At 70.9% G+C, this 57671-nt stretch carries 45 protein-coding genes, 3 tRNA genes, 1 rRNA gene and 2 riboswitches; of the genes, 19 read left to right on the top strand and 30 right to left on the bottom strand.

Translation table 11 applies throughout. The features are described 5' to 3' along the window. Nucleotides 1-94: 94 nt before the first annotated feature. Nucleotides 95-1366 carry an LVIVD repeat-containing protein gene (locus tag C4T78_RS27460; protein ID WP_143185807.1) on the bottom strand — a complete coding sequence of 424 codons (1272 nt, stop codon included), beginning with the start codon at nt 1364-1366 and terminating at the stop codon, nt 95-97. Between the two features lie 168 nt (nt 1367-1534). On the opposite strand from C4T78_RS27460, the gene C4T78_RS27455 reads away from it, so the two are divergent. The 4 genes from C4T78_RS27455 (at nt 1535) to C4T78_RS27440 (ending at nt 8512) form a co-directional block, all read left to right on the top strand. After that, nucleotides 1535-5224: a CHAT domain-containing protein gene (locus C4T78_RS27455; RefSeq protein WP_143185805.1), complete on the top strand. Its 3690-nt coding sequence runs from the start codon at nt 1535-1537 to the stop codon at nt 5222-5224. A gap of 13 nt (nt 5225-5237) precedes the next feature. Further along, on the top strand, nt 5238-6824 hold the full coding sequence (locus C4T78_RS27450) for an Hsp70 family protein (protein ID WP_093351344.1): 1587 nt from the start codon (nt 5238-5240) through the stop codon (nt 6822-6824). Nucleotides 6825-7214: 390 nt separating this feature from the next. Further along, a complete protein-coding gene (locus C4T78_RS27445) occupies nt 7215-7850 on the top strand; it encodes a hypothetical protein (RefSeq protein WP_093351342.1) in 636 nt (211 codons plus the stop codon). Nucleotides 7851-7852: 2 nt separating this feature from the next. Beyond that, complete coding sequence (locus tag C4T78_RS27440) at nt 7853-8512, top strand: RES family NAD+ phosphorylase (RefSeq protein WP_093351339.1); 660 nt, start codon at nt 7853-7855, stop codon at nt 8510-8512. On the opposite strand, the gene C4T78_RS27435 is transcribed toward C4T78_RS27440, so the two are convergent. The 10 genes from C4T78_RS27435 to C4T78_RS27395 all read right to left on the bottom strand — a co-directional run bounded on the left by C4T78_RS27435 (nt 8509) and on the right by C4T78_RS27395 (nt 21188). Next, complete coding sequence (locus C4T78_RS27435; RefSeq protein ID WP_093351336.1) at nt 8509-9153, bottom strand: MOSC domain-containing protein; 645 nt, start codon at nt 9151-9153, stop codon at nt 8509-8511. The genes C4T78_RS27440 and C4T78_RS27435 overlap by 4 nt on opposite strands. 131 nt (nt 9154-9284) lie before the next feature. Beyond that, nucleotides 9285-9893 (bottom strand): Rv1733c family protein, encoded by a 609-nt coding sequence (locus C4T78_RS27430; protein WP_093351333.1) that lies wholly within the window; start codon nt 9891-9893, stop codon nt 9285-9287. A gap of 211 nt (nt 9894-10104) precedes the next feature. Then, complete coding sequence (locus tag C4T78_RS37145; protein ID WP_258958367.1) at nt 10105-10230, bottom strand: hypothetical protein; 126 nt, start codon at nt 10228-10230, stop codon at nt 10105-10107. Continuing rightward, nucleotides 10227-11792 carry a TRAFAC clade GTPase domain-containing protein gene (locus C4T78_RS27425; RefSeq protein ID WP_177247547.1) on the bottom strand — a complete coding sequence of 522 codons (1566 nt, stop codon included), beginning with the start codon at nt 11790-11792 and terminating at the stop codon, nt 10227-10229. Before C4T78_RS27425 ends, C4T78_RS37145 begins: the two co-directional genes overlap by 4 nt. Nucleotide 11793: 1 nt before the next feature. Then, nucleotides 11794-14190 carry a GTPase-associated protein 1-related protein gene (locus C4T78_RS27420; protein ID WP_093351331.1) on the bottom strand — a complete coding sequence of 799 codons (2397 nt, stop codon included), beginning with the start codon at nt 14188-14190 and terminating at the stop codon, nt 11794-11796. Next, on the bottom strand, nt 14187-15374 hold the full coding sequence (locus C4T78_RS27415) for a TRAFAC clade GTPase domain-containing protein (RefSeq protein ID WP_093351329.1): 1188 nt from the start codon (nt 15372-15374) through the stop codon (nt 14187-14189). Before C4T78_RS27415 ends, C4T78_RS27420 begins: the two co-directional genes overlap by 4 nt. 174 nt (nt 15375-15548) lie before the next feature. Continuing rightward, nucleotides 15549-17879, bottom strand: coding sequence for a SaeA-related protein (locus C4T78_RS27410; RefSeq protein WP_093351326.1), 2331 nt, complete (start codon nt 17877-17879; stop codon nt 15549-15551). Nucleotides 17880-18028: 149 nt separating this feature from the next. Then, entirely contained in the window at nt 18029-19675 is a 1647-nt protein-coding gene (locus C4T78_RS27405; RefSeq protein WP_093351324.1) for an Hsp70 family protein, read from the bottom strand. Continuing rightward, a complete protein-coding gene (gene grpE / locus C4T78_RS27400) occupies nt 19668-20432 on the bottom strand; it encodes a nucleotide exchange factor GrpE (protein WP_235863505.1) in 765 nt (254 codons plus the stop codon). Before grpE ends, C4T78_RS27405 begins: the two co-directional genes overlap by 8 nt. A 204-nt stretch (nt 20433-20636) precedes the next feature. Continuing rightward, entirely contained in the window at nt 20637-21188 is a 552-nt protein-coding gene (locus tag C4T78_RS27395; RefSeq protein WP_093351321.1) for a snapalysin family zinc-dependent metalloprotease, read from the bottom strand. 302 nt (nt 21189-21490) lie between these two features. Between C4T78_RS27395 and C4T78_RS27390 the strand changes: the two genes are divergently transcribed. Both C4T78_RS27390 and C4T78_RS27385 read left to right on the top strand, forming a co-directional pair. After that, the gene (locus tag C4T78_RS27390) at nt 21491-22225 is read left to right on the top strand and encodes a PIG-L deacetylase family protein (protein ID WP_093351318.1); all 735 of its coding nucleotides are present in this window, start codon (nt 21491-21493) and stop codon (nt 22223-22225) included. Then, nucleotides 22222-22836 (top strand): maleylpyruvate isomerase N-terminal domain-containing protein, encoded by a 615-nt coding sequence (locus C4T78_RS27385; protein ID WP_093351315.1) that lies wholly within the window; start codon nt 22222-22224, stop codon nt 22834-22836. Before C4T78_RS27390 ends, C4T78_RS27385 begins: the two co-directional genes overlap by 4 nt. A gap of 110 nt (nt 22837-22946) precedes the next feature. On the opposite strand, the gene C4T78_RS27380 is transcribed toward C4T78_RS27385, so the two are convergent. From C4T78_RS27380 to C4T78_RS27340, 9 genes are all read right to left on the bottom strand, one after another. Next, entirely contained in the window at nt 22947-23882 is a 936-nt protein-coding gene (locus C4T78_RS27380; RefSeq protein ID WP_093351313.1) for a heme o synthase, read from the bottom strand. Beyond that, nucleotides 23879-24274: a DUF3817 domain-containing protein gene (locus tag C4T78_RS27375; protein ID WP_093351310.1), complete on the bottom strand. Its 396-nt coding sequence runs from the start codon at nt 24272-24274 to the stop codon at nt 23879-23881. The genes C4T78_RS27380 and C4T78_RS27375 overlap by 4 nt, the downstream gene beginning before the upstream one ends. A gap of 338 nt (nt 24275-24612) precedes the next feature. Then, nucleotides 24613-25698, bottom strand: a complete 1086-nt coding sequence (locus C4T78_RS27370) for an LLM class flavin-dependent oxidoreductase (protein ID WP_093351308.1) — start codon at nt 25696-25698, stop codon at nt 24613-24615. 64 nt (nt 25699-25762) lie between these two features. Beyond that, a complete protein-coding gene (locus C4T78_RS27365) occupies nt 25763-27070 on the bottom strand; it encodes a lysine N(6)-hydroxylase/L-ornithine N(5)-oxygenase family protein (RefSeq protein WP_093351305.1) in 1308 nt (435 codons plus the stop codon). Nucleotides 27071-27162: 92 nt separating this feature from the next. Beyond that, complete coding sequence (locus C4T78_RS27360; protein WP_235863470.1) at nt 27163-27936, bottom strand: siderophore-interacting protein; 774 nt, start codon at nt 27934-27936, stop codon at nt 27163-27165. A gap of 248 nt (nt 27937-28184) precedes the next feature. Continuing rightward, entirely contained in the window at nt 28185-29546 is a 1362-nt protein-coding gene (locus C4T78_RS27355; protein WP_235863469.1) for an MDR family MFS transporter, read from the bottom strand. Nucleotides 29547-29563: 17 nt separating this feature from the next. Next, a complete protein-coding gene (locus C4T78_RS27350) occupies nt 29564-29752 on the bottom strand; it encodes an MbtH family protein (RefSeq protein WP_093149908.1) in 189 nt (62 codons plus the stop codon). Next, a complete protein-coding gene (locus C4T78_RS27345; protein WP_093351298.1) occupies nt 29749-36888 on the bottom strand; it encodes a non-ribosomal peptide synthetase in 7140 nt (2379 codons plus the stop codon). The genes C4T78_RS27350 and C4T78_RS27345 overlap by 4 nt, the downstream gene beginning before the upstream one ends. Before the next feature lie 92 nt (nt 36889-36980). After that, complete coding sequence (locus tag C4T78_RS27340) at nt 36981-38324, bottom strand: GNAT family N-acetyltransferase (RefSeq protein ID WP_093351295.1); 1344 nt, start codon at nt 38322-38324, stop codon at nt 36981-36983. 264 nt (nt 38325-38588) lie between these two features. Here C4T78_RS27340 and C4T78_RS27335 point away from each other — a divergent pair, with 264 nt between their 5' ends. Both C4T78_RS27335 and C4T78_RS36170 read left to right on the top strand, forming a co-directional pair. Continuing rightward, nucleotides 38589-39512 (top strand): DivIVA domain-containing protein, encoded by a 924-nt coding sequence (locus C4T78_RS27335; protein ID WP_093351293.1) that lies wholly within the window; start codon nt 38589-38591, stop codon nt 39510-39512. Between the two features lie 12 nt (nt 39513-39524). Next, nucleotides 39525-39896: a hypothetical protein gene (locus tag C4T78_RS36170; protein WP_093351290.1), complete on the top strand. Its 372-nt coding sequence runs from the start codon at nt 39525-39527 to the stop codon at nt 39894-39896. A 52-nt stretch (nt 39897-39948) separates the two neighbouring features. Here the strand turns inward: C4T78_RS36170 and C4T78_RS36560 are convergent, their stop codons facing one another. The 5 genes from C4T78_RS36560 to C4T78_RS27310 form a co-directional block, all read right to left on the bottom strand. After that, nucleotides 39949-40101 (bottom strand): hypothetical protein, encoded by a 153-nt coding sequence (locus tag C4T78_RS36560; protein ID WP_177247546.1) that lies wholly within the window; start codon nt 40099-40101, stop codon nt 39949-39951. A 159-nt stretch (nt 40102-40260) separates the two neighbouring features. Then, nucleotides 40261-40971, bottom strand: a complete 711-nt coding sequence (gene tenA / locus C4T78_RS27325; RefSeq protein WP_093351285.1) for a thiaminase II — start codon at nt 40969-40971, stop codon at nt 40261-40263. A 211-nt stretch (nt 40972-41182) separates the two neighbouring features. Continuing rightward, entirely contained in the window at nt 41183-41980 is a 798-nt protein-coding gene (gene thiD, locus C4T78_RS27320) for a bifunctional hydroxymethylpyrimidine kinase/phosphomethylpyrimidine kinase (protein ID WP_093351282.1), read from the bottom strand. Further along, a riboswitch (TPP riboswitch) is annotated at nt 41968-42063 on the bottom strand. (Overlaps the previous gene by 13 nt.) Nucleotides 42064-42088: 25 nt before the next feature. Further along, a complete protein-coding gene (locus tag C4T78_RS27315; protein ID WP_093149881.1) occupies nt 42089-42334 on the bottom strand; it encodes a biotin/lipoyl attachment domain-containing protein in 246 nt (81 codons plus the stop codon). A gap of 119 nt (nt 42335-42453) precedes the next feature. After that, nucleotides 42454-43242 (bottom strand): alpha/beta hydrolase family protein, encoded by a 789-nt coding sequence (locus C4T78_RS27310; RefSeq protein ID WP_093351280.1) that lies wholly within the window; start codon nt 43240-43242, stop codon nt 42454-42456. A gap of 298 nt (nt 43243-43540) precedes the next feature. On the opposite strand from C4T78_RS27310, the gene C4T78_RS27305 reads away from it, so the two are divergent. The 5 genes from C4T78_RS27305 (at nt 43541) to C4T78_RS27285 (ending at nt 47238) form a co-directional block, all read left to right on the top strand. Beyond that, complete coding sequence (locus tag C4T78_RS27305) at nt 43541-44278, top strand: hypothetical protein (RefSeq protein ID WP_093351277.1); 738 nt, start codon at nt 43541-43543, stop codon at nt 44276-44278. Between the two features lie 168 nt (nt 44279-44446). Continuing rightward, nucleotides 44447-44644 carry a hypothetical protein gene (locus C4T78_RS36555; protein WP_093149874.1) on the top strand — a complete coding sequence of 66 codons (198 nt, stop codon included), beginning with the start codon at nt 44447-44449 and terminating at the stop codon, nt 44642-44644. Nucleotides 44645-44723: 79 nt separating this feature from the next. Beyond that, on the top strand, nt 44724-46358 hold the full coding sequence (locus tag C4T78_RS27295; protein ID WP_235863468.1) for an AMP-binding protein: 1635 nt from the start codon (nt 44724-44726) through the stop codon (nt 46356-46358). Between the two features lie 48 nt (nt 46359-46406). Next, nucleotides 46407-47048, top strand: coding sequence for an oligoribonuclease (gene orn / locus C4T78_RS27290; protein WP_093351272.1), 642 nt, complete (start codon nt 46407-46409; stop codon nt 47046-47048). A 114-nt stretch (nt 47049-47162) separates the two neighbouring features. Next, nucleotides 47163-47238: transfer RNA gene (locus C4T78_RS27285), tRNA-His, on the top strand. Between the two features lie 36 nt (nt 47239-47274). Here C4T78_RS27285 and C4T78_RS27280 read toward each other — a convergent pair. Next, on the bottom strand, nt 47275-47535 hold the full coding sequence (locus tag C4T78_RS27280; RefSeq protein WP_143185802.1) for a hypothetical protein: 261 nt from the start codon (nt 47533-47535) through the stop codon (nt 47275-47277). A gap of 116 nt (nt 47536-47651) precedes the next feature. Then, nucleotides 47652-48797: a L,D-transpeptidase gene (locus tag C4T78_RS27275; protein ID WP_235863504.1), complete on the bottom strand. Its 1146-nt coding sequence runs from the start codon at nt 48795-48797 to the stop codon at nt 47652-47654. A gap of 323 nt (nt 48798-49120) precedes the next feature. On the opposite strand from C4T78_RS27275, the gene C4T78_RS27270 reads away from it, so the two are divergent. Both C4T78_RS27270 and C4T78_RS27265 read left to right on the top strand, forming a co-directional pair. Further along, nucleotides 49121-49193 (top strand) — tRNA-Lys (locus tag C4T78_RS27270). A gap of 100 nt (nt 49194-49293) precedes the next feature. Further along, nucleotides 49294-49366: transfer RNA gene (locus C4T78_RS27265), tRNA-Lys, on the top strand. 194 nt (nt 49367-49560) lie between these two features. Here the strand turns inward: C4T78_RS27265 and C4T78_RS27260 are convergent. Further along, nucleotides 49561-50205 (bottom strand): alpha-ketoglutarate-dependent dioxygenase AlkB family protein, encoded by a 645-nt coding sequence (locus C4T78_RS27260; protein ID WP_093351264.1) that lies wholly within the window; start codon nt 50203-50205, stop codon nt 49561-49563. A gap of 135 nt (nt 50206-50340) precedes the next feature. Here C4T78_RS27260 and C4T78_RS27255 point away from each other — a divergent pair, with 135 nt between their 5' ends. The 4 genes from C4T78_RS27255 (at nt 50341) to C4T78_RS27240 (ending at nt 55657) form a co-directional block, all read left to right on the top strand. After that, on the top strand, nt 50341-51282 hold the full coding sequence (locus tag C4T78_RS27255; RefSeq protein ID WP_093351261.1) for an ABC transporter substrate-binding protein: 942 nt from the start codon (nt 50341-50343) through the stop codon (nt 51280-51282). 89 nt (nt 51283-51371) lie between these two features. After that, a riboswitch (cobalamin riboswitch) is annotated at nt 51372-51588 on the top strand. A 115-nt stretch (nt 51589-51703) separates the two neighbouring features. Beyond that, entirely contained in the window at nt 51704-54082 is a 2379-nt protein-coding gene (locus C4T78_RS27250; RefSeq protein ID WP_093351260.1) for a ribonucleoside-diphosphate reductase subunit alpha, read from the top strand. A gap of 122 nt (nt 54083-54204) precedes the next feature. Continuing rightward, complete coding sequence (locus C4T78_RS27245; RefSeq protein WP_093351257.1) at nt 54205-55278, top strand: ribonucleotide-diphosphate reductase subunit beta; 1074 nt, start codon at nt 54205-54207, stop codon at nt 55276-55278. 139 nt (nt 55279-55417) lie between these two features. Next, nucleotides 55418-55657, top strand: coding sequence for a zinc ribbon domain-containing protein (locus C4T78_RS27240; RefSeq protein ID WP_093351255.1), 240 nt, complete (start codon nt 55418-55420; stop codon nt 55655-55657). Here the strand turns inward: C4T78_RS27240 and ilvD are convergent, their stop codons facing one another. Together ilvD and rrf are read right to left on the bottom strand one after the other, a co-directional pair. After that, the gene (gene ilvD / locus C4T78_RS27235; protein ID WP_235863503.1) at nt 55658-57289 is read right to left on the bottom strand and encodes a dihydroxy-acid dehydratase; all 1632 of its coding nucleotides are present in this window, start codon (nt 57287-57289) and stop codon (nt 55658-55660) included. Nucleotides 57290-57523: 234 nt separating this feature from the next. Next, nucleotides 57524-57640 (bottom strand): 5S ribosomal RNA (gene rrf / locus C4T78_RS27230). Nucleotides 57641-57671 lie beyond the last annotated feature (31 nt).

Raw genomic sequence — 57671 nt, 5'->3', positions numbered from 1 at the left:
CGCCCGCCCACCGGACGTCGGTATCGGTCGAACGCCCGCGGGCGAGCGAAGTGCGGCCCGGGCGCCGAGGCGTCCGGGCCGCTTCGCGTTCAGGTCAGGGGCGCGGGGTGCTGTAGATGATTCGCTTGCCCGGGTGTTCCGTGACGGTCCAGAGCTCGTTCTTTCCCGGCCAGAAGGACAGGTCCTCCACGCCGATCGCCACTTCTTGTTCCGTGCTGTCCGTGCTCAGGACTCCGATTCCCTTCGCCGCTTGGAGGTAACCCGGGCCGGTGTCGCCGTTTCCGGTGCTGCTCAGGTACCAGCGGCCGACGGTCGGCACCGCTCCCTGGACGCGCGGTTTGGGGAGGCGGTGGGCCGCCGTCGCTCGCCACTTGCCGTCGCTGTCCAGCTTGGGCTTGCCCGTGTTGCCGTCCATGGGCCATTCCGCGACTCGGCCGTAGGTGTTCGGGTCGTCCTGCTTCGCGCAGTACTCGCCGGTCACCAGGGTGTCCGGGGTCGGGCTGCGGTCCAGGGCGAGGTAGGAGAACTTCTGCGGACCGCTCGGGTTGCACCTGTGCTCCGCCGGGAAGTCCGCCAGGCCTCCCGGGTTGGAGTAGCCCGCGACCTGGGGCATCACGTAGCGGTAGCCGTAGCTGTAGTACGTGCCGCTCTGGCGGCCCAGCTGGCTGCTGTCGTCGACGTTGCCGTTGGCCGCCGACTTGATGTCGAAGATGTAGCGCATGTCGAACACGCGGATGCCGCGGCGGGTGTCCGCCAGGTACAGGTAGTTGCCGTACCAGGCGATTCCGCCCGCGTGGACGGCGCTTCCGTCACCGGCCTGCGGGGTCGTCAGCGCCTCGTAGGTCGGGTTGCCGTAGCTGTTGATGTACGGGTACGCCAGCAGGACGTGCTGGTAGTCGCCCGTCGCGGTGTCGAGGAACGAGACCCGGACGCCCTTGACCGGGGCCGTCTGCTTGTCGTACCAGCTGACCAGGATCGCCTGCTTGGTGCCCCACTGCTGGTCTTCCTGGGCGTCGGCGACCGTGGTGATGCCCTGCGGCATCCACTCCTCGGTGGCTACATCGCCCGCGTTGAAGCAGAACTTGCGCGCCAACGGCCACTTCATGGTGTCCAGCGCGGGTGAGGTGCAGGCGTCGCCCTTCGGGGCGTCGGTGCGGTTGGCCTGCTCCAGGATGTTCTGCACGCCGAGCTTGGGCAGTTCCGCGTCGAGCTGGTCGACGATGCCCTGGAGGTTGCCGTTAGTGGGCTCCAGCACGAAGTCCGACAGCGCCGGTGGCGTGGCGGCTGCCGAGGCCGATGCGGGTAGTGCTGCGGTCGTCATCGCCGCGGCCAGGGCCACGGCGGTCACCAGATGTCGCTTGCCCACGTGCGTCTCCTCAATCCGGGAACACCACGATCGAACTGGAGTATTTTGACCGGTTCTGCCGCGGGCGCACCAGCCCGAGGTGCGGCGAAAGCCTGGGCCGTTCGCGGGAACTTTCCCATCAGCCGCCGCATCCAAGCAGTAAGCTCTGCGGCGGTAGGAAGGGACGGGATGGCGGGCGAACTCGACGAAGAGATCGCGCAGCGCTACGCCCAGCTCGGTGAGGAGCTGGACGACGAGACCGCCTACCGGCTGCTGGTGGAACTCGCGGACCTGCTGCTCCAGCGGGCGCAGACGACCGGTGCCGACGTCGACGAGGTGCTCACGGTCGCAGGCAGTCTCCTCGAAGTCCTGGCCGAGAACTCCCCCGCTCGCGCGGCGCCGCTGTACCAGCTCGGGCTCGCGCACGCCCTGCGCGGCGAGCGCGGTGATACCGCCGAATTCCGCGCAGCGGTGGGCTGTTTGCAGCAGCTCCGGCCGTTGGTCGACGACCCGGAGATCATCGGGCGGATCGGCCTCATCACCGGTCAGATGGTGCTCAGCCTGACGGCTTTCGAGCACGTCGACTCGGCTCTCGCCGATCTGGGCACCGCGTTCGAGCAGCTGCCGGAATCGCCGCTGCGCTCGCGGATCCGGTTCGTGCGCGGGTCGATGCACCTGACGCGGTTCATGTCCGCCGGTGGCGACGACTCCGAGCACCGGGCCGCGGTGGAGGATCTGACCGCCGCTCTCCAGGAGCTCGACGATCCGCACGCCGTCGACAGTTGCCACACCGGCCTCGCCTACCTGCTGCTGACCAGGCACATCCCGGCCGAGCTCCGGCACGGGCAGCTCAACGCCAGCATGGTCAACGGGCTCACCCTGCGGGTTTCACCGGAGGAACTGGCCGAAGCGCGCGAGCACCTGGATGCGATCGCCGACACCTCGGACGGCTCCATCATGCTGCTGCGGACGCTGGTCAGCGCCGCCGGCCGGACCGACGAGTCGACCGCATCCGACTGGGAGAGCGCGATCGACGAGCTCGATCGAGTCTCCCGCGCCTGGGGCGAGGACCTGCCGGGCAGGCCGGAGATCGACGCGTTCCAGGCCGCGATGGCCGCGAAGCTCGCCGAGGTCACCGGCGATGCCGAGGACACCGACACCGCCACCGCCCGGATCGCCGAGGCCGCTGCGGCGCTGCCCGCCGATCACCCGATGCGGCCGCTGCTGATCAGCGGGCTGCGCGCCACCGCGCGGATGCCCGACAGCAAGCCCGAGGACCTCACCGCCGACGAGCACGCCGCCATCGTCCGCCGACTGGAACAGGCCCTGGAGCACTTCGCCGACGACGACCCCGCGCGGGCGCAGGTGATCACGCCGCTGGCCAGCACGCTGCTGGTCTCCTCCGCCTTCGACCGCTCCCGGCAATCCCTCGGCCGGGTGCGGGAGCTCGCCGAGCAGGCGGTGCGGCGCGGCGGCACCGATCCGCTCAACGCCGGGATCAACCACTTCCTGCTCGCCGCCGCCGAAGGCGTTCAGTCGATCAACGCCCGCGACACCGCTGCCGCCAGCGCCTCGGTGGAGCACCTTCGCCGCGCCGATGAGCTGCTGCCCGCCGACCACGGTCTCCGGCCGCTGCTCGCACCGTGGTTGAGCTCGCTGCTGATCCAGCGGTACATGGCGTTCGGCAGCCAGGAGGATCTGGAGGCCGCCCGGTACTTCGCCTCCGGTTCCGGGCACGACCGGCACGCCGTCGCGCGGTTCGCCGAAGTGGCGCGGCACATCTCGCCGCACTCGATGGACGCGGAGAAGGCCGAGCGCATGGAAGCCGAGCTGACCGCGCTCCTCGACGACCTCCCCGAGGACGACTGGTTGCGGCCGCGGGTGTCGAGCATGCTCGGGTCGGTCCAGCTCATGAAGAGCGTCGTCTCCGGCAACGCCGCGGATCCCGCTGCCGCCGACGCCGTGCTGGAAGCGCTCGACCAGGTTCCCGAGCACCACCTCGACCACACCAACGAAGTGCTCGGCGCGGCGATGACGTGCATCGGGCAGGGCACCGCCACTCGCGACGTCGCCGTGCTCAACCGCGGTATCGCGATGATGACCGAGGTGTGCGCCAAGCCCGACCTGCATCCGCGAGAGCGACGAGGGGCGTTGGAAGGCCTCGGGATCGCGCTGCGGGCCCGCTACGAGATCACCCGCTCGCCGCGCGATCTGAACAACGCCATCAACCGCTTCGAGCAGATCCTCCGCGAGTTCGAGCCTGAACCGGGCGCGTTCGAGACCGCGAACCTGCTGAACTCCCTGGCCGACTGCTACTTCACCCGCGGCGACAGCGCGCGCCGCGACCAGCAGCGCGCCGTGTCCAACGGGTTGGCCTCGCTGCGGGAGCGGGCGCGCAACGTGCTGCTGCAGAACAGCCCCCGGCGAGCGCTGGAGACCGCGAACACCGCGACCGGCGAAGCGACGGAGGTCAGCCACTGGTGCCTGGCCGTCGGGCAGCCGGAGGCCGCTGTGCAGGCGCTGGAGCTGGGGCGCGGCATGGTCCTGCACGCCTCGACCGTGGAGGCGAGCATCCCGACCCTGCTCCGGGAGCACGGGCACGGCGAGCTGGCCGAGCGGTGGGAGGCCGAAGCCGCCGAGGAACGGCCGTGGGACGTCGGAAATGCCGGTGTGATCAGGGTTTCCGATGCCGACCTGCCCAGCGACCTCCGATACCGGGTGCTGCGCGCGCTCGAACCCGTTGAGGCGCAGTTGCTTTCGCCGCCGCCGGTGGAGGAGATCGCCGCCGGGTTGCGCGCTTCGGCGACCCGGGCGCTGGTGTACCTGCTGCCCGGCGTCGTCGTGCTGGTCACCGCTGACGGCGAGGTCCGGCAGGTGATGTCTCCGCAGCTCAGGGAGGACGGGCCGGTCGCGCGGTTCGACCAGGCGCAACGGGAGCGCGCTCGTGGGAAGGACGTCGAGGACGAGTGGCGAACCGCGCTGGCCGAAGTGTGCGACTGGGCTTGGGCGGCGGTGCTGAACCCGGTGCTGGATCTGCTGGCGGGTTCCGGGCCGCTGCGGATCGTGCTGGTGCCGGTGGGCAAGTTCGGCGCCGTGCCGTGGCACGCCGCGCGGCGGCGGGTGCCGGGCGGCAAGGTCCGGTACGCCTGCCAGGACGCCGTGATCTGCTACGCCGCTTCGGCACGGCAGTTCCTCGAAGCCGGTCGGCGGGAAGCCCGGCCGTGGGACAGCGAGCCCGCGCTGGTGCGGATGCCGGAGCTGCACTGGACCCAGCACGAGATGGGCCACATCCACCGCACGCACTACTCGCACGGCCCCTACCTGGGAAAACCGCGCGATCCTCGCCGTCGGGACCGGCAGCCGCCGCCGAAGCCCGCCGACGTGCTGGCGCTGCTGCCCAGCGCGTCGATGCTGCACCTGGCCTGCCACGCCGTGCCCGCCGAGCTGCCGGTGGAATCGGCGCTGCTGCTGGGTTCGCAGGAAGTGCTGCCGGTGCAGGACATCCTGCGGCAGTCGCGGGACAAACCCGCCGGCGCGCTGGTGGTGCTCGCGGCCTGCGCCAGCGATCTGACCGACCGGCAGCACGACGAGGTGCTGACGCTGTCCACCGCGTTCCTCGCCGCCGGGGCCGTCGGGGTGGTCGGGACCCGGTGGGAGGTGGTGGACCTGCCCACCGCCATGTTCATGATCGTGTTCCACCACTACCTCAACGCCGGCTACCCCGATCCGGCGAGCGCACTGCGGGCCGCGCAGCTGTGGATGCTCGATCCGAGGCGGCGCCCGCTGGACGGGATTCCCGGGGAACTGGGGGCTTTCTTCGCCGAAGTCGACCCCGCCGCGCCGCAGCACTGGGCAGCATTCACCTATCAGGGCCGATGAAGAAGGGAACCCGATGGCGACGTTCGGCATCGACCTCGGCACGACGCACTCCTGCATCTCCTACGTCGACGAGACCACCCGCCCGGTGATCGCCAAGAGCGCGATCGGCGAGGACACCACGCCGTCGGTGGTGTACTTCGAGCGGCCGGGCAGCGCGCTGGTCGGCACCGCGGCGAAGAACTCCGCGCTGCTCGCCCCGCACCTGGTGGCGCAGCTGGTCAAGCGGGACATGGGGCGCGAGGGCGTCGAGTTCACCTACCACCGCGAGCGGTACACGCCGGAGAAGATCTCCGCGCTGATCCTGCGCGAACTCGCCCGCGCCGCCGAGGAGAACACCGGGCTGGAAGTGCGCGACGTGGTGATCACCGTGCCCGCGCACTTCGGCATCGCCGAGCGCGAGGCCACCCGCCGGGCCGGCGAGATCGCGGGGCTGACCGTGCTGGACGTGCTGGCCGAGCCGGTCGCCGCCGCGCTGCACCACCACGTGCTCGACGACGCTGCGGGCACGCGGCACGTGCTGGTCTACGACCTGGGCGGCGGCACCTTCGACACCACCGTGATCCGGGTTTCCGGCGATGACGTCCAGGTGGTGTGCACCGACGGCGACGGCGAGCTGGGCGGCGCGGACTGGGACCAGCGCATCGTGGACCACCTGCTCAGCACCTTCCGCGAAGCGCACCCGAAGCTGGATCCCAGCGCCGACGAGCTGGCCATGCAGGAGTTCGCCGACCGGGCCGAAGAGGTCAAGAAGGCGTTGAGCGCCACGATGTCCCGCAACGTCGCGCTGCGCGCCTCGGGAGCGGCGGTCAACGTGAAGTTCACCCGGGAGCTGCTGGAGGAGCTCACCGCCGACCTGCTCGAGCGGACCATGACGATCACCGGGCGGATCATCGACACCGCGCGCCGCAAGGGCGTCGAGCGGTTCGACGAGGTGCTGCTGGCCGGTGGCATGACCCGGATGCCCGCGGTCTCGGCCGCGTTGGAGGAGCGGTTCGGGCTGACCGCCCGGTTGTCCGAGCCCGACCTCGCGGTCGCCAAGGGCGCCGCGCTGTTCGCGCTGATCAAACAGGCCAAGGGCGGTTCGGCGCGGCAGCTGGGCATCAGCGAGGCCGATGCCGCGGCGATGGCCCGCAAGCGGGTGGCGACCGTGGTGCCCCGGGCGTTCGGGGTCAAGGCCGTCGATCCGCGCGATCCGCTGGCGCTGACCGATCCGGTCCGGGCCCGGCAGATGGTCGCGCACCTGCTGCAGCCCAACACCCAGCTGCCCGCCGACACCGGCCCGTTCCCGTTCCAGACCGCCATCGACAACCAGCGGATGGCCGAGATCGAGGTCTGGGAGCAGGCCGGGCCGACGCCTTCCGACGATCTGGCCGACAACACCAAGGTCGGGCGCGGCATGCTCACCGGCATACCGGCCCGACCGGCGGGCTGCCGGATCGAGATCACCTTCGCCATGTCCGAGACCGGCGAGCTCACCGTGCACGCCAGGGAACTGGAGACCGGCAGCGATGTGCGCTTCGAGCTCGACATCGGCGGCGCGGACCGCAAGTCCGTGGCCAGGGCCCGCACCGACATCGCCGGTCACTCCGTCAGCGGATAGGAGAGCGATTCCAGTGGAAAGTGCGAATCGCCGGTGTGTCGGCACCCGACACACCGGCGCTGGCCGACGACCGCCCGCAATTTCAATTGAAATCAGACGTTTGATTTCAATTGAATTTTGTTCCTCCGGCCCGCGGTCCGCAGCTGCGGGGGGCGACCGGCACCGAGCGGCAGGTGCCGCAGGCGCCGTCAGGCGCACAGCCCACCCTCGCAGCTCGCACCACCGCGGGTTCTCAGCGTTCGCCTGGCGAGGACGGGCCAGCCGCCGTGCATCGGTCATGCATCAGGACGGGCACCCGGAGTCCAGGCGGGCGCCGAGGTTCCACCACCCGCACCGCCACGCAGAACCCGGTCGGAAAGACCTCGTTGAGATCGCGGCGGGGAGGTCGCGGTGAGCCAGCAGAAGATGTTGGACGCGCTCACCGCCGAGTGGGACGACGTGGCGGACCGGCTGGATCCGGAGACGTTCACCAGGTTGGTGTCGCTGATCGCCGAGCTGCAGGACGCCGACGCCGACGCCGACACCTCCGCGATGGTCACCGAGGACATCGCTTCGCTCCTGGGCGACGTGCTGCCCGTCGAGCACCCGGTGCGGCGGGCGCTGGCCGAGCCCGTGTCCAGGTTCCGCCGTCCCGAGGTGGACTGGGTGCGGCTGAGCACCGGGCTGCGCGACCGGCTGACCGGTTCCGCGCCGAGCCCGCGGCTGGACCAGCTGCTCGCGGCGGAATCCCTCGACGCGCACCAGCTCTCGGCCGTCGGCGTCGACCCCGCCGACCCGGACCTGATCCGGCTGCCCGCCGAGGGCGGCGACCGGTACCCGGCGTTCCAGTTCGACGCGGACGGCACACCGCGCGCGCTGGTGCGCGACGTGAACCGGCGCTTGCGGGTCGGCGAGGACCCGTGGGGCGCGGCGGACTGGTGGCTCGGCCCGAACGACTGGCTGGGCGGGATCCCGGCGCAGCTGATCGGCCAGGTCGACGACGCCGCGCTGATCGACGCCGCCCGCGACGAGTCGACGGAGGTGTGAGCATGCCGCAGGCCACTCCGCCTCAGCAGTTCGAGGCCACGCCGAACCGCTACGTCCTGCGCACCGACACCGCGCTGTTCCGGCTCCACGAGCGCGAGCGGCACGCCGCCGAGTTCAAGCCCGCGCACGTGAGCTTCGGCTCGCCGGGCGGCCGGTTCGACGGCACTCCGGAAGACCCGTTCCCCAGCTATTACGCCGGATTGCACGTGACCACGGCGTTGGCCGAGGTGCTGCTGCGCAACCTCGGGTTCGGCGCCGACGGGCAGCGGCTGATCCGCCGCGCGCAGATCGCCGGGCGGCGGTTCAGCGCGGTGCGCGCGAACCGGGAGCTGACGCTGGTCAGCCTGCTGGACGCACCGGATCTCGCGGCGGTGGCGCAGGATTCCTGGCTGGTCGACGCCGCGGGCCGCGACGCCTACCCGCACACCCGGCGGTGGGCGGTGTGGATCCGCTCGCAGGCGCCCTGGGCGGACGGGCTGATCTGGCCGTCCAAGCGGGACACCGGCAAACCCGCCGTGGTGCTCTTCGGCGATCGGTGCGCCGATGCGCTGGCCGATGCCGAACCGGAGCTGCAGATCGACCTGGACACGCCGATCGGCGAGGCCTGGCTGACCAAGATGCTCGCCCCGTACCGCGCCGGGGTCGCGCCGAGCCCGAACTAGTCGAGCACGTAGGGGCTTCGCGCTGCCGCCCTGCTCCGGACGTCCTCGGGCAGCTCCGGGACGTCCACCAGCCGCGGCAGCAGGTCGGGCTGCGTGGTCAGCGCCCGGAACACCGTCCCGATCGCCACGCCGTGGTCGGGACGGTGCTCGACGTCGATGGCGTCGCCGGTGCTGATGTCTCCCGGCGCCACCACGCTCAGGTAGGCGCCGGGAACGGCCCGCTGGACGAACGTCTTCACCCAGCCGCCGCGGTCCAGCCACACGGCGAACGTCCGGCACGGGATGCGGGGCACGGTCACCTGGAGCACGACGTCGCGGCCGATCCGCCACCGCTCCCCGATCAGCGCTCCCGTGACGTCCACGCCGCTCGTGGTGAGGTTCTCGCCGAACGCGCCGCACCGCAGCGCGCCCAGCTCGGGCTCCCACCGGTCGAGATCTTCGCGCGCGTAGGCGTAGACGGCCTGGTCCCGGCCGCCGTGGTTGGCCGTGTCGCAGATCGTGTCACCGGCCAGCCCGCTACCGCCGGCTCGCGGCTCCCGCACCGCGACCGGCGTGTGCACCGGCCGTTTGTCGATGCCGCTCTGCCCGGACTTCGCGGCGAGCGGACGAGCGATTCCGACGTTGACCGAAAGCGCGAGCACGCCCCGAACGCTAGGCGCGCGGCCGACACCCGCTCAACCGCTTTTCCGGGAAGTTCGGCACCGGGCCGGGCGCCCGGAGGCCAGTCGGGCGCCGAGGCTGCGCCGCGCGGTACGAGCCCGCAGCACCGTTCTCAGCGCTGGGACCAGGTTCCACCGTGCTGGAGGTGCAGCCACTCGCGCGCCCAGGCGCGGGCACCGATCCGGCGGGCGAGCCCCTGGGTCGCCCTGATCAGCGCGAAGCAGGTCAGTTCCGCCACCAGGAGGACGAGCAGGGCCGCGAAGACCGCCGAGGTGGCGACCGAGCCCGAGCTCGGCGGTTGCGGGACCCGCTCGCCCGCCTGGTCGACCCACACCGTCACCGTCTCACCGGCCGAGGCGTTGGCCGGGACCTGGACGTTCGCGCTGTGCGTGCGCAGGCCGACGCGCCATTCCGCGACGGCGGTGGAGCTCAGCGCGTCGTGGCTGTAGACCTCGGAGACCGGGATGTTCATCTCCGGCCCGGTGGCCAGCACCGCCTCCACCGGGCGGGTGGTCTCCGCCGTTTCCGCCGCGCGCCGGGTCAGATCGGTGTGCAGCGAGGCGCCGAACATGCCCGCCACCGGGACCATGATCAGCGCCGCCATCAGCAGCAGGACCGTGATCCCCGCCGCGAGCCGGTCGATCGGCCTGCGCAGCGGGTTCCGGTTCACACCCAGCGCGTTCACCAACCAAGCTGCGTGCGCTTGCAGCGCCGCGACCATGCCAACCTCCAGACTGCCGGTGCACCGTTGCGCCGCGGACCACCCTCGCGTGGTCGTGCTCCGATGGTTGTGCGCGGCAACCTCCACGCGAAGTATCCCCGCTTAGAGCCCCATTGTTATCGCAACGTGATCGTCCATACACCAACGGTGCAGCGGATCACGTTTTCACCATCGGGCATTTCGGTGATCGAGCGGCATTCCCGGCAGCCGGTCAGGAGAAGAGCGCCGAGAAGAACCCGCTGAGCGCCGAGTAGCCGCTGAGCAGCAGCGCGATCGCGAAGGTGCCCACCAGGGCCCAGCGGAACGCCAGGTAACCGGTCGGTGGCCGGTCGTTCATGCTCCCACCGCCTTCTCCTCGTCGTCGCCGAGCGGGAACCCGCCGCGGCCGAGCAGCCACCGGAACGGCGCGGCCGGGGTCATCCGGTGCCCGGGCCGGGTGCCGAGCACCGAGGACACCACGAAGAAGCGGACCTCGGCGAAGTCCCGCTCCGCGGCGAGCACCAGGTTGTCCAGGCCCGCGGTGACCAGCCACTCCCGGACCGCGCCCGCGCACAGGTCGGCCGCCCACGGCACGTCGGTCAGCAGGTCGGCCTTGACCACCGCGATCGCCAGCGCGCGCTTGCCGGTCTCCACGCCGTAGTCGCGCAACCGCCGCGCCGTGACGTGGTAGACCTGCTCGGGATCGCCGCTGGCCGGGTGGGCCTCGGCGAGCCGGGACTCCAGGTGGCCGCCGAGCTGGTCGCGCACCCAGCCGATGGTGAACGGGTCGATCACGAACACCAGGCCGCCCGCGTGGTCGAGGAACTCCAGCTCGCTGTTGTCCTCGCGGTCCAGGAAGAACTCGCCCGCCGCGTCGAACAGGTGCAGCAGCGCCCGTCCTCGCGACTTGACCAGCTGCACGGTGATCGCCGCGGGCAGCTGCCCGGCCGGGGTCTTGGTGGTGTCGGCACCGCTGCTGACCAGCTGCTCGCCGTGCTGGAATGCCTGTCTGCTGCTGTCGTCGACGAAGTCCGCCCGGACGCCTTCGGCCGCGGCCAGGTCCCGCAGCGTCACCAGGCCCGCGTGCACCAACCTGGTCTTGCCCGCCGACACCGGGCCGAACACCGGCACCCGGATGTCGGTGACCGCGCCGGAGCCGCCGCGCAGCGGTCGGTCGCAGCGCTGGCAGCGCCCTTCCAGGTGCCGGGACGCCCGCAGCACCGTCGTCGGCAGCCGCTCGCCGCAGCCGCACCTGCGCCGGATCGCGCCCAGCAGGCCCGGCCGGATGTCGTGGTGGACCGTCTGGCAGCCGCTGCACCGGTAGGCGGGCACGGACATCACGTGGTAGCAGGTCGGGCAGCTGGCGCTGGCCCGGCGCAGGCCTCGCACGGTGTTGTCGTAGCCGCGCATGGCGCCGATCGCGGTGCCCCAGCCGATCCAGCCCAGGAGCAGCACCACGGCACCGAACAGCAGGCCCTGGAAGGCGCCCAGCGCGCCGCCGAACAGGAAGGGCGGCCCGAGGAAGACGACCAGCCCGACGCGGAACCACCGCTGCGCGCCGAGTTGTCCCCGCCCGAACGCCCACCGCCAGCCGCGCGCGACCAGCCCGCCCCAGCCGCGGAGGATCGCCACCAGGTCGCGGCGCCACTGCGCGACCAGGTAGCCCGGCCATGCCCAGTCGCGCGGGAACGGGCCCTGCTTCGCGCGCATGCCGGCCGTCCCGCCGACCACCCGGTCCGGGGTGACCAGGACAGGCCGCTCGGGGCCGCGGCCGAACAGCGTCAGCGATGCGGTGACCAGGGCCGTGCCCGCACCGGCCAGCGCCAGCAGCGGCGACAGCGCGGTCACCACCGCGGACATCAGCATCAGGACGACCGCGCCGCCGAACAGCACTGCGAGCGCCAGGACGAGGTAGGGCACGTCAGCGCTCCCGCTTGCCGAAGAACCGCCGCGCGACCTGGCGGGTCCGCGCCTGCTTCGGCTTGCGCTGGGCGGCGTCCCGCAACCAGTCGTGCCACCCCGAGGCGTAGTCGGCCCCGACACCGCGCAGGAGCTTGCTGATGCGCCGGAAATCGGCCTGCTTGTGCGCGTGCATCCAGGCTTCCAGCTCGCGCCCGAAGGCCGCGCGGATCGTGCCGGTGGTGTCGTCCGACCAGCAGACCGCGAACGCCAGCATCACGGCGCGATCCCGCCGGTCGGGGTCGGCGTCCTCGTCGTTCCACACCGCGGGCAGCTCGCGGACCAGGGTGTGCTGGAGCTGGTCACCGCTGCTGACCACCAGTGCCGGCGAGTCCGGTGGCGGGCAGGCGAGCAGCGCTTCGACGACCTGCGCGGCGCGCGCGGCGAGCACCTGCTCCGAGATGTCGCCGGGGCCGCCCGCTTCGGCGCCCTTCCGCCGGAGCGTGCTCAGCCAGGCGCGCAGGCGGCCGTCGTCCTCCCACAGCTTGCGCAGGTCCTGCCGGTCACCGAGGTGGTGGCTGAGCACCCGCAGCACGTCGAGGTAGCGGCCGGACACCTTGGCCTTGCCCAGCACACCGAAAGCCCGCTGCGCCAAGGCGTCCGACACCGCCGTGGACGGCAGCTCCGCGAGGAAGGCGGACAGCTCCACCAGCGTGGGCGCGGATTCGCCGAACAGCGCGTCGTACACCGCTTCCCCGGTGCCGGGCTGCTCGGGCTTGCGCAGCAGCCCGCGGAACACCTCGATGGTCTCCCGCCGCACCGAGCCGCCGGCGGCCACCGCGGCGGACGCGACGGCGGCGTCCAGCGGCATGAACGGATCGCTGACGGTCGGGGCGAGCAGCCGCCACCAGCGCTCCTTGATCGCCGCGGCGACCTCGTCGCCCCACGGCCCTTCGAGCCGCCGCGCCAGCACGTCGCGCAGGAGGTCGACGAACTCCGCCCCGCACGTCCAGCTCGACGGATCGACAGCGGCGTGCGGGTGCTGCGCCCACCACTCCACGAATCGCGCGGCGGGCTCGGCGAAGTTGCCCAACCGGGGCCGCACGCCGAAGCGGGCCGCGGTGCGCAGCAGCAGGTCCATCCGCTCCGGCAGCACCGCGCCTGTCGCGCCCTCCACCAGCCTCGTGGCCCGCTCCACTTCGTCCCGGCGCCACCGGTTCTCCGCCAGCGGGGCCCGGTCGCCGGTGGACGTGCCGCGGATGATCTCGCCGATCTCCGCGCGCAGCAGGGCGAACCGCACCTGCCCGGCCTGCTCCAGGTCGAGCCCGGCGAGCCGCGCGAGCACGGGCACTCCGGGCTCGGCGGCGAGGACGGCGGCCAGCACCGGTTCCAGCACGTCGGCGGCGGACACCGCGGGCGGGTCGGCCAGCCACTCGGCCAGCGCCATCGCCGATTCCTGGCCGGACACCGGTTCCTCCAGCGCCAGCACACCGGCGGCCAGCCGGTCGCCGGTGCTCGGGCGGGCCGCGCCGCGGCCGCGGGCGAACTGGTGGGACAGCTCGATCGCGTCCACCACGTCGTAGGGATCGGCGCGGAGGAAGCGCGAGACCCAGTGCAGCGCGGAATCGCTGGCCTCGGCCTCCCGGTGCTTGCCGGTGACCAGGTTGAACACCGTGAAGTCGGTGTGCCGCTCCGGTTCGGCCAGCGAGCCCGCCCAGTCCGGGTGCAGCGCCAGCACCTCCTGCTCGCTGAACTGCGGGTTGGTGGCGAACACCCGGAACCCGACCCGCAGCGCCCGCTCCTGCGGCAGCAGCAGCGTCGCGGCGGCGATCCAACGCATCACCGCCGCCGGGTCCTCGCTGATGAACACCACGCGGGGCGCACCTTCGTCGTGCACCCTGTCCACTGCGGAATGCACTGCGAGCAGCCATAATTCGCCGTTCTGCTGCCCCAGCACCCATTCCCGCAGCGCTTCCACGCCGAACGGCCCGGCCTCCGGTTCGGCGGGCACGGCGGGACATTCGGTGCTCGACGCGGGCTCCTCCACCCACCACGGCGCGTCCCACAGCTGCGCCGGGCGGATCGGCCCGTAGAGCTGGGCGTCGGTGGCGACCAGCGCGTGGGTGAACTGGTTGCCCTCCCGCACGCCGCCCGTCTCCGCGCCCAGGTACACGCCGCGAGCCGTCGCGTAGACGCCGTTGTGCACGTGGACCAGCGACGGCGGGTAGTCCTCCACCGGGCGCTTGTCCCGCATCCAGCCGACCGGTGCTTCGTACAGCGCCGAGCGCTGCACGACGGTCATCATCTCGTCGGTGGTGTCCGGCGATACCGCCTGGAACTGGAACCCGGCGCCGCCGCGCAGGCCCTGGCCGGGGCCGCAGTCGGTGTAGTACAGCGAGTGGAATTCCCGCGCGCTCATGCTCGGCTCCGTTCGATGACCTTGAAGTTGCTGAGCAGCCACAGCAGTGGTTCGTCCACGCGGAACGGTCGCACACCGGCCGGATCGATCTGCTTGCTGCCGTAGTCCGGTTCCGCGCCGAGCGCCGACACCGCGAAGTAGCGGAACGTCCGGTAGTGCGCCCGCAGGTGGGCGTCGATGTCGTCGGCGCCCAGCTCGGCCAGCAGCGCCCGCAGGTGTTCGTCGGTGTCCTGACCGGCGGCTTCGTCGTACTCCGGGCCGGTACGCGGCGGTCGCAGCAGCGGGTGGTTCTCGCCGAGCACGCCGAAGAACGCGTCGATCTTGGAGAACACCACCGCGATCGGTGTGCGGATCTGCTTGCCGTCGCCGAGCCCGGTGCTGGAGCGCAGCATCTCGGTCACGCGGTTGAGCACGTTGATCGGCGGCTCGGTGTCGCGGCGGCCGGCGGCGGGCACCGCGATCCGGTCCGCCGCGCCGGGTAACTGGAACGGGTCCAGCAGCACCACCAGCCCGTCCGCGGCGGTCAGGTAGGCCTGGCTGTTGACGAACTCCTGGGTCGTCATGTCCTCGCCCGCCGCGTCGTAGAACGACAGCGTGGTGGTCCTGTACACCCGCTTGCCCAGCTGGAGGCGCGGCTGCCGCCACTGCATCACCAGCGGGGTCCGGATGCCGTCGGCCGAGCTGGTGGTGGACTCGAACAGCGACTGGTCGCCGAACAGCGCCTGCTCGTAGCGCTCCAGCCACTGCGCGGTGCCGACCCCGGCCTGCTCACCGGTGAAGGCGATGTCGGCGTCGAAGCGGCGGCGGATGGTGTTGCGCAGCTCGTGCACGAGGACCGTGGTGTAGACGGTCTTGCCCGCGTTCTTGCCGCCGACCACGCCGATCAGCGGGCTGCCGCCGTCGGCGAAGTTGGCGGGCAGCGGCGTGTGGCAGACCGGGCAGGCGCGGATCCCGCTGGTGGTGCCGCAGTCCGGGCAGTCGGCCTTGCGCGGGCTGCGGCCGAAGCGGCCCGGTGCGGCGAAGGTCGGCCAGGTGCTGGCGGCGTAGCCGGTCAGCCGCTGCCGCTCGGGGTCGACGGCCTTGCGGCACTTCTCGCGACCCGGCGCCGGCCGACCGGTGCACTGGAAGCGCAGGTTGCCCACCGGGAACCGGTGGTAGCAGTAGGGGCATGCGACCTTGGCCATCTAGTCTTCCCTGCGCTCGTTGCGTTGTGCTCGACGCGATCTCACTGAGTTCTTCCAGGCTCTTTTTGCGCGGCGGTGCAAGTAGCGGAACCTCAGTGCCCGCCTGGACTGCGGGTGCCCGGCCTTGTGTATGACCGGCTCACGGGAAATCCGTTGAAATCACAGAGGCTCACATTAGGTCACCTTCAGCTGGGTAACGGGTGGATCCACCAAGTCGATACCGGGTGTTGACACGAAGCAGCGCAGCCAGAACGGTTTCCGCTTCGGGAGTTCGACGGTGATCTCGACCGGGTCGTCGATCCGGTGCACCGCGCGGTGCACGACGTTGCCGTCCTCCGGCCGCAGCGGCATGACGCGACCCGGCGCGACGACCACCAGCACCTCGCACTCCGGCACCGGGAGGTCGCTGGTGAGCACGATGCGCGCACTGCTCGGGCCGAACAAGCGGTTGCGCCGTTCCACCTGGTAGCCGACCTGCGCGGGAGGCCCGCTGATGGACAGCTCGCCCGGATCGGAGCGGTTCTCGCCGTCGTCGGAGGTGGCGATCGAGACGACCCGCACGCGCGTCTCGCCGGGCCCGCCTTCGATCCGGCAGCCACCCTCGTCCTGGTACTGCTGCCGCGTCAGCCGCCGCGACCCGCCGTCCGAGGCGCTGTTCCAGGACACCTCGGCCATCCGCACGCCGTCGGGCCACACCCAGGACACCACGAGCTCACGCCCGAAGTGCCGCCCCTCCAACGAAGTCACCGGAGGAAGGGTCGGCACAACCCGCGCGCGGTGTCGCACCGCGACGGATTCCGCGCGAACCTCGGTGCCGTCCGCACGCCGGTAGCGCGCCGTCAGCAGGTACGTGCAATCCACCTTGTAGTCCACAGTGGAATCGCGAAAAGCGTTTCTGCCGCTGGTGGAAATCGGCACCTCGCCGGAGTCATCCCGCCGCACCACATCGACACCGATGGCGTCGCGGTGCAGTTTCCAACTGCCCTCCACCGCGCCTGTGCGGACCGATATCTGCACCGCGTGCACCGGCGGCAGCACCTCGACGCTCACCGCGGCCGGCCGCGACCACGCCCCGTCCGGCTCCGCCGCGAACACCGCGTACCCCGCGGCCGCCCCGGCCGCCGCGGCGGTGTCCACCACCGCGGTCTCCGCCCCCTCCGCGACCACGTCGCCGTCGGTGGCGTCGCCGGGCGTCCGCCCGCTCCGCCGCACCACCCGGTACCGGGTGCTCACGCCGTGGTCGGGCTGCGCCCGCCACGACAGCCGCACCACGAGCCCTTCCGGCTGCGCCGTCAGGTCCGCCACCGGGCTCACCGGGATGCGCCGCACCTCCGCCGCTATCGCGTCGTCGTCGGCGGCCAGCCGCGATGCTTCGGTGAGCTGCCTGCGCGCTTCGCCTTCGGCTCCGCGCTCCAGCGCGCGATGTGCCGCTTCGCGCAGCGAGCGCACTTGCTCCGCGTGCCGGTCGACGGCCGCTCTCGCGGTGGCCGCCTCCTCGGCGTCGGCGATGCCGACCAGCGCTTGCTGGGCCGCCACCAGGTATCCGGCGGCGAGCAGTTCGGTCACCTTCGCCAGGCCGCTGATCTCGATCTTCGTCGGCCCGGCTTCGCTGAGCACGCTCACCACGGCCTGCCGGGCCTCGCCTTCCTCCAGCCCGGACTGGCGCAGCACGCGCAGCAGCGCACCGGCCGGTGCACCGTTCTCGCGGAGCCTGCGCACGTCGTCGAGCAGGTGGTACAGCGCCAGCAGGCGGAGGTCGGCCGCGGAGTTGATCAGACCGAGGGCTTCGCGCGCAGCGCGGTTTCCGGAACGCCGGTTCTCGCGATCGACCGCCGCCTGAACGGCTTTCGCGCTCAGCCCGTCGGGTTGTGCTGGTGCGCTTCGGAATTCGGTCAGCAGCGCGAAGCTGGTCAGCTTTCCGTGCAGCAGCTCGGGAATGCCGGTGACCTCGGCGTCCTTCAGAAGTTCTTTCAGCCTCCGGAACAACGTGTCGGGCATCCCGGAGGTCTTCGGCAGGTCCAGCGGAACCGCCGTCCGCACCCCGGCCTTGGCCAGCGCCTTGTCCACTTCGGACGGAGCGAGTTGGCCGAAGGCTTCCCGCATCGCCTCCAGCTGGCCCGGCGTGATGAGCCCGAGTTCGCCGAAGTTCGCCTTGAGCATCTGGGCGAGCTCGTCGATCTGGGCCTGCCCGGCTGCCGCCCGGTCGTCGTGCCGCGCGCGCCACCATGACATCCGCGACATCTTGTCGCCGTGCTCGCGGCGCAGCTCCTCGTCCTCGCGCAGGAACGCCTTGTAGACGCTGGTGGTGAAGCTGGACTTCGCGGTGGACTGGGCGCTCTTGTTCCAGTGCGAGCGCACCTGCGACAACCGCTGCGCCACGTCCGCGTCGGAGAAGTCCGGCCCGATCGCGTACCGGGTCAGCAGGTCGTCCGGCAACCGACCGCTGCGCCCCCGCAGCGGTCGGACCACGTCGCGCTCGTACGCCTTCGGATCGAAGGGTTGCATCGGATCCCGTCCAGTCCCGCCTCTCTGCGATTCACAGTGGTGGTTGCGTTCGGCGGTTGATCTTGCGCTTCGCGGTTTCTGGTGACTGGTTCGCGCCACGTTCCCCCGAGGCGCGGTTGATCAGCACTTGGGTTGACACGGCCGCTCGATCAGCCGGTGACGGTGATGCCCGCGACCTTCCGCGCGGCCGCCGCGACCTCCTCGTCACTGCGGACGCTGACGCGCACCTTGATGTCCAGCGAGTTGCCGGTGGACGGCTCGGTGGCGGTCAGCTCCAGCAGGCCCTCGTCGTCGACGGTCATGCGGATGTTCACCGGGGACCCCACGGGCAGCGGCGGCAAGCCGTCGATGATGCCCTTGCCCTCGCTGATCTCCTTGTTCTCCGCCAGATCCGGGCCAGCGACCACACCGGACTGCTCGTAGAGCTCGATGTTCACGCCGGTCTGCCCCTCCTCGACGGTGAACGCCTCCAGCGTGCGCTCCTCGGTGGGCAGCGAGTCGTTGGCGTGCACCAGGTGCCGGACCAGGAAGCGCTCGGGCTTGTTGCGCCAGTCCGGGTCGGAGGTGTCGACCAGCTTCACGCCGAATGCCTTGGGCAGCACGTTGCGGGTCTGCTTGGCGGCCAGGTTCTCCAGCGCCCGCTCGGAAATCCCGGTCTGCCTCGCGACCGTGCGCACCGCCTCGGAGACGCCCGCCGAGCCCTCCTCGGTGGCCTCCCGGTGCACCACGCGGCCCAGCGCGTAGAGCGCGGCGCCCTTGGCCACCGCCAGGTCCGGGTCGTGCAGCTTCGGGTCCCAGCCGAACTCGGCGCGCAGCCGCTCGGCGACCGCGGGCATCTTGGTGGCGCCGCCGACCAGCAGCACCTCGTCGATCTTCGCACCGGGCTGCTTGGACTCCAGCGTGCCCAGCGTGCGCCGGACGATGTCGACCGTCTTGTCCAGCAGGTCCCGGGTCTCGGCCTCGAACTGCGCGCGGGTCACCTCCACTCGCGCGCTGACCCCGGCGCCGCGCAGCGCGACCGCCCGGGATTCCGCCTTGGACAGCTGCTTCTTGGTGTCCTCGGCGGTGGTGGCCAGCGACTGCAGGAACTCCTCGTCGTCCTCCACCTCGGTGCCGTCGGGCACCTGCTCCTGGAACTTCGCCAGCAGGTGGTTGCGCAGCCGCAGGTCCCAGTCCGCACCGCCGAGGTGGTCGTCGCCGTCGGTGCACACCACCACGATCTCGTCGGTGGACACCCGGATCACCGTGGTGTCGAAGGTGCCGCCGCCCAGGTCGTAGACCAGGATCGTCTTGTCGTCGGCCCCGGTGGTCGCCTCGTAGTGCAGCGCGGCGGCCACCGGCTCGGGCACGATGCCGATCACGTCGAGCCCGGCGATGGTGCCCGCCTGCTTGGTGGCGCTGCGCTCCTGCATGCCGAAGTAGGCGGGCACGGTGATCACCGCGCGCGCCACCTCACCACCGGTGTGCGCGGCGGCGTCCTGCGCGAGCTGCTTGAGGATCAGCGCCGAGATGGACTCCGGGGTGTAGGTGCTGCCGTCGAACTCGAACTCGGCGTCGCCGCCCATCTGCCGCTTGATCAGCGACACCACCCGGTCCGGGTCGATGATCGCGGAGTTCTTCGCCACCGAACCGACCACCACGTTCGACTCGTTCTCGAAGAACACCACCGACGGCGTCGTCTCGCTGCTGTCGGTGTTGCGGCACACCGAGGGCCTGCCGGTCTCGTCGACGTAGGCGATGGCCGAATAGGTGGTGCCCAGGTCGATGCCGAACACCTGCAGGTCGCCGTCAGACATCGGCGTTCATCCCCTCTTGCTCGCGGCTGTCCCCGGTGGGCGCGCTCCAGCGGTACACGTGCACGCGCGCGGGAACGGTCACGCGGTCGGTCGTGGTGTCGAGGTAGCCGTCGGAGACCACCAGCGCGATCCGCTCGTGCTGGTCGGGCGCTTCGGCCGGGAGGATCTTGACGGCCCGGTGCTCGCGGGCGGAGAACTCCGCGCCGGCCTCGGGCCGGATCGGTGCGCTGCCGCAGCGCTCCAGCGCCTGCTCGGCGCTCAACGCGAAGGACTCCAGCAGGTCGGCGACCTGCTCCCTGGTCGGTTCGGGCGGCAGGGCGCGGGCCTGGTGCAGCAGGTCCTTGCGGAGGTTCTGCAGGTCGGTGGTGATCGGGCGCAGCAGCAGGTTCTGCTCCCCGGCGCGCAACCGCTCCACCTCGGCGTGCAGCTTGTCGATGACGCGCTCCCGCGCGGCGGCCCGGTCGTGGTGCTCGCGGATCTGCTCGGCGAGCGCGGAAACCGCTGCGGTCAGCTCGGCGACCGGATCGGCCCCGGGTAATTCCTCGGCGGGCGCCTCCGGCGCGGCGGGTAACGGATCAGCGGTTTCCGGCGCCGGGCTTTCGGACACCTCGGCATCCGGCGCGTCGGCAGGCGCGAGAACCGCAGCCTCCTCGCGCTGTTCGTCCTTCTCTGGCTCGTCGCGCATCGCTTCGCCCGCCTCGTTGCTCACCGTCGTCGCACGGGTGACCGGCCAGTCCGGTGACCGGATGATGATCACCAAGACTAGCCCCGTCCCACCCGGACCGGAGTGGGATTTCGGCGACTTCGACGGTGCAGCGGCGCGAACGGTTCCGCCCCGCGTTCAGGACGAGACCCGTGCGCACTTCCTGTCGCCATGGCAACAGGAAGTGCGCACGGGGCCTGACCTGCGAAGGTGAGCGGGCTGCGGCGATCGGGGCGATGACCGCCGCAGCCCGCGTGCTCACCGCAGGGCGAGCACGTCTTCGGTGTACACCCGCCGCTCCAGGTTCACGCCCTGCGCGAAGTTGCGCTCGACCTCGGCGATCTCCACCGGGTTCGGGTTCGGGTTCTTGCAGCTCGGCCCGGCGCTGGCGCCCGACATCAGGTCCTCGCACAGCCCGGTGCGGTTGTCCGGCAGGCCGAGGATGTGGCCGAGCTCGTGGGCCGCGATGCGCAGCGTGTCGTGGCCCTCGTTGACCGCCTGGCGGCCCATCCAGACCCGGCCCTTGCCGAGGCCGATGACCTCGGCGCGCGGCCAGCCGTTGTCGGCGAGCACCACGACGTCGGCGGCACCGCCTGCGGCCGGTTCGAAGCGCACGTTCTGCACGTGGTCGTTCCAGATCTGCGCGCCCGCGTCCACCACGTCGCGGAACTCGGCGGCCTGGCTCGCGTCGTAGGTGACCACCCGCACGTTCGCCTCCGGGGCGGCCGAGGCCACCACCGGAACGCCCAGCGCGAGCAGGAAAGCGATGAGCAGACCGACAACGGGCCGCAGCGTTCTGGGCAGGTTCATCTGCACCAACCTCCTTAGCCGTCCGGATCACGGTGCTCCAGAACGTATTGCGGCCGGTCATCGCCGAGGCCGCGGTGGCGTAGAAATGCCACTGCGCGAAATTGCCGGATAGCCGTCGCGGAAAAGCTGGGGAAAGCAATTCCGGAGCGAATCCGACACACCGCCCGCATGTCGTGAGATCCGGTTTCCGCTGGTGCGGAGCGCATTTCCCAACCGCGCCGGAAAACCGGTGGCGGCACCGGCGCGAACCGCTCGTGCTGCGCGACACTCGGAACACCCGAAGCGTTCCAGGAGGCAACCGGATGACCGATCAGCTCGAACCCGTGCCGACGGACTGGCAGCAGGCGCTGGCGATCGTCGCGCACCCCGACGACCTGGAGTACGGCTGCTCCAGCGCGGTCGCCGCCTGGACCGCGTCCGGCCGCGACGTCGCCTACCTGCTGGTGTCCCGCGGGGAGGCGGGCATCGACGGCGTGGCACCGGAGGAGGCGGCGCCGCTGCGCGAGCTGGAGCAGCGCGCGAGCGCGGCCAAGGTCGGCGTGCACTCGGTGGACTTCCTCGACCACCGGGACGGGGTGATCGAGTACGGCCCGGAGCTGCGCCGGGACCTGTGCCGCGCGATCCGGGAGCACCGGCCCGGCCTGGTGATCACGCTCAACCACCACGACTCGTGGGGGCCCGGCAGCTGGAACAGCGCGGACCACCGCGCGGTCGGCCGGGCCGCGCTGGACGCGGTCGCCGACGCCGGGAACCGCTGGATCTTCCCGGAGCTGGTCGAGCAGGGCTACGAGCCGTGGCAGGGCGTCCGCTGGGTCGCCGTCGCCGCCTCGCCGCACCCGACGCACGCGGTGGACATCACCGACGTCCTGGAACGCGGGGTGGCCTCGCTGGCCGCGCACCAGACCTACCTGGAGGCCCTCAGCGACGAGCCGGCCGAGGAGCACGCGCGCCGCATCGTGGTGGAATCGGCCCAGCAGCACGCGGCCCGCTTCGGCGGCCGGGCGTGCGTGACCTTCGAACTGATCGGAGCCGGATGATCGTCGACGCACTGGACCAGGCCTGGCGGGGGTGGGCCGCGCTGGGCCGCGTGCTGGCGGGCGAGCAGTGGCAGCGGCCGACCCGGCTGCCCGACTGGACCGTCCGGGACGTCTACGCCCACCACTGCGACTTCCCCGCAGGCACCGCGGCCGGTCTCGAAGCGCCGGAACCGACCGCTCCGATGAGCCACGCCACCGCCGCCGAGCTGCTCGCCTTCATGCAGCGGCCGGGCGGCATCGCCGACCAGACCCGCGAGGAGGTGCGCACCACGGCGATCCAGCGGGCCGGAGCCGGTGAGCTGGTCGAGCAGTTCACCGACCTCGCGCCGAAGGTGATCGCCGCGCTGCGCGAGACGGACCTGGACCGCAAGGTCGACTACATGGGGTTCGCGGTGGTCTCCGCCGAGGAGGCGTTGCGGATCTTCCTCATGGAGGCCGTCGTGCACTACTTCGACATCGCGACCGCGCTCGACCTGCCGGTGCCCGGCCCGATGGCCGGTGCCCCGCTGCGCGAGACGGTGCGGCTGCTGACCGAGACCGCCGACCCGGTCGCACTCGTCGACGCCGCCACCGGCCGCGGCACCCCACCGGTCTTCCCCGTCCTGCGCTGAGGTTCCGCCACCCGCACCGCTGAGCAGAACGAGCCGGAAACCGCGGGAAAGCCGACGGGCCGCTCACCTCCGGAGAGGTGAACGGCCCGTCGATCCGCCGTGGTGGGGGCTCAGCCCAGCACCGGGAGGCCGATCGCGGCGTCCACCGCGATGGCCACGAACAGCAGTGCCAGGTACGAGTTGGACAGGTGGAACAGCTTCATCGGGTTGACCGCTCCACCGTTGCGCACCGCGGCGTGCAGCCGCTGCGCGACGATCAGGAACGCGGCCCCGGCCAGCACCGCGAAGGCCACGTAGACCCAGCTGGTCACCGGCACCAGCAGCAGCGTGCAGGCCACCGTCGCCCAGCTGTAGGCCAGGATCCGCGCCGACACCTGGCGGGTGGTGGCCACCACCGGCAGCATCGGCACCCCGGCGCGCGCGTAGTCGTCCTTGTACTTCATGGCCAGCGACCAGAAGTGCGGCGGCGTCCACAGGAACACCACGCCGAACATCACCAGCGCGGGCCACTCCACGGTGCCGGTGACCGCGGCCCAGCCGACCACCACCGGCATGCAGCCCGCGGCGCCGCCCCACACGATGTTCTGCGAGGTCCGGCGCTTGAGCACCAGGGTGTAGACGAAGACGTAGAACAGGATCGCGCTGGTGGCCAGCACCGCGGCCAGCAGGTTCGCCCCGGCCCAGAGCACGCCGAAGGACGCGATGCCGAGCACGATGCCGAAGATCAGCGCGTTGCGGCGCGGCACCTCGTAGCGCACCAGCGGGCGCTTCTTGGTCCGGTGCATCACCGCGTCGATGTCGGAGTCCGCGACGCAGTTGAGCGCGTTGGCGCTGCCCGCCGACATGGCGCCGCCGACCAGCGTCACGGCCACCAACCACAACGACGGGACGCCGCGCTGGGCGAGGAACATCGCCGGGATCGTGGTGACCAGCAGCAGCTCGATGACGCGCGGCTTGGTCAGCGCGAAGTAGGCGGCGACCACACCGCGGCGGCGCCCGGTGGACGGCGCGGCTTCGGCGGGTGCGGACTCGTGGGTTGCTGTCATGAGGCCGGCGATTCCTTCGCGGTCCGGGTGTGCGGCTCGGTCAGCGGCTTGCCCGCCAACCGCAGCTCGTGCCAGTGCGTCACCTTGCGCTCGGCGAAGAAGGCGCCGAACGGGATGGTGCCCGCGAGCAGCACCAGCAGCATGCGGCCGATCGGAACGCGCAGCTGGGTCGTGGCGACCACGGCGACGAGCAGGTAGACCATGTACAGCCAGCCGTGCGCGACACCGATCCGGAAGGTCCAGTCGGTGCCGAGCTGCTGGGTCGAGCTGCCCTCGTCCCACAACCCGGCGAAGTGGCCGTATTTGAGCACCATCGCGGCGCACAGGAGGATCAACAGCACCGCGGTGACGTACGCCATGATCCGGTAGAAGATCAGCACACCAGGCTTCACGCCAATCCCTCAATCCCGCCTCGTGCCTAGAAACACCGGTGTCAATAGACCGTACGCCACGCGAAACCGACACCCGCGCCGGACCTCGACCAAGAGTGGTCCCGCCCACCATGGGCGGTCGCTCGGGACCTGTCCTCGGCCCTGGTTCCTGGGCTTTGTCCGCCAAGCGGCGCAGCCGCTTGGCCCACCCCCGCAACTCGCACCGCCGCGGGTTCTCAGACGTCGCCGGCGAGGACAGCCCGTTCGCCGCGCATCGGACACATCAGAACGGGCTCCCGCAGTCCAGGAGGCGTCCGAGGTTCCGCCACCCGCACCGCCACGCAAAATCCGATAAAGCGTCAGATCATCCGGTAGGCCTTGGCCACCAGTTCGAACGAGTGCAGCTTGGTGTCCCGGTCGGGGATGTTGGCCGTCAGCATGAGCTCCTGGACGCCGGTGCGCTCGCGCAGCTCGTCCAGGCCCGCGCGGACCGTCTCCGGCGAGCCGTAGACGGCGTCGTCCAGCCAGCTGTCGACGAAGCTCTGCTCCAGCTCCGTGTACGGGTACTCGCGCGCTTCCTGCCGGGTGGGCTGCTTGCCGGGCATGCCGCGGCGCAGCCGGAGCATGCTCAGCGCGACCGGGCGCACGATGTCGAGCGCCTCCTCGTCGGTGTCGGCGGCCACCGCCTGCACGCCGATCAGCGCGTACGGCTCGTCCAGCACCGCCGAGGGCTTGAAGGACTGCCGGTACAGGTCGAGCGCGGGCAGCGTGTTCTGCGCGCTGAAGTGGTGCGCGAAGGCGAACGGCAGGCCCAGCGCGCCGGCCAGCTGCGCGCTGAAGCCGCTGGAGCCGAGCAGCCAGATCGGCGGCACCGGCCCGTTGGGCACCGACTGGATCGCCGCGTAGGGGTGGTCGATCGGGAAGTCGTCGCCGAGGAAGGCCATCAGCTCGCCGAGCTGCTGCGGGAAGTCGTCCGCCGACAGCGGGCCGGTGGTGCGGCGCAGGGCGCGGGCGGTCGCCTGGTCGGTGCCGGGCGCGCGGCCGATGCCGAGGTCGATGCGCCCGGGGTGCAGCGCCTCCAGGGTGCCGAACTGCTCGGCGACGACCAGCGGCGCGTGGTTGGGCAGCATCACGCCGCCGGAGCCCAGCCGCAGCGTGCTGGTGTGCGCGGCGAGGTGCGCGATCACGACCGCCGGAGCGGAGCTGGCGATGCCGGGCATCCCGTGGTGCTCGGCCAGCCACATCCGCTGGTAGCCCCAGGCCTCGGCGCTGCGGGCCAGCTCGGTGGTGGTGCTCAGCGCGTCGGACGCGCTGTGCTGCACGCCGACGGTGGACAGGTCGAGCACCGAGAGCGGGACCGGCGAGTCCCCGCGCGCAACGCCCTTGATCTGATCGGCGGTCGCGCTGCCGGTCTCGGCGCGCTCCGGAGTCGCATTGGTGTCCATCGAACGCTGCAACCACAGCGCCCGCGGCGTTGTTCCCGCCTGTGCCCGCGATTACAAGCCGGGATCAGGCGAAGCTGACCGCCCGGTCGGGCTCGGCCGCCCGCGCGCGGCTGCGGCGGGTGAGGATCGAGTCGCGGATCTCGCCCGCCCGGACCGCGCCGTTGGACAGCAGCGACGAGGTCAGCCCGTGGGTGTGCTCGGTGCCGCCCTGCAGGTAGATCCCGCCCGGCAGCTCCGCGCTGGTGCGCAGGCGGTAGTCGCGCTCCACCTGCAGGCGGCCCTGCTCGTCGCGCTCGCAGTCCTGCGCGGTGTCCCCGAGCAGCGGGAACGGGTCGCGGGGGCGGCATCCGGTGGCGTACACCAGCAGATCGGCGTCCAGCTCCGCGCGCTCGCCCGACGGCAGGAACTCGACGGTCACCGCCACCCCGCCGTCGCGGGGCGCGACGTCGCGGACGCGGGAGGCGTTGAGGACCCGCAGCCGCTGCTCGCCGCGCACCTTCTCCTGGTAGGCGCGCGCGTAGAGCTCCTCGATGAGTTCGAGGTCGACCACCGAGTAGTTGGTGTTGCGGTGGTAGTCCAGCAGTTCGCGGCGGACCTCGGGGGAGGCGACGTGGAAGTCGTCCACCGCCTTCGGGTCGAAGATCCGGTTGGCGAACGGGCTGTCGTCGGCCGGGCTGTAGCCGTACCGGCTGAACACCGCGCACACCTCCGCCGCCGGGAAGGTGCGGTGCAGGTACTCGGTGACCTCGGCGGCGCTCTGCCCGGCGCCGACCACCACGCAGCGGCGCGGCGCCTCGGTCAGCTCGCCGACGCGGTGCAGCAGGTCGAGGTTGTGCCACACCCGCTCGCCGAGCTCGGCCCCGGCGGGCAGGCTCGCCTCCAGCCCGACCGCGAGCACGACGTTGCGCGCCCGGTGCACCTCCAGCCGCCCGCCGTGGCGGACGACGACCTCGAAGTGCTCACCGGCCCGCTGCAGCTCGACGACCTCGGTGTCGTAGCGCACCAGTTCGGACACCCGCTCGGCCGCCCACTCCAGGTAGTCGTGGTACTCGACGCGGGTCGGGAACATCGTCTTGTGGTTGATGAAGTCGGCCAGCCGCTCCTTGGCGTGCAGGTAGCTCAGGAACGAGAAGTCGCTGGCCGGGTTGCGCATGGTGACCAGGTCCTTGAGGAAGGACACCTGCATGGTGGTGCCCTCGATCAGCATCCCGCGGTGCCAGCCGAAGGCCGGTTTGCGCTCGAAGAACAGCCCGGAGAGCCGGCCGTCCCCCGACGCGGTGCGGTTGTGCTCCTCCAGCGCGATGGCCAGCGCCAGGTTGGACGGCCCGAAACCGATCCCCAGGACGTCGTGGACTTCCTCGCTCGCAGACACGTTGTCCCCTCGCCTCGCTGGTGCCCTGTTTTCGGGCACGCGGATACGCCGGCGCGAACCCGGTGATTCGCGCCGGACCCCGTACACGTCCGTCAGTCCCGGTCGTGGTTGTGCTTGTCGTGGTACTCGGTTTCGGCCAGGCCGTACTTCCAGTAACCGATGGCGAGCACGGACTTCGCGTCCATGCCGCGGTCGTTGCGCAGATGGCGGCGGATGCCGCGGACGATGCCGGATTCCCCGGCCACCCAGGCCGAGACGTCGACGTCGACGGGCACGTCGAGCTGCTGGACGGCGTCCACCAGCAGCTGCGAGCGGCCGGCGGCGACGCCCTCGCGGTGCAGCCAGGTCCACTCCAGGTCCGGCGGGCACTGGACGTGCTGCTGCTCGGCGGCGTCGCCGATCTCGACGAGCACCTGGCCGCGCGCGGTGGGCGGCAGGCCCTCGACGATGCTGGAGATCGCCGGCAGCGCGGTCTCGTCGCCGACCAGCAGGTAGTAGTCGGCGGCCCGGCAGGTCTTGCCGCCGGGGCCCATCACGCCGAGGTGGTCGCCGGGCCGGGCGTTGCGCGCCCAGTTGGAGGCCACCCCGTGGGCTCCGTGCATCACGAAGTCCACGTCGAGCTCGCCGCGGGCCTCGTCGTAGCGGCGGACGGTGTAGGTGCGCATGGTCGGGCGCTCGTGCAGCTCGGGCCAGCGGTAGCGGCCGGTCTCGTCGTCCAGTTCCGGCAGCACCGGTCGCTGCTGTCCCTGCTGCGGCACGAACACCTTGATGTTCGGGCCGGTGTGCTGGTCCAGGAAGCCCTCGAGCTCCTCGCCGCCCAGGGTGATCCGCCGCATCGACGGGCTCAGCTCAGCGGTGCGCAGCACCTGTAGATCGCGTGCTGGGGGCCGGCTGTGCCGGAGTCGGTCCGCGGTACCCATCGGCCATGCGTTCCTTCCTGTCCACCAACGATCATGTCAGTTAAGGCAAGCCTAACCATAGAGCAAGGTCGTTGTCTGCCCCGCGGTGGCTCAGATCTCCTACCGCCTGTCGGCGGATGCCGAACTCGCCGTGATAAGCGGCGGCAGCCGCTTGCATCCACCACCTACGCAAACCGAGCTCCTCAGACAGGCCGTCAGCGAGCCGCGGCAACGGGTTGTCGCGCCGGCTCGATCTCCTTGATGCGCAAGGCGAGGAGCATCCCGATCAGCGCGAACCCGGCCGACACCAGCATCGCCAGCTGGTAGCCGACCAGGCCCGGCGCAGCGGCCAGCACGCAGGCGGTGAGCGCGACGCCGAGCGCGGAACCGACCTGCCGCTGCACGTTGAACAGCGTCGACGCCCCGCCGGTGGCGGATCTGCCGATCGTGCTGAAGGCGATGACCTGCAGCTCCGCCGATGCCGCACCCACGAAGAAACCGGTCAGCAGCTGCACGAACGCGGCGAACCAGAGATCCCCGGCGCTGACCGCGTTGAGCAGCGCGAAGGAGATCGCCGCGCCGAGCATGGCGGTCGCGATCACCCGGCGCGCCCCGAATCTGCGGTGCGCCCAGCCGACGAGCTGGGAGGCGATCATCAGCCCGATCGCCTTCGGCAGCGTCACCAGCCCGGTCTCCCACGCCGACGCGCCCAGCCCCTGCTGGAACATCAGCGTGAACCCGTAGAGCGTGCCGAGGAATCCGGCCACGCAGGCGAACAGGATCAGGCTCGCGCGGCGGAACGAGGCGTCGCCGAACAGCCGCAGGTCGAGCATCGGTTCGCGGGCTCTGAGCTGGGTTCTGACCAGCAGCCCCAGGCAGATCAGCCCGGCCGGTCCGGCGGCCCAGAAGTGCGGTGAGCCCGGCCCGGCGGACGCGACCGACTCCAGCGCGTACATCACCAGCCCGAGACCCGGTGCGGCCAGCGCGAAACCGAGCAGGTCGAAGCGCTTCTCCCGGGCCTCGACGTGCTCGGCCAGCAGCAGCGCGCCGAACAGCAGCGCCAGCCCGCCGACGGGCAGGTTGACGTAGAAACCCCACCGCCAGGTGAAGTTCTCGACGAAGAAGCCGCCCAGCACGGGGCCGAGCGCCGGAGCGACGGCGGTCGGCAGCAGCAGCACGCGGGACAACCGGATCCGCTGTTCCGGCGGATAAGCGCGGAACAGCATGGTCAGCGCGACGGGGCTCATCACGCCGCCGCCCGCGCCTTGCAGCACGCGCGCGAGGATCAGCTGCGGCAGATCGGCCGCCAGCCCGCACAGCGCCGAGGCCAGCACGAACATCCCGAAAGCGCTGAGGAACACGCGTTTGGTGCCGAACCGGTCGCCGAGCCAGCCGGACACCGGGATGCACACGGCGAGGCTGACCAGGTACCCGACGTTGATCGCGGACGTCGCGCTGGCGGGCACCGCGAACTCCGCGGCGATGGCGGGCAGCGCCACGTTGACGATGGTCGCGTCCATGCCGTTCATGAACATCGCCGCGACGTAGCAGACGCAGACCGCTGCTTGAGGACTCACCTGGCGCAGCATCGCGTTCAGCGCGCGGGCCGCATGTCGGTCCAGTTGACCTCGATGTGGTCCACGCAGGACGCCCGGTCGGCCGGGCCGTGCGCGACGGTCCACCCGGCGGGCACCGCGATCGCCCGCGGCCACAGCGAGTACTGGTCCTGGTCGTTGATCAGGGCGTAGTACTCCGCGGCCGGATCCTCGAACGGGTTGGTCATCGTCGTGCTCCTTCGGTGCTCACCCGGTCCACCTCGCCGAGTTCCCGGTCCACCACCGCGGCAATCTCGGCCAGCGGCCCGGGCTGCGTCATGTCCTTGTGCTCGCAGGCGATGTCGTGGTTACGGACCGCGCCGCCGACGTAGGGCTGCCACATCTGCGCGGTCAGCGATTCCTTGGCCGGGTTGACGGTCGCGGTGAAGAACAGGACGTCGCCGCGGAACTCGGCGTGGTCGGCCTCGTTCTCCAGCACCGCGCAGTTGGCGAAGTTGTCGATGATCGCCGTGATGCTGTGCGGTTCGAGGTTGGCCAGCGCGCTGCCCTCGGCGGACAGGATCGTCATGACGTCCGCCCTGGTCAGCGGCTGCTCGCCGAGCTCGGCGAGGTCGTAGCCCGCCATGTAGAGCAGCGCCTTGAGCGCTTCTTCCTCGGTCGGCAGCTCGTCCCACACGTCCTTCGGGTAGGAGTCGAGCATGCCCAGGAACCGCACTTCCTCGCCCTGCTGCTGCAGGTGGGTGCTCATCTCGTGCGCGACCACGCCGCCGAAGGACCAGCCGAGGAAGTAGTACGGCCCGTGCGGCTGGACCTGCCGGACGTGTTCGAGGTACTCGGCGGCCATCTCGTGCAGGCTGGCCGCGACCGGTTTCGGCTCGGCGAGCCCGCGCGACTGGATGCCGTAGATCGGCCGCTCCTCGTCGATGTGCTTGAGCAGCCCGGAGAACGGCCAGGCCAGCCCGGCCGCGGGGTGCACGCAGAACAGCGGCGGCTTGCTGCCCGAGGTGCGCAGCGGCAGCAGGATCTCCAGGGCGTCCCGGCCGCCGCCGTCGTGCAGCCGCTCGGCCAGGCCGACGACGGTCGGCGCGGCGAACAGGCTTCCGACGTTGACCCGCACGCCCAGCGCGTCGCGGATGCGGCCGATGAGCTTGGCGGCCAGCAGGGAGTGCCCGCCGAGGTCGAAGAAGCTGTCCTCGGTGCCGACCCGCGGCAGCCCGAGCACCTCGGCGAACAGCCCGCAGAGGATCTCCTCGGTGGGGTTGCGCGGCATCGCGTTGCCGACCGCTTCGCCCAGGTCCGGTGCGGGCAGCGCGCTGCGGTCGAGCTTGCCGTTGGGCATCAGCGGCAGCGCGTCGACGAACACGACCGCGGCCGGAACCATGTAGTCCGGCAGCGCGTCGGCCACGTGCCGGCGCAGCCCGGCGGCATCGCCACCGCCCACCACGTAGGCCACCAGCCGCTTGTCGCCGGGGGTGTCCTCGCGGACCACCGCCGCGACCTGCGCGACGTCCGGGTGCTGGGCGAGCACCGCCTCGACCTCGCCGAGCTCGATGCGGAAGCCGCGGATCTTGACCTGGTCGTCGGCCCGGCCTGCGAAGTCCAGCGTCCCGTCGGAGCGCCAGCGCACCAGGTCACCGGTGCGGTACATGCGGGAGCCGGGCGGCCCGAACGGGTCGGCGACGAAGCGCTCGGCGGTCAGGCCCGGCCGGTTGAGGTAGCCGCGCGCCAGCCCGAGGCCGGAGACGTAGAGCTCGCCGACCACGCCGGGCGGGGTCGGCTGGAGCTGCGCGTCGAGCACGTAGAGCCGGGCGCCGGGGTCGGGCACGCCGATCGGCACCGAGCTGCCCACCGCGTCGGGATCGCAGTCCCACAGCGTGGAGTTCACCGTCGCCTCGGTGGGGCCGTAGCAGTTGAGCATCCGGTGTTCGCGCGCCCAGCGCAGCACCAGGTCGGAGGGGACCTTCTCGGCGCCGCACAGCAGGGTCGCCCCCGGTGGGAGTTCGGTGTCGGCCGGGAACATCCCCATCATCGACGGCCCGATGGCCAGGTGCGTGACCCGGTGGCGGCGGGCGTACTCGGCCAGCGGCTCGCCAGGCACCCGGCGGTCGGCGGGCACCACGACCAGCGTGCCGCCGCTGAGCAGGCCCATGCACATCTCCCAGAACGCCACGTCGAAGCTCGGCGAGGCGAACTGCAGCACCCGGCTGTCCGCGGTGATGCCGACCCGCTCGGTCTGGGTGGCCAGCAGCTTGGCGATGCCCCGGTGCGGCACGACCACGCCCTTCGGCGTGCCGGTGGAGCCGGAGGTGTAGATGACGTAGGCGGCGTCGTCCAGCCGCGGGGTCGGCAGCCGCCAGCGGCCCTGCGGGCGATCGTCGCAGCTCAGCAGGGTTGTTGGCAGGTCGGCCGAGAGGTCGTCGGTGAGCACCAGGCGCGGCGCGGCGTCGTCGACCATGTGCCGGAGCCGGTCCACCGGGTACTCCGGGTCCAGCGCCAGGTAGGCGGCTCCGGCGTGCATCGCCGCCAGCAGCCCGATGATCAGCTCGGGCGAGCGGGGCAGCAGCACGCCGACGACGTCGCCGGGCCCGACGCCGTGCTCGACCAGCAGCTGCGCCTGCTCGGTGACCCGCCGGTCGAGTTCGCGGTAGCTGAGCTCGACGTCCTCGAAGATCAGCGCGGTCTTGCCCGGATCGAGTTCGGCGCTGCGCGCGAACAGCTCGGGGAACGTCCCGGCGGGTTCGACCGATCCGACCGCGTCGCCCCAGGCCAGCACCCGCTGCCGCGCTTCCTCGCCGAGCACGTCCAGGCGGCTGATCGGCGTCGCCGGGTCGGCCACCGCCGAGGTCAGCAGCTGGACGAACCGCGCGGCCAGGTCCTCGACGGTCTGCCGGGTGAACAGGTCGGTGCTGTACTGCACGAGCCCGTCGACGCCTCCGTCGGCGCGTTCGCTGAGGCTGAACGCCAGGTCGAACTTCGCCGCGCCGGCGGCCGCGGTGTCCACGGCGGTCTCCAGGCCGGGCAGTTCGGCGGCGGCCGCATCGGTGGCGCCCCAGTAGGCGAGCATCACCTGGAACAGCGGGTGCCGGGCCAGCGAGCGCGCCGGGTTGAGCGCTTCGGCGAGCCGCTCGAAGGGCAGCTCGGCGTTGTCGAAGGCGGCCAGGTCGGTCTGCCGGACCCGGTCGACCAGCTCGGCGAACCCGGGCTCGCCGGAGGTGTCGGTGCGCAGCACCAGGCTGTTGACGAAGAACCCGACGAGCTCGTCGAGCGCGTCGTCGCCGCGCCCGGCCACCGGCGACCCGATGGGGATGTCGGTGCCGGCGCCCAGCCTGGTCAGCAGCGCGGCGAGCCCGGCCTGCAGCACCATGAACACGCTCGCCTGGTGCTCCCCGGCGAGCTGCCGCAACCGCTGGTGCAGCTGCGCGTCGAGCCCGAAGCGCACCGCATCGCCGCGGTGGCTGGCCACGGCCGGGCGCGGGAAGTCGGTGGGCAGCTCCAGCTGGTCGGGCAGCCCGGCGAGCGCGCCGCGCCAGAACTTCAGCTGACGACCGGCCAGCCCGGCCGGATCGGACTCGTCGCCGAGCAGTTCCCGCTGCCACAGCGAGTAATCCACGTACTGCACCGGGAGCTCGGCCCACTCCGGTTCCGCGCCGCGCAGCCGCGCCGCGTAGGCGGTGGACAGATCGCGCACCAGCGGCCGGATCGACCACTCGTCGACGGCCACGTGGTGCAGCAGCACCAGCAGCACGTGCTCCGCGCCGGTCTCGAAGAGCACCGTCCGCACCGGCAACTGCTTCGCCAGGTCGAAGCCCTCCCGAGCCGCCTCGGCCACCGCAGCATCCACATCGGACACCACACCCGCTCCAACCACCCCGTCCTGGGAGGTCCGCAATTTCAATTGAAATTGGAGGTCTGATTTCAATTGAAATTGCGCATCGTCGGGCCGCGGAAGGTGAACCACGGTCAGCTCCGGAACGGTGTCGAGCACCTCCTGGCGCGGTTCGCCCAGCTCGTCCGGGAAGACCGTGCGCAAGCTCTCGTGCCGCCGCACGACATCGCCGAGCGCGGCGCGCAACGCAGCCACGTCCAGCTCACCGGACATGCGCAGCACCAGCGGCAGGTTGTAGGTGGCGCTGGGACCTTCCAGCCGGTTGAGGAACCAAAGACGTTGCTGCGCGAAGGAAAGCGGGATCCGCTCGGGCCGCTCGACGCGCCGCAGCTCCGGTCGGCGATCCACCGCGCCCAGCTGCTCGGCGAGACCGGCGACCGTCGGGTGGTCGAAGAGGCTGCGGATGGTCAGCTCGGCGCCGAGCTCGCTGCGCACCCGCGCCAGCAACCGCGCGGCCAGCAGCGAATGCCCGCCGAGCTCGAAGAACCCGTCGTCGATGCCGACCTCGCGCACCCCGAGCACCTCGGCGAACAACCGGCACAACCCGGCCTCGACGTCGTTGCGCGGTTCGCGGCCGCCGGCGTCGCCGCCGAACTCCGGCGCGGGCAGCGCCCGCACGTCGAGCTTCCCGTTGGCCGTCAACGGGATCTCCTCCACCGGCACGAACGCGGCGGGCACCATGTACCCGGGCAGCCGCGCCGCCAGGTGCGACCGCAGCTCCGCGGCCTCCGCCGTGCCCGCGGTGTAGCCGACCAGCCGCTGATCGCCGGGCTGGTCCTCGCGCACCACCACCGCCGCCTGCCGGACCCGCGGGTGCGCGGCCAGGTGCGCCTCGATCTCACCCAGCTCGATGCGGAACCCGCGAACCTTGACCTGGTGGTCGGCGCGGCCGAGGAACTCGATGCTGCCGTCCGGCCGCCACTTGCCCAGGTCACCGGAGCGGTACATGCGGGTGCCCGGTGCGCCGTGCGGATCGGCGACGAAGCGCTGCGCGGTCAGGCCGCGCTGCCCGAGGTAACCGCGCGCCAGGCCCTCCCCCGCCACGTACAGCTCGCCCACCACGCCGGGCGGCACCGGCTGCAACGACGAATCCAGCAGGTAGACCCGCAGGTCCGGGATGCCGCGGCCGATCACGCTGCCGTCCCGCCGGGCCACCAGCTCGCGGTCCAGCTCGACGTAGGACACGTGCACGGTGGTCTCGGTGATCCCGTACATGTTGACCAGCTTGGGCAGCTGCGGGTGCCGGTCGTACCAGTCGTCCAGCCTGGACAGTTCCAGCGCCTCGCCGCCGAAGATCACCACGCGCAGCGCCAGCTCACCCGCCGGGTCCTCCCGGTCGGCCTGGCTGAGCTGGTAGAACGCCGACGGCGTCTGGTTGAGCACGGTCACCCGCTCGTCGACCAGCAGCCGCCGGAACTCCTGCGGCGAACGGCTGATCTCGTGCGGGACGACCACCAACCGGCCGCCGTGCAGCAGCGCGCCCCACAGCTCCCACACCGAGAAGTCGAAGGCGTAGGAGTGGAACAGCGTCCAGACGTCGTCGCCGCTGAAGGAGAACCACGGCTCGGTGGCGCGGAACAACCGGACCACGTTGTGGTGCGGGATCGACACGCCCTTCGGCTGCCCCGTCGAACCGGAGGTGTAGATGACGTAGGCGGCGTGCTCGGCGGTCAACGGCCCGCGCTCACCGGCCTTGGGATCGCGCTGCGAGTGCCGGGCGATCTCGGTCCGCGCCGTCGGATCGTCCAGCAGGACCCGGGTGATCCCGGCAGGCAGGTTGGCCGAGTTCTCGGCGTCGCTGATCAGCACGCTCGGCCGGGCGTCGCCGACGATGTAGGCGATCCGCTCGGCCGGGTGCCCGGGATCCAGCGGCAGGTACGCCGCACCGGCCTTGAGCACCGCGAGCAGCGCCACGACCAGTTCCGCCGTGCGCGGCAGGGCCAGCGCCACCAGCTGCTCGGGCCCGACGCCTAGGTCGATCAGGTGGTGCGCGAGCTGGTTCGCGCGCGAGTTGAGCTCCTCGTAGGTCAGCTCTTGCGCGCCGAAGGTGACCGCGACCGAGTCCGGCGTCCGCCCGGCCTGCTCCTCGAACAGCTGCGGCAGCGTCGCCGCGGGCAGCTCCGGGGCCTCGGCGATCGGCGCGTTCCACTCCTCCAGGATCCGGATGCGCTCCTCGGGCGAGAGCAGGTCGATCCCGCCGACCCGGGTGTCGCCGGAGCACTCCGCGAAGTGCCCGAGGAACCGCAGGAACCGCTCGCGGTGCGCGGCGAGCTCGGCCTCGCCGTAGCGGTCCGGGTTGGCGTCGAACTCGAACCGCAGCTGCCCGTCGTCGTGGTAGACCGCGACGGTCAGGTCCTCGACCGGCCCGGCGGCGATGTTGTGCACGGTGGCGGGGCTGTCGCCGAAGCGCAGGTCGTAGTCGAAGGCCTTGATGTTGAGCATCGGCCCGAACAGCGGCCGGTCCGAGCCCAGCAGCTGGAGATCGCGGCGCAGGTCCTCGGCGCGCGTGCGCTGGTGCTTGCGCAACTCCCGCACGGCCTTGCCGACCTGCGAGATCAGCTCCGCGCGGGTGGTCGCGGCGGTGATCCGCAGCCGCAGCGGCAGCACGTTGACGACCATGCCCGGCACCCGCAGTGCGACCGAACCGAGCCGACCCATCACCGGCAGGCCCAGCACCACGTCGGTGGCCCCGGTCATCCGGTGCAGGTAGGCGCCGAAGGCGGCGATGAGCGCGTCCGGCCAGATCGTGCGGCTCTCCTCGGCCGCCGCGGCCAGCGCGGTCCCGGCGGGCGACTCGGCGGTCAGCCTGCGGAAGTCGTGCGCGGTGGGCCGCGAGCCGCCGGTCAGCGACACCACGTCCGGCCGGTCGGCGAACCGCTCCTGCCAGTACCGGGTGTCGCGCTCGGCCTTCGCCGACTCCCGGTACTCCTGCTCGTCGGCCAGCAGCGCGGTCAGCGAGCCGAACGGCGACGGGCCGGGCTCCTGCTCGCCGTAGAGCTCGGCGACCCGCCGGATGAGGATCGAGAAGCCGTAGCCGTCGATGGCCACGTGGTGGATCCGCTGGTACCACCACCAGCGCCGCTCACCGAGCTTGAACAGCGCGGCGCTCCACAACCGACCGGCCTGGCCGCGCGTGAGGTCGACCGGCTCGCGCAGGTCGGCGCGCATCCACGCCATCGCCCGGGCCTCGGGATCGGCGGCGGTCGTGCAGTCGACGACCGGCAGCTCGAACTCGGCGGGTTCCTCGACGACCTGGCCGAGCTCGGCGCCGTCCTCGCAGATCCGGATGCGCAGCGCCTCGACCTCGGCGACCGCCTGCCGCAGCGCGGCGGCGAACCGCTCGGGATCCACGGAGCCGTCGATCGCCACGCGTTCGGCGGTGTTGAAGATCGGGTTCGCCCGGTCAAGCTGCTGTGCGAACCAGATCCCCGCCTGCGCGGCCGACAGCGGCAACAACTGGTCAGCTCGGCCCGGCATCGCTCTCCCCACGATCAACAAATCAAGTAAGGCTTACCTTAGTTCTCTGCGGATCGGTAGTACAGGGACTCCGGACCGACGAAGAAGTGGGCCTACTCACCGCGCTCGAAGATCATCAACGCCGAGTTCTTGTTCGGCAGTCCGATCTCGGCGGCCCGGCCGAACCCGGCCTTGCCGAAAGCGCCCACGGAGGCGCCGTTGTGCACGTTCGGCTCGGCCACCACGCGCCGGCACTCCCGGTCGGCCGCCAGCAGCCCGCCGGCCACCGCCCGCAGCAGCGACGAGCCGACGCCGCGCCCGATCGCATCCGGCTCGCCGATGGCGATGTGCACGCCCAGGTCGTGCGGATCGTGCGAGTAGCAGCGCGCCAGCTTGTCCCGCTGCACCCGGTATAGCTCCAGGTAGCCGACGTCGCGCCCGTCGAGGCCGACGATGCACGGCACCGAGTGCTGTCCGCCGAGCTGCCCGGCCAGCTCCTCGCGCCACTGCGCCAGCGGCCAGGCCTGGTTCCAGTTCACCGCGACGTGCTCGGCGTTCATCCAGCGCTGCACCAGCGCGACGTCCGGCCCGCCGTCCTCGCCGACGACCTCCACCGGCCGCAGCGACCAGCCCTCGCCCAGCACCGGAACCGGCACCCCCGGCACGGGTACGGCGCCCGACCACAGCGGGTTCGGCACCTCGAACGGCACCGGCCGCACCTCCACGCGGCCAGAATCCGCCCGGTAGCGCAGGCCGGAACCGTTGAGCGCGGCGAGATCGGTCAGCGTCGGGCTCGTCAGCCAGCGCTCGACCAGCCATCCGGACACCGGGTGCGCCTCGGCGACGCCGCGAAGCCACGTCCGCAGCTCCGCGAGCAGCTCCGCTTCGTCAACCACACCGCGTCGTCCCAGCAACCCGATGACCGCCAGCGGTCCGCGCGTCAGCAGCTGCACCGTCGCGGCGGCGACATCGCCCTCCCACCCCAGCACAGCGGGCAGCAGCCGTCCCTCGACGTGCGCGGCCAGCCAGCGCCGCGCCTCGGCCGCGTCGGACACCGAGCGGGCCACCGCGATCAGGTCCTCGGAGAGCGCGATCGGGTCGAACTCACGCCTCGGCAGCGCGTGCAGCAGCCAGTCGACCAGCGAACCGGCGTCGGCGGCGTTGATCGGCGCATCGGGCAGCGCGCGAGCGCGCGCGTCGGCGGAGCAGGCCGCGGCGATCAGCGCGGGATCGGCGATGGCGACCGGCTCACCGGCGTCGTCGAGCACGTGGATCGGCCCGAAGCCGTGCGCGCCGGTCACCGAGCTGTGCACGACGTCGGTGCCCAGCGGCACCGCCCCGATGGTCAGCCGCAACGGCCCCTCGACGACCGGGGTGTGCGTCTCGGCCAGCCACCGCCGCAGCAGCGCCGACGCTCGCTCGTGCGACTGGTCGGGAAGGTCGACTCCACTCGTCACGCAATGCTCCTCGAACCGCGGATCCGTGAGCGGAGCCTAACCTAACCACCGAGCTCGACGGCAGTGCTGTGGAACTCCCTGGTCCGGGGACGTGCACTGTGGACGAATCGGACTGTCGTCACGGAGCGCAAGCGGGGCGCGCGGCCATCCGATCATCACTACCTGATCCGGTGATGATCGTTGTGTTTCGCTGGGCGAACGCCGACCATCACCCCTACTCTCCGACCTATCGAATCGGCCCACCGCCCGGAGAGGAGTTCACCCATGGATGACACCGACTCCGTCGTTCCGCTCCGGCCGGGATTCGACATCCAGGTCCGCGGCTTCAACCGCAGCCAGGTCATCGACCACATCGAGCTGCTGGAGGACCAGCTGCGGCTGGTCACCATCGACCGCAACGAGGCCGCGCAGCTCAACAGCGACCTGCGCGAGCTCTGCGACACCACCCGCCGCAGCCTCGACTCGGCCGAGGAGCGCCTCCGCCGCATCGAGTCCTCCGACACCGGCCTGCCCGCCGCCTCGCAGCGCGTGCAGAACATGCTCGCCATCGCCGAGGAAGAGGTGCAGAACCTCCGCGACCAGGCCCGGCGGCAGGCCGAGATCATCCGCGGCACCGCCGAGACCGAGGCGCGCCAGCTGATCGAGGAAGCCCAGCGCAACGCCGGCGAGCTGCGCGAGGAGTGCGGCCGCTTGATCTCCGAGGTCGAGGAGCGCCGGGCCCGGCTGCACCGCGAGCACGACCAGAAGGTCAGCGAACTGCGCGCCCGGGAGCAGCGGATGCGGCAGAGCATCCGCGACGAGTACAAGCGGACGATCACCGCCGCGCAGGAGGAGGCCGACGAGCTGATCGCCCAGACCCGGCGGCAGTGCGGGCAGTGGGACGCCGAGACCGAGCAGCTCCGCCTGGAAGCGCTGGAGGAGATCCACACCCAGCAGCGCCGCCTGGAGGAACTGCGCGCCGCGGTGCTGTCCTCGATGGACCAGACGCAACGCACCCTCAGCGCCTCCATCGCCGAGCTCAGCGCGCACCCGCCGGCCACGGTCGGCGAACCCGAGTCCGAGGCCCAGCTACCGCTCCAGCTGCCCTCGCAGCGCGAAGACGTCCAGACGTTCCTCATCCCACTCGACGGTCAGCACCACAGCACCAACGGTGCGGCCCCGCAGACAGGACCCGTCCGACAGAACTGATCGGAGCACCACGTGGAACTGCTCGTGCTGATGTTCGTCTCCGGTTTCGCATTGGCGACGCTGATCTTCTGGCCGCTGCTGCACCGCGCGAACCGCCAACTCGGCGAGCAGGAATCGGCCCCGCGCGGCAGGCACGCGTTGCGCACTCCGGCACCGGCGCCGCCGACGGTCACCCGCCGGACCACCGCGCCGCAGCCCGCCGAACAGGAGCAGCCCGCCGTCGAGGAGAAGCCGAGCGAGCCCGTCGCACCGGTGCAGCGCACCGCGGAGCCCGCCGAGCTCCCCGAACTGCCGACCGACCTCTACGAGAAGCACTTCGAGGCCAAGTTCAACCGCTCCCGCCAGCGCCTCGCCCGGCTCCGCACCGAGATCAGCAAGGAATAGCGGCGGCCCCGCACGGCAACCCGGAACCACCGGTTCCAACGACTGTTATCACTCAGTCGTCGGAGCCGGTGGTTTCCGCTTCCAGCTCGCGCGACCGGAGCTCGAGCTCCTCCTGCTCGCGACGGCGGTCGGCGACGTAGAACGGCGCGGCAGCGAGCACGGGCACGAGCATGCCGAGAAGAACGATCACAAGCGAAGTGCCCACGACGCTGAAACCCCGTTCGACCTGGGAAGATTCCATGCCCGAGTGGGCGTGTCGCTGAGCACATCGCTCTAGATCCTGATGTTCGTTAGCGGCCGGGACTGTGCCGCGGGTCACATTTCAGAGCGACGCTTTCCGTTGTCCCGCAACGACTTTCGGCTCCTACCCGAGGAACTCGGCGGTCGGCCAGGTCTCCTTGGTCCACGCGCTGTTCCAGAACAGCCACTCGTACTCGGTGGCCCGGGTGAACGCGGCCAGCATCCGCTGCCGCGTCGCCTCGTCGGTGCTCGCGGCGACCCGGTCGACCAGCTCGCGGGCGGCCAGCACGGCGGCGGCGAACTCGTCGTCGGCGTAGGTCTGGATCCACGCCCGGTACGGGTGCTCGGCGAGGTCGCCGGTGGCCTCCAGGATCGTGGTGCCGACGTGCTGGTACACCCAGAAACACGGCAGGATCGCCGCCAGCAGCACCGGGTACGGCTCGGTCAGCGCGCACGCCCGCAGGTACGAGGTGTAGGCGAGGCAGGACGGCGAGGTGCCGATGCCGTCGATCTCGGCCTCGGTCAGCCCGAACTCGGTGACGTACCCGGCGTGCAGTCGGCGCTCCTCGACCAGCGCGCCGTTGGCCGAGCCGGACAGGAACGCGGCGTCCTCGGCGTTGTCCGCCCGGGTCGAAGCGGCCGCCAGCGCCTGCGCGAACCCGACCAGGTAGCGGGCGTCCTGCACGATGTAGAAGGCGAACACCTCGCGGTCCAGGCTTCCGTCGGCGAGCCCGGTGTTGAACGGGTGCTCGACGATCGCCTGCTGCAACCCGGCGGTGTGCGCCCAGGCCTGCGCGCAGAAGCCGTCGGCGGGCGGTGCGGGCAACTTGCTCATCTGACTCCTCATCTCTCAGGGGTGCAATTTCAATGGAAATCAGATGCCTGATTTCCATTGAAATTGCGGAAGTCACCCACTGGCCCCGGCGCGTCGCGTCACGACACGCCGGAGGCGCGCAACTTCCATTGAAATTGGAGGTCTGATTTCCATTGAAATTGCACGGAGTGCGCGTGGAGCCCGGTGGATCGTCAGCCGGGCTGCGGGGTCGTCACCACCAGTGGTGGAAGTGGTGCACCGGGCCGTGGCCGTGGCCGACGTCCAGCCGCTCCGAGGCGCGGAGGGCCTCGGTCAGGTAGTCCTTGCTCTCGCGCACCGCCGTCAGCCAGTCCGGGCGCTGCGGGCGCAGCGCGGCGATCGCCGCCGAGAGGGTGCAGCCGGTGCCGTGGTCGTTGGTGGTCACGACCCGCTCGCTGGTCAGGAACTCGGCGATCCCGTCGCCGTACAGCAGGTCCACACTGGACTCACCGGAGAGGTGACCGCCCTTGAGCAGCACCTGCTTGGCGCCGAGCCCGGCCAGCCGTTCGGCCTGCGCCGGCATGCCGTCGACGTCGGTGAGCTCGGGTTCGCCCAGCAGGTCGGCCGCCTCGGGCAGGTTCGGCGTGATCAGGTCGACCCGGGGCAGCAGTTCGTCGCGCAGCGCCCCGACCGCATCCGGCGCGAGCAGCCGGTCACCGCTCTTGGCGACCATGACCGGGTCCAGCACCACGTGCGGCGGCGCGTAGCGGTCCAGCACCTCGACCACCGCGCGGATCACCTCGGCGTTGGCCAGCATGCCGATCTTGACCGAGTCCACCCGCACGTCGTCGAGCAGCGTGACCAGCTGCGCGGTGATGAACTCCGGCGGAACCTCGTGCACCTCGGCCACCCCGGTGGTGGTCTGCGCGACGAGCGCGGTGATCACCGACATGCCGTAGGCGCCGTGCGCCGAGAACGCCTTCAGATCAGCCTGGACTCCGGCGCCACCGCTGGGGTCGGTTCCCGCGATGGTCAGCACGTTCGGAACCATGACGTCCCTCCGCTAGTACGAGCTAGGTCAGGTTCAACGGGTCTGTTCTCAGCCCGGCAAGCCGGGCACCCCGCGTCACTCGCACCAACCTAACCCGGACACCACCGGTCAGTCGATGAGGCCCACGACAGCACCGGCGCAGAGCACCTCTCCGGCGCGCACCTGGTGCCAGAGCGTCCCGGTGGCCAGCGCGGGAACCCAGCCGACGAGATCCCCCGCCGACCGGACCTCGGCCAGCCGGTCCCCGACGTGCACGGCGCTCCCGTCCGCGGCCAGCCACCGCACCAGCACCCCGCGCACCGGAGACCGTCCCGCCGGACGGCGCCCCAGCGCGGGGAACAGCAACTCGGTCATCCCCGCCCCCCCTCCGAGAGCAACCCAGCATCACTCCGGCCGCCCGCGCCAACAAGACCGCCGGGCCGCCGACCCACCGATGGACCAGCGGCAACCGGGAAGAACGCGGCAATCCCGACCTATGCGGCGAGGTGGCGCCGGAACCACGCGGTCAGCCCGGCGTCGACCTGCTTCGCCAGCGGCAGCTGCGGAGCGGGCTCGATACCGGGCTCGTCGGCGAGCGGATGCGCCAGCCCGGGGATCGGCAGCAGCTCGGCCCCGTCGCCCAGCGCGGCGACGAGATCGGCCGCGTCCTCGCGGAAAGCGGGGTGGTCCAGCTCCCCGCTGACGGCCAGCAGCGGCGCGCGGCCGGCGATGCGATCCGCACCGGCGACGAAGTCCAGGGCGTCGGCGACCCGCTCCGACTCCGCGTCGTAGGGGTAGTCGCCGGGGAACAGGTCGATGACCGAGCGCATCCGGATGGCGCCGTTCACCAGCGCGGCGGCGAAGACCGGGATCTCCGTGCAGGCGAGGACGTTCAGCGCGACCGCGCCGCCCAGCGAGCCGCCGAGCACGCCGATCGGGCCGTCGTCGACCGGCAGCTGCTCGCGAATCGACGCCAGCGCGGCCGGGAACTCCTCGGTCGCCTGCCGGACGAACGGGTGCATCGCCGCCATCAGGACGTCCTGCTGCAGCAGCGCGATGGCGGCGTCCATGCTGCCGTCGACCATGCGCGCCCCGAACATCGGCATGCCGAGGTGCACCCGCCACGCGGGCACGTCGTGCATCGGCAGCGCGGCGGCGAAGGCGGCGTCCGACCGCGGCGCGTCCAGCATGTGCCAGGTGGCGATCAGCGGCGCGGGCCCATCGCCGGCCGGGGGCAACGCGGTGAACGGCACGCCAGCGGCGGTGCCGGTGATCGGTGTCATGGAGCTCGCAGTCCTGCCTTCCGGAATCCTACGGTCACCGCGCGTGCCGACCGGAGTCCTGCTCAACCGCACCCCAGGGACCGTGATGCAACCCAACCACAAGAAACCGCGAAACACGAGATCGTTCCCGAGCGCAACCACCGCTGAAGAACGCGGACAGGCGGGACTGCATCGATTTTGCGACCAGCGGAAACCCGCGCCGCGGCCCGCCCGCTCGCCGAAAGCGATCGATTTCACAGCGTGAAGGGGCCCACCGGCAGGCAAGGCGACCCTTGCCCGCGGACTAAACTCGGCGACGATGGAAACCACGACCGATGCTCCGAGCTTCGCCCGTTCCCGGCGGCCCCGCCGACCGGAGGATCCCGCGCGGATCTGGGCACCGCTGGCGGACCTGACCGACGCCGCGGTCGACGCGGCCGGCTCCGGGACCGTGGCGATCACCCGCGGCTTCGACCGCAACAGCCGACAGCGCGCCAAGGCCCTGCGCGAGCTGCTGGACCAGCGCGGCGTCGCCGCGATCGAGGTCACCCCGGCTCCGGGCAGCGACCGGCTGCTGACCGGTGTCGACGTCACCGCGGTGGTCAACCTGATCGGCGCCGGATCGTGGCAGCCCTACCGCGTGGCCGCGCAGCTGCGCGCCCCGGTGCTCACCCCGAAGCCGGGTGAGACCGCGGCCGAGCCGGTCACCCGCGACGTGATCGCGCTGGTCGGCGACTCAGGTCGGCGCGACGTGGCCATCTCGCACATCGCGGTGCGCTCCGAGGACCCCGCGACCAGCCGGCTGACCGTCACCCACGGCGGCGAGCAGCTGACCGTCGCCGGTGGCTGGCTCACCGTCGCGGTGCAGGGTCACGAGCTGCAGGTGCAGGTCGGCGGCGCGGACGTCGCCGAGCAGACGATCACCGCGGGCGAGGTCCGGGTGGAGACCTTCGACGCGCCGCACCGGCTGGTGCGCGACGAGCTGCCCATCGCCGACTTCGAAGGTGCGGTCACCTTCACCGCCGAGCCCGAAGGACTCGTGGTCCGGCCGGTCTGATCTTCCCGATCACCAGTTGGCGCCGGGCTATCGCCCGGCGCCTTTTCGGTTCCTGAACAGGGGTTTTCGGAATATTCCGGAAAACCCCGTCACGGCTGCCGCGCTGCGGCGTCTCTCGATCAACTCGCGCGGGGGACGCGCGAACGGCACAGGGGAGGCTGGGGATCCGTGGAGCCCACCAAGGAATGGCACGTGAGCTGCCGCGACGTCGCCGGGAGGCGGCGGGACATGTCGGTGTTCATCAACCAGGGCGACATCGTGCTGGTCGCGCCGCCCGGCGAGACGGCGGTGCTGTCCCCGCTGGAGGTGGGGCGGCTGCGGGCCGTGCTGCGCGATGCGGTGGTGTCGGCCGCCGACCTGGACTGACCCGGTCCGGCCCTTTCCAGTTCCGATCAGTTCGAGTAAGTATCTACTCTCGGGTAACCGCCGACCGGGAGGTGGATGCGTGAGCGCGAGGCGACGGATCACGGCCGTGGTCAATCGGGTGACACCGGGCATGCACACGTTGTTCGTGCTGGCCAAGCGAGGCGTGCTCCGCCCCTTGCGCCCCGACAAGGTGCTGCGGATCATCCGCGCCTGGCGGCACTGGGGCATCACCCCGCCGCTGGGCTTCGCGGTCGGCGCCGTGCGCCACCCGGACCGCCCGGCGGTGATCGACGAGCGCGGCGCGCTCAGCTACGCCGAGCTCGAACAGCGCACCTCCCGGCTGGCCAACGGCCTGCGCAAGCGCGTCAAGCGCGGCACCCGCGTCGGCGTGCTGTGCCGCAACCACCACGGGCCGGTCGAGACGATCGTCGCCGCGGCCAAGCTCGGCGTGGACGTGGTTCTGCTCAACACCGGGCTGACCGGCCGCCAGCTCGCCGACGTGATCGCCGAGCAGCAGGTCGGCGTCCTGGTCCTGGACGCCGAGTTCCGCGCTCAGCTGGCCGAGCTCCCGGCCGAGGTCGACCAGATCCTGGCCTGGACCGAGGGCACCACCCGGCGCGACACGCTGGAGCACCTGATCGCCACGTCCTCGCCGCGGCGCCCGGCCCGGCCGCGCAGGCACGCCCGGATGATCGTGCTGACCTCCGGCACCACCGGCACGCCCAAGGGCGCCCGCCGGCCGGATCCGCCCAGCCTGTCCCCGGCCGCCTCGATCCTTTCCCGGCTCCCGCTGGACAGCGGCGAGCGGATGCTGGTCAGCGCGCCGCTGTTCCACACCTGGGGCCTCGCGGCCTTCCAGCTGGGCGCCGTGCTCGGCGCCACGCTGGTGCTGCGCCGCAAGTTCGAGCCCGAGGAAGCGCTGGCCTCCGTGCAGCGCAACCGGTGCACGGCGGTGTTCGCCGTGCCGGTGATGCTCCAGCGCCTCCTGGACCTGCCCGAGCAGGTGCGCGACCGCTACGACCACAGCACGCTGCGGATCGTGGCGAGCAGCGGTTCGGCGCTGCCCGCCGATCTGGCCACCCGCTTCCAGCGCGCCTTCGGCAACGTGCTCTACAACCTCTACGGCTCGACCGAGGTGTCGTGGGTGAGCATCGCCACCCCGCAGGACCTGCGCGCGGCACCGAGCTCGGCGGGCCGACCGCCGCGGGGCACGACGGTGCGCATCCTCGCCGAGGACGGCAGCCCGGTGGAGCGCGGGACGACCGGGCGGATCTTCGCGGGCAACGACATGCTCTTCGAGGGCTACACCAACGGCAGCGGCCGGGAGACCCGCGACGGCCTGATGTCCACCGGTGATCTCGGGCACATCGACGCCTCCGGCCGGCTGTTCGTGGTCGGCCGCGAGGACGACATGATCATCTCCGGTGGCGAGAACGTCTACCCCAAGGAGACCGAGGACGTCATCGCGCGCCTGCCGGAGGTCTCCGAGACCGCGGTGATCGGCGTCGACGACCCGGACTTCGGCCAGCGGCTCGCCGCGTTCGTCGTGCTGCGCCCGGACCAGGAGCTGGCGGCCGAGGAGCTGCGCGACCGGATCCGCGACCGGCTGCCGAAGTTCGCCCTGCCGCGCGACGTGGTGTTCCTGGCCGAGCTGCCGCGCAACGCCACCGGCAAGGTCGTGCCCCGCGAACTGCGCGATCGGCTGGGCGGATGAGCCGGACGGATGCACGATCACGCCTCGTGGCGAGTTAGGCTGCCTCGGGTGAATGACCGTCTAGTGTGGATCGACTGCGAAATGACGGGTCTCGATCTCGGCAAGGACGCGCTGATCGAGATCGCCGCCCTGGTCACCGATGCGGACCTGAACATCCTCGGGGAGGGCGTGGACATCGTCATCCACGCCGATGAAGAGGCCCTGGCCGGGATGCCCGACGTCGTCCGCGAGATGCACGACCGCTCCGGGCTCACCGACGAGGTGCGCCGCTCCGCGGTGACCATGGCCGAAGCCGAGCAGCAGGTGCTGGACTACATCCGCCAGCACGTCCCGGACGGGCGGTCGGCGCCGCTGGCGGGCAACTCCATCGCCACCGACCGCGGCTTCATCGCCCGCGACATGCCGCGACTGGACGCCCACCTGCACTACCGGATGGTCGACGTGTCGTCCATCAAGGAGCTGTGCCGGCGCTGGTACCCGCGGATCTACTACGCGCAGCCGGAGAAGGGCCTGGCGCACCGCGCGCTGGCCGACATCCGGGAGTCGATCCGCGAGCTTGCCTACTACCGGCGCACCGCGTTCGTCCCGCAGCCCGGCCCGACCAGCGAGCAGGCGCACGCGGTGGCGGCCGAGCTGCTCGCCGCCGACGGCATCGGCAAGACCGCCGACCAACCGGAAAACGGCCGCTGACCAGCGGCGGTGCCGCTAACCGGAGCCCGCGGAAAACGGCGTGACACCGCACGCTAGTATATGTGCGTTGCTCCGGAAGGCGGTCCCGCCGAGGCCCGATTCCGAGCGGCCGAGGTGGGTGTAGCTCAGTCGGTAGAGCACTGGGTTGTGGTCCCAGGTGTCGCGGGTTCGATTCCCGTCACTCACCCCAAAGCCGAATGAGGCCTGATTCCCGCGGAATCAGGCCTCATTCGCTTTTCCAGAACGAGACGAGCAGTCGGAACTCCTCAGCGCCCCGCGTAGATCGGGATGATCTCCTCGATCGCGCCCACGCGGTCTCGCTCCGCGCACCATCGAGGCCCAGCCCGGGAGCATCGACCATCACGTGCCAGCCGACGGCGAAATCGGCAGCGGGCTCGGGAACGAGCTCGCTGTGCACGAGCACGAGGTGCGTACCGCCGTCCTGCGCGATCCCCAACGTGCCATTCGCGGCGTCTCCGGCGGTCACGACCGCTCCTCGCTCATCCCCGAACTCACGCATTGGTCGAGATCTCCTGCCCCGGACGCGAAGAGGGCCCTGTTCCGGCTGGAACAGGGCCCTCTCGGCGCCGGTGGCTCAGCGGGTCAGCGGTTGCCCGCCACCCACTGGTCCCACGGGATCTGCCAGTCCCCGAAGCCGTCCCAGGACCGCAGGTCCGGGCCGCCGGAGTTGGTGATCTCCACGATGTCGCCCTTCTTGAGCAGGTCGTAGACCCATTTGGCGTTGTCCATGCTCATGTTGATGCAGCCGTGGCTGACGTTGCTGTTGCCCTGCTGCGCCACCGACCACGGCGCCGCGTGCAGGAACTCACCGCCGTTGGAGATCCGGACCGCCCACTTCACCTCGGTGCGGTAGCCGCCCGCCTCGAGCGGCAGGCCGTAGGTGGTGGAGTCCATCACCTTCGTGGCGTGGTGCTCGGTGACCACGTGCACGCCGTTGTTCGACGGGAAGGACGGCTTGCCCAGCGACACCGGCATGGTCCGGATCACCTGGCCGTTCTTCTCGATCGACATCTGGTGCGAGGCGCCGTCGGCCCGCAGGATCACCGCATCGCCGATGGTGATGGTGGCCTTGCGGTCCTCCTGGCCCCAAGCGCCGTTGCCGAGGTCCCGCCCGAAGACGTCGACGTCGATGGTCACCTTGGTGCCGGGCTTCCAGTACTCCTTCGGCCGCCAGTGCACCTCGCGGCTGTTGAACCAGTAGAACGCGCCCTCCACCGCGGGCTCGGTCTGGATCTTGATGGCCGCTTCGGCCTTCGCCTTGTCCGGCGCCGGGGCGTCCTTGCTGAAGTAGAACGCCAGCGGCTGCCCGACCCCGACCGTCTGCCCGTCGAGCGGGTTCATCGACACGTAGCTCTGCTTGCCCGGCGAAACCGTGGTGAAGGTGGACTGCTGGGTGATCGCCGGCCCGCTGGCACCCTGCGCCGTCACCTCCAGCGTGTAGGTCTTGCCGTAGCCGAGCTTCTCCCCCGCGGTCCAGCTCGCCCCGTCCGGCGAGATGGTGCCGCCCACCTGCTTGTTCTCGGTGTTGGTGAGCACCGCGTTCACGATCCGGCCGTTGGCCACCTTCGCCGTGATCGGCTCGGCCGGGGACACGTCCTTCGCCCCGTTCAGCGGCGCCAGCTCCAGCGTCGGCGCCGGCGGCACCTCGTCGGAGCCCGAGCCGGTCTCCGAACCACCGGATCCACTACACCCCGCGACCAACAGCGCCACCACGCCGAAGATCAACATCGTCAACAGCCGCGAAACCCTCACGGGACCCCCGACCGGATTACGCCACTCCCTCATGAGCAACAGTCCGTCCGCTTAGAAGCACAACTAACCCCTGTGAACAGTGTGCCGCAAGGTCCCGACGGGGGACGAAGAGACCAGGCGTACACACTGTGTGATCCGCGCAGGCCGACCACCTGCCCAACAGACGCACGACCCGCACCGAGGGTTGCTCGGCGACTCCGGCCAACCCGCCGCACCGCCAGATCCACCCCCCGGTTCAGGGCCCTCGCGAGCCGTGCTAATGTTTTCCGTGTCGCGAGGGAGACCGCAGCGACAGGCCAGCGCCAATAGCTCAACTGGCAGAGCAGCTGACTCTTAATCAGCGGGTTCGGGGTTCGAGTCCCTGTTGGCGCACTCGATACGAGTCGAACGCCTCGCTCGCGCGGGGCGTTTAACTCTGACCGGAACGGTACCGACGCGGAGCCGGAACGGAAGTTGAAAAATCGAAAAGCCAGCGCCAATAGCTCAACTGGCAGAGCAGCTGACTCTTAATCAGCGGGTTCGGGGTTCGAGTCCCTGTTGGCGCACTCGATATGTGGAACGCCCTGCTTACGCGGGGCGTTTCGCTTTTTTGCACATCTCGTCATTGTTCTGGGGGGGTCGAACCCCCCAAACCCCCCACGGTGCGGGGGGTTGCGCGTCGGGTTCGCCTTGCGATGGGTGTGGCACCCGGCCTGGGCAGCTCGTTCTCCAGGTGATCTCTCAACGATCTTGGTGCTGGTTACATTTGTCGGGTTAGGCCTGATGTTCTCAGGGTGATGTTGAGGCGGCCTGCCTTCATTCCTATGTTCGGGGCCGTTCCCGGGGTTGTTCTCAGGATTCCGTGGTGGGCGAAGCGGGCCGGGCCGCCGAAGACGAAGAGGTCTCCCGAGGCCAGGGTCAGGTCTCGGTAGGGCTTCGTCCTGGTTTGCGCGTTGCCGAAGCGGAAGGTCGCTTCGTCGCCGAGGCTGAGGGAGATCACCGGGGCATCGCTGCGCTCGTCCTTGTCCTGGTGCATGCCCATCTTGGCGTTCTCGTCGTAGAAGTTGATCAGGGCCACGTCCGGGGTGTAGTCGTCCACCGGGCGCTGGTAGGCCTCGGCCAGGGCTCTTCTGCCCAGATCCGCCAGCCAGTCCGGGAAGGGCAGCACCGGGGTGCCGTCCTCGAGGGTCTTCGAGTAGCGGTACGGGATCCAGTGCCAGCCCAGGCAGACCGTGCGGACCGACATCACGCCGCCGGTGGGCAGCTGCGGAGAGCGCATGCCCGCCCTCGCCCACTCCCGGCAGGCCCGCACCAGGTGCCGTTGCTCCTCCAGGCCCAGCCAGTCCGGAACGTGCACCGCGCCCGGGGCGATCTCCTCGCGAGTGCGCGGGATCAGCGAATCCATCGCCGCTCCTCTCCGATCACCTGATCATCTTCGCAGGTAGCGGTGACGGTGAGCACTGCCTCAACGCTGGATCGAGCTCGATCGTCAGGTTAGGCTCACCAAACTTCAGTATCGAGTGAACAGGTGGGAAGCACCATGCTCCGTCCCCGTCGACTGCTCGCGGCGATCACCGCCGCGCTCGCCCTGGGCAGCGCCGCCGCGTGCGGCACGCCGGCTCCCGAACAGCCCGCCGCGCCGGAATCCGGTGCGCGCGTCATCACGCACGCGAAGGGGCAGACGACGATCACCGGCACGCCGCAGCGGGTCGTCGTGCTCGACACCGGCGAGCTCGACGCGGTGCTGGCGCTGGGCATCAAGCCGGTCGGCACCGTGCTGCCCGACGCCAACAAGAGCCTCCAGCCGTACCTGGCCGAGAAGGCGGGCGACATCGAGATCGTCGGCACCATCGGCTCCCCCAACCTGGAGAAGATCACCGCGCTGCAGCCCGACCTGATCCTGTCCAGCAAGATCCGCGACGACGAGAACTACGAGGCGCTGAGCAAGATCGCGCCGACCGTGTTCGCCGAGACCGTCGGCAAGACCTGGAAGGACAACTTCCTGCTCGACGCCGATGCGCTGGGCAAGAAGGCCGAGGCCCAGCAGATCCTGGACGCCTACCACCAGCGCGCCGCCGAGATCGGCAGGCAGCTCGGCGATCCGGGCGCGCAGCGGATCAGCATGCTGCGGTTCATCCCCGGCGACATCCGGCTCTACAACAAGGGTTCGTTCATCGGCACGATCCTCGCCGACGCGGGCTTCGGCCGTCCCGCCAACCAGGAAGCCGACACGACGCACACCAAGATCAGCCGCGAGCAGATCTCCCAGGCCGACGGCGACCAGCTGTTCTACGCGGCCTACGGTGACAGCGCTCGGGCGCAGATGAACGACGTCGTCGGCTCGGTGCAGTGGACGACGCTCGGCGCGGTGCGCGCGGGCAAGGCCGTCGAGGTCTCCGACGACACCTGGTTCCTCGGCCTCGGCCCGATCGCGGCGAACCTGGTCCTCGACGACCTCCAGAAGCACCTCGCGCAGCGCTGACCGGCAGGCTCCCGGCCGCCCGACACCGGCGGCCGGGAGCACAACACGCCGATATCTGCCCGTTCACATCAGCCCCAAACCCAACATGTAGTGTGTCGCTCGCTGGTGGTTCACCGGAGCGATCCGGTGAGGCAAGAGGGAACCCGGTGCGAATCCGGGACTGCCCCGCAGCGGTGAACGGGAACGACCGTCGTGACCCGACCGCCCACTCCGGGTGGCGGGTAAGAGCACTGGGCCAACGCCTGGGAAGCCACGACCAGTAGGCCGCCCGTGAGTCCGAAGACCTGCCACCGGTGCACGCGAATGTGGCGTGCTGTCCGGGACCTCGAGGGCGGGTCCGAGCGGATGATCGGCGGCCGGCGGCCGCCGAGGTCTGCCTGCGCGCGCTCGTGGTCTACCGAGCTCGCGAGGGAGAAGACCAGTGACGGCGACACTCAACGACTGGACCGAGGTATCCACCGCGGTCCACCAGGCCTGCGCCGGATTGCCCGGCGTGTCCGCCGAAGCCGTGCTCGACGAGGTGCGGCGCACCGGTTATGCGGGGATCAGCGATGACGAGCTCTCGCTGGCCCAGATCATGGCGGCCCGCACCCTGATCGAGACCGAACCGAACTACTCGCAGGTCACCGCGCGCCTGCTGCTGAACCGGATGCGCCGCGAAGCGCTGGAATTCCTCGGCGTGGACCCGGGTTCGGACTACGCCGAGCACTTCGCCGCCTACGTGCGGCGCGGCATCGAGCTGGAGCAGCTCGACCCGGAGCTGGCCGCCTTCGACCTCGACCGGCTGGGCCGCGCGCTGTCGACCGAGCGCGACCTGGAGTTCGGCTTCCTCGGCCTGCAGACCCTCTACGACCGGTACTTCCTGCACGAACGCGGTGTGCGGTACGAACTGCCGCAGGCGTTCTTCATGCGCGTGGCGATGGGCCTGGCGCTGCGCGAGGACGACCGCGAGGCCCGCGCGATCGAGTTCTACCGGCTGCTGTCGTCGTTCGACTTCATGTGCTCGACGCCCACGCTGTTCAACGCGGGCACCACCCGGCCGCAGCTGTCGTCCTGCTTCCTGACCACGGTGGACGACGACCTGTCCGGCATCTTCCACTCGATCAGCAACAACGCGCTGCTGTCGAAGTACGCCGGCGGCCTGGGCAACGACTGGACGCCGGTGCGGGGCATCGGTGCGCACATCAAGGGCACGAACGGCAAGTCGCAGGGCGTGGTGCCGTTCCTGAAGATCGCCAACGACACCGCGGTGGCGGTCAACCAGGGCGGCAAGCGCAAGGGCGCGGTCTGCGCCTACCTGGAGACCTGGCACATCGACGTCGAGGAATTCCTCGACCTGCGCAAGAACACCGGCGACGACCGGCGCCGCACCCACGACATGAACACCGCGAACTGGGTGCCCGACGAGTTTTTGCGCCGCGTGGAGGCCGATGAGCAGTGGACGCTGTTCTCCCCCGACGAGACCCCGGACCTGCACGACCTCTACGGCGCGGCGTTCGCCGAGCGCTACCGCGCCTACGAGCAGGCCGCCGACCGCGGTGAGATCGCGGTGTTCAAGCGGGTCCGCGCGGTCGAGCTGTGGCGGCGGATGCTGACCATGCTCTTCGAGACCGGCCACCCGTGGATCACCTTCAAGGACCCGTGCAACCTGCGGTCGCCGCAGCAGCACACCGGCGTGGTGCACTCCTCGAACCTGTGCACCGAGATCACCCTGAACACCAGCGCCGACGAGGTCGCCGTGTGCAACCTCGGCTCGATCAACCTGGCGCACCACGTCACGGCCGACGGCATCGACGCCGAGCGCCTGGAGCGCACCACCCGCACCGCGGTGCGGATGCTGGACAACGTCATCGACATCAACTTCTACACGATCCCGGAAGCCCGCCGCTCCAACCTGCGGCACCGGCCGGTCGGCCTGGGCCTGATGGGTTTCGCCGACGCGCTGTTCGTGCAGCGCATCGCGCCGTCGTCGCAGGCGGCGGTGGAGTTCGCCGACCGCAGCATGGAGCTGATCAGCTACCACGCGATCAGCGCGTCCAGCGGGCTGGCGGCCGAGCGCGGCCGCTACGAGACCTTCGACGGATCGCTGTGGAGCCAGGGCGTCCTGCCCATCGACTCGCTGGAGCTGCTGGCCGAGGCACGCGGCGGCGCCGTCGACCTGGACCGCTCGTCCACGCTGGACTGGGCGGCGCTGCGGGAGCGCGTCGTCCGCGACGGGATGCGCAACTCCAACGTGATGGCCATCGCGCCGACCGCGACGATCGCCAACATCTGCGGCGTCAACCAGTCCATCGAGCCCGTCTACCGGAACCTGTACGTCAAGGCGAACATGTCCGGCGACTTCACCGTGGTCAACCCGCACCTGGTCGCCGATCTCAAGCGCGCCGGGCTGTGGGACGAGGCCATGGTCGCCGACCTGAAGTTCCACGACGGCAGCCTGCTGCCGATCGAGCGGATCCCGCAGGAGCTCAAGGAGCTCTACGCCACCGCCTTCGAGATCGAGCCGCACTGGCTGGTGGAGGCCGCGGCCCGCCGGCAGAAGTGGATCGACCAGGCCCAGTCGCTGAACCTCTACGTCGCCTCGCCCAGCGGCCGCAAGCTCGACGAGCTGTACCGGCTGGCCTGGCGCAAGGGCCTCAAGACCACGTACTACCTGCGCTCCACCAGCGCCACCCACGTGGAGAAGAGCACCCTGCGCGGCACCGACGGCAAGCTCAACGCAGTCCCCACCGCGGTCCCCGCGGCCTCGGCCGGAGCCGCCTGCTCCATCGAGGATCCCGACTGCGAAGCCTGCCAGTAACGCCCCACCCCGGGTCCCAACCGCAATTTCAATGGAAATCGCACCTCCGATTTCCATTGAAATTGCGGGGACCCGGGCGCGCGGACCGCACTGCACGCACAAAACCCCTGGAGCACCACGGCATGACCTCCCTGCACTCCCCCTCCTCCGCCGGGCTCGGTGAGATCGACCGCGACGGCGGCCGCGTCGACGTCAGCGAGAAGGCGATGATCAACGCCCGCGCCGACGTCAACCAGCTGCTGCCGCTGAAGTACAGCTGGGCGTGGGACAAGTACCTCGCCGGCTGCAACAACCACTGGATGCCGACCGAGATCTCCATGCAGGCCGACATCGCGCTGTGGAAGTCCACCGACGGGCTCACCGACGACGAGCGCCTGATGCTCAAGCGCAACCTCGGCTTCTTCGCCACCGCCGAATCCCTGGTCGCCAACAACATCGTGCTCGCCGTCTACCGGCACATCACCAACCCCGAGTGCCGCCAGTACCTGCTGCGCCAGGCCTTCGAGGAGGCCGTGCACACGCACACCTTCCAGTACATCTGCGAGAGCCTCGGCCTCGACGAGGGCGAGCTGTTCAACATGTACCGGGAGATCCCGTCGATCGCCGACAAGGACTCCTGGGCGCTGCAGTACACCCAGAGCCTGGAAGACCCGGACTTCGCCACCGGCACCACCGAGGCCGACCAGGCGTTCCTGCGCGACCTGGTGGCCTTCTACGTGATCTTCGAAGGCATGTGGTTCTACACCGGCTTCGCGCAGATCCTCGCGCTGGGCAGGCGGAACAAGATGGTCGGCATCGCCGAGCAGTACCAGTACATCCTGCGCGACGAGTCGATCCACCTGAACTTCGGCATCGACTGCATCAACCAGATCAAGATCGAGAACCCGCACCTGTGGACCTCGGAGTTCCAGGCCGAGATCCGCCGGATGCTCACCGAGGCCTGCGAGCTGGAGATCGCCTACGGTCGCGACACGATGCCCCGCGGCATCCTCGGCATCAACGCCGATCTCTGCGCCCAGTACATGCACTTCATCACCAACCGGCGCTGCGACCAGCTCGGCCTGGAGCCGGTGTTCCCGGAGGCGGACAACCCGTTCCCGTGGATGTCGGAGGCGATGGACCTCAAGAAGGAGAAGAACTTCTTCGAGACCAGGGTCATCGAGTACCAGTCCGGCGCCTCGCTGTCCTGGGACTGACCCGCGCGCGGTGCACGGCCCGGGCCGTGCACCGCCGAACCCGTGGCCACGTCCACCCCGTTCTGAAACCATCCTCCCCAGGACAGATCGGCCCGCGTCCTGACGCCGGCGGCCGGTCGCACCGCACCGGGAGGGACGAATGATCATCTTTGGGTTCCGGCGGAGCGTCCGGCGCCTGGGCAGTCTGCGGCTGGACTGCCCGGGCTGCCGCGGGACCTGCGCGATGACTCTCAACAAGGGCGTCACCAAGTTCACCCTGTTCTTCGTCCCGCTGTTCCCCACCCGCACGCGCTATGCGCTGACCTGCACCTGGTGCGGCACGACCGCACCGGTCGGCAAACGAGAGGCCCAGAGCCTGAAGGCACAGCTCCAGGGCTGATCAGCCGCACACCGCACCTTCGGCCGCCGAGCCGACCAGCTTCGCGTACTTGCCGAGAACGCCGTGGCGGAAGCGGGGTTCCGGAGGCGTCCAGGTCTCGCGCCGCCGCCGGAGCTCCGCCTCGTCCACCAGCAGGTCCAGGGTGCGGGAAGCGAGGTCGAGCCTGATCGGATCGCCGTCCCGCACCAACGCGATCGGCCCGCCGTCGGTGGCTTCCGGCGCCACGTGCCCGATGCACAAACCCGTCGTACCGCCGGAGAACCGGCCGTCGGTCACCAGCAGCACGTCCTTGCCGAGGCCCGCGCCCTTGATCGCACCGGTCACCGCGAGCATCTCCCGCATTCCCGGGCCACCGCGCGGTCCCTCGTAGCGGATGACGACGACGTCCCCGGGCTTGAGCGAACCGTCCTCCACCGCGTCCATCGCGCCCTGCTCGCCGTCGAAAACCCTTGCTGTGCCGTCGAACCGCGCGAAGTCGAACCCGGCGCTCTTCACCACCGCGCCATCGGGGGCCAGCGAGCCGCGCAGGATCGTCAGCCCGCCGGTCGGGTGGATCGGGTCCGCGAGCCGGTGCAGCACCTCGCCGTCGAGCTCCGGCGGCTGCAGCTCGGCCAGGTTCTCCGCGACCGTCCGCCCGGTCACCGTCAGGCAGTCGCCGTGGAGCAGCCCCGCGTCCAGCAGCGCCTTCATCACCACCGGGACACCACCGATGCGGTCCACCGCGGACATCACGTACCGGCCGAAGGGCTTGACGTCCGCGAGGTGCGGCACCCGGTCGCCGATCCGGTCGAAGTCGTCCAGCACCAGGTCGACGCCTGCCTCGCGGGCGATGGCGAGCAGGTGCAACACGGCATTGGTCGAGCCGCCGAAGGCCATCACCACCGCGATCGCGTTCTCGAAGGCCTCCTTGGTCAGGATCCGCCGGGCCGTGAGGCCGTTCTCCAGCATGCCGATCACCGCTCGCCCGGCAGCCCGGGCGCTCGCATCGCGGCGCCGGTCCACCGACGGCGGACTCGCCGAGCCAGGCATCGACATGCCCAGCGCTTCCGCCGCGCACGCCATGGTGTTCGCCGTGTACATCCCGCCGCACGCGCCTTCGCCCGGGCAGATGGCCCGCTCGATTCGGTCCACCTCTTCCCTGGAGATCAGGCCGCGGGCACAGGCGCCGACCGCCTCGAAGGCGTCGATGATCGTCACCTCCCGGTCGTCCACCCGCCCGGGCAGGATGGAGCCGGCGTAGACGAACACCGAGGCGAGGTCGAGCCGGGCCGCCGCCATCAGCATTCCCGGCAGGCTCTTGTCGCAGCCCGCGAGCAGGACGGTGCCGTCCAGCCGCTCGGCCTCCACCACGGTCTCGACCGAATCGGCGATGATCTCCCGGGACACCAGGGAGTAGTGCATGCCGACGTGCCCCATCGAGATGCCGTCGGACACCGAGATGGTGCCGAACTCCATCGGGAACCCGCCGGCCTCGTGCACCCCGTCCTTGGCCGCGCGCCCGAGCCGCTGCAGGGACAGGTTGCACGGGGTGATCTCGTTCCAGGACGACGCGACCCCGATCTGCGGCTTGGCGAAGTCGTCGTCCTGCATGCCGACCGCGCGCAGCATCCCGCGCGCCGCGGCCCGCTCCATCCCCTCGGTGACCTCGCAGCTCCGGGGCTTCAGAGCGCGCTGACCTTCGGTGAGCTTCGAAGCATCCACACCAGGACTGTAGGCGCGACGGCACCGGAGGTGCTCGTCGACGAACTGGAGGCCGCACCCGTGGCCGGGGTTCCGGGTGCGGATGAAGTGTTTCCGCGTAAAAGGGGAGAGGCCCCTCTTTCAGCCGGTCGGAACCGGTGAAAGAGGGGCCTCTCTCAATTAGTGTGTCGGCGGTGTCTTACTCTCCCACACCCTGTCGAGTGCAGTACCATCAGCGCTGGGGAGCTTAGCTACCGGGTTCGGAATGGGACCGGGCGGACCCTCCCCGCCATCGCCACCGACAACCCTCACCCCCACCCAACAGGGCAGGAAA

The sequence above is a fragment of the Saccharopolyspora kobensis genome (assembly GCF_900108315.1).
Taxonomy (GTDB): Bacteria; Actinomycetota; Actinomycetes; order Mycobacteriales; family Pseudonocardiaceae; genus Saccharopolyspora; species Saccharopolyspora kobensis.
This window is presented reverse-complemented; position numbering and strand designations above follow the sequence as displayed.

Excerpts from the sequence above, each read along its gene's own strand:
- C4T78_RS27345 (WP_093351298.1), bottom strand. The coding sequence starts at position 36,888 with ATGCCGGGCCGAGCTGACCAGTTGTTGCCGCTGTCGGCCGCGCAGGCG.
- C4T78_RS27440 (WP_093351339.1), top strand. The coding sequence starts at position 7,853 with ATGCCGCAGGCCACTCCGCCTCAGCAGTTCGAGGCCACGCCGAACCGC.
- C4T78_RS27240 (WP_093351255.1), top strand. The coding sequence starts at position 55,418 with ATGATCATCTTTGGGTTCCGGCGGAGCGTCCGGCGCCTGGGCAGTCTG.
- C4T78_RS27450 (WP_093351344.1), top strand. The coding sequence starts at position 5,238 with ATGGCGACGTTCGGCATCGACCTCGGCACGACGCACTCCTGCATCTCC.
- C4T78_RS27455 (WP_143185805.1), top strand. The coding sequence starts at position 1,535 with ATGGCGGGCGAACTCGACGAAGAGATCGCGCAGCGCTACGCCCAGCTC.
- C4T78_RS27415 (WP_093351329.1), bottom strand. The coding sequence starts at position 15,374 with ATGGCCAAGGTCGCATGCCCCTACTGCTACCACCGGTTCCCGGTGGGC.
- C4T78_RS27380 (WP_093351313.1), bottom strand. The coding sequence starts at position 23,882 with ATGACAGCAACCCACGAGTCCGCACCCGCCGAAGCCGCGCCGTCCACC.
- C4T78_RS27395 (WP_093351321.1), bottom strand. The coding sequence starts at position 21,188 with ATGAACCTGCCCAGAACGCTGCGGCCCGTTGTCGGTCTGCTCATCGCT.
- C4T78_RS27275 (WP_235863504.1), bottom strand. The coding sequence starts at position 48,797 with ATGTTGATCTTCGGCGTGGTGGCGCTGTTGGTCGCGGGGTGTAGTGGA.
- C4T78_RS27310 (WP_093351280.1), bottom strand. The coding sequence starts at position 43,242 with ATGACACCGATCACCGGCACCGCCGCTGGCGTGCCGTTCACCGCGTTG.
- C4T78_RS27245 (WP_093351257.1), top strand. The coding sequence starts at position 54,205 with ATGACCTCCCTGCACTCCCCCTCCTCCGCCGGGCTCGGTGAGATCGAC.
- C4T78_RS27385 (WP_093351315.1), top strand. The coding sequence starts at position 22,222 with ATGATCGTCGACGCACTGGACCAGGCCTGGCGGGGGTGGGCCGCGCTG.
- C4T78_RS27335 (WP_093351293.1), top strand. The coding sequence starts at position 38,589 with ATGGATGACACCGACTCCGTCGTTCCGCTCCGGCCGGGATTCGACATC.
- C4T78_RS27390 (WP_093351318.1), top strand. The coding sequence starts at position 21,491 with ATGACCGATCAGCTCGAACCCGTGCCGACGGACTGGCAGCAGGCGCTG.
- ilvD (WP_235863503.1), bottom strand. The coding sequence starts at position 57,289 with ATGGAGCGGGCCGCGGCGCGCGGGATGCTGCGCGCGGTCGGCATGCAG.
- C4T78_RS27260 (WP_093351264.1), bottom strand. The coding sequence starts at position 50,205 with ATGGATTCGCTGATCCCGCGCACTCGCGAGGAGATCGCCCCGGGCGCG.
- thiD (WP_093351282.1), bottom strand. The coding sequence starts at position 41,980 with ATGGTTCCGAACGTGCTGACCATCGCGGGAACCGACCCCAGCGGTGGC.
- C4T78_RS27350 (WP_093149908.1), bottom strand. The coding sequence starts at position 29,752 with ATGACCAACCCGTTCGAGGATCCGGCCGCGGAGTACTACGCCCTGATC.
- C4T78_RS27405 (WP_093351324.1), bottom strand. The coding sequence starts at position 19,675 with ATGTCTGACGGCGACCTGCAGGTGTTCGGCATCGACCTGGGCACCACC.
- C4T78_RS27410 (WP_093351326.1), bottom strand. The coding sequence starts at position 17,879 with ATGCAACCCTTCGATCCGAAGGCGTACGAGCGCGACGTGGTCCGACCG.
- C4T78_RS27315 (WP_093149881.1), bottom strand. The coding sequence starts at position 42,334 with ATGACCGAGTTGCTGTTCCCCGCGCTGGGGCGCCGTCCGGCGGGACGG.
- C4T78_RS37145 (WP_258958367.1), bottom strand. The coding sequence starts at position 10,230 with ATGAACGACCGGCCACCGACCGGTTACCTGGCGTTCCGCTGGGCCCTG.
- C4T78_RS27255 (WP_093351261.1), top strand. The coding sequence starts at position 50,341 with ATGCTCCGTCCCCGTCGACTGCTCGCGGCGATCACCGCCGCGCTCGCC.
- C4T78_RS27370 (WP_093351308.1), bottom strand. The coding sequence starts at position 25,698 with ATGGACACCAATGCGACTCCGGAGCGCGCCGAGACCGGCAGCGCGACC.
- tenA (WP_093351285.1), bottom strand. The coding sequence starts at position 40,971 with ATGAGCAAGTTGCCCGCACCGCCCGCCGACGGCTTCTGCGCGCAGGCC.
- C4T78_RS27430 (WP_093351333.1), bottom strand. The coding sequence starts at position 9,893 with ATGGTCGCGGCGCTGCAAGCGCACGCAGCTTGGTTGGTGAACGCGCTG.
- C4T78_RS27305 (WP_093351277.1), top strand. The coding sequence starts at position 43,541 with ATGGAAACCACGACCGATGCTCCGAGCTTCGCCCGTTCCCGGCGGCCC.
- C4T78_RS27420 (WP_093351331.1), bottom strand. The coding sequence starts at position 14,190 with ATGAGCGCGCGGGAATTCCACTCGCTGTACTACACCGACTGCGGCCCC.